The organism is Stutzerimonas sp. S1 (assembly GCF_025966695.1).
Taxonomy (GTDB): Bacteria; Pseudomonadota; Gammaproteobacteria; order Pseudomonadales; family Pseudomonadaceae; genus Stutzerimonas.
The window spans coordinates 375,846-428,008 of sequence record NZ_JAOEIY010000006.1 but is presented as its reverse complement, the minus strand read 5'-3'; the positions used below and the strand labels follow the sequence as shown (position 1 = coordinate 428,008).

Below are 52,163 nucleotides of genomic sequence, written 5' to 3'. Positions count from 1 at the left end.
GAAGTCGAGTACGGCCTTACAGCCGATGCCGATCAACAGCACAGTGGTTACGAGCGTGAATCCGATCCCGAACACCTAGGCCAATACCGCGGGGTCCAGTTGGCTGGGGTCGAACTGTTCTGGAAGCTGGATCAGGACCCAGCCACCGGAACACAGGGGCGCCCCGCCTGCATCGACCGAGACGGTGCCGTCGCAGGTGAGCGCGTAAGTCATTCGCCGGCCTCAAGGTCGGCGGTTTGTTCGGAGGGTTCGCAGTCGGGGCAGACGGCGAAGTGGGGCGGCAGGCCGAGGTTCGGCAGCAGGTCGCTTTGCGGCGCGGGCAGCGCCATGAGCTTGCCCATGTCGTTTCCGCAGCAGTCGCAGTACACCCGGTCATCGATCAGCATGGCCGCCCCTCCCGGTTAGTTGGCCTTGGCCGGGTCGCCGGCTTTGGCCTGGGGTTGAGCTGGGGTGCGCGGGGTTTCGGCAGCGGCGCGGGTCTGGACGGCTTCGAGCTGGAGCGCCAGATTCTTGCCCTTGTTCTGCCCGCCACGGGCAATCTCGAAGTGGATGCGCACCAGTTGCAGCGGCTCGAACTTGGCGCCGGCTGCGAAGATCTCGTCGGCTACTTCGTCCGCTGCTGCCATGCCGATGATCGACAGGCCGTGTTCAGTCTTGCCGTCCGGCTCATCGCCGTAGAAGACCTTGATGTACTTCTGGCCCGCTTCACCGTCGAAGCGTTGAGTGCCGAGAAATGCAACTTCCATAGTCGAACGTGCCATCTTGTGTTTCCTCTCTCTAGTTGCGCTTTATTGCGCTGCTTTGCTTTCTGCAGGCCGAGCGATCCCGAGCGAGTGAAAAAGCAATTTCACTGCAACCGGCTTGTTACTTGGCTTGCGGGTTAATCTGTAGCTCTAGTTATACGCGCTTGAAACGGACTTTTTTCATACTCAAGGAATTATCAAGTTGCGTGGTTTATTGGCATGAATAGCGACGAATCGACACTTACACTCCACGCTCAAAACAAAATTAGTTAATAAACCTCACTCTCTAAACACCAAGGGCTCTGCCCTTGTCATCCCGCTCTCGCCGCCGAGGGCTCGGGAGCGCGGGAGGGAAAAGCGCTCCCGCACTCACGAGCGAAGGCTGTTTCGGTTCGTGCGGGGTCAAGGGTGCGCTCCGCCCGTGCTTCCGTTCGCCGGATCGGTGAAGCGTGATCCGACGAGCCGGGAGCGCGGCCCTGGACCTGGACAGGTCGCGCGGGGCTGGCGAGCTGGCTCAACACGTAGCCGCCCCACTGCTTGGCTATCGCGTCCGCAATACCCTGGTAGGTACGCGAACGGTTCTTCCAGCGGTCCGGCCCCGGTGCCATGTGATGCACAGTCGGCTCGCGACCGTCGACGATCTCGGTCGGTACCAGGAGCGGCAGGTTCTGGAGCCAGAAATGGGTTTCCTTGCGTTCGCCATGACCGAACATCCACGGCTGGATGATCTGGTCCGGTTTGCGGATCTGGCTAGAGATAACGGACTTCGGGTTTTCGAGCGCCTTGAAAGGGATCGGCGCAGCAAGCAGCTCACGCACAAAATCCAGGGCGCGCTCTTGGCGACCATCAGCGATCTTCTCGGGAAACCAGCGAGCACCTGAGGTAGCGAGGTCGGTGCAGGGCGGATGGGCAATCAGCAGATCCCACCCCCAGTCGAGCACTTCCAGCACATCACCCTGGATGTGCTCGCCTTCGGTTTCGGATGGCAGCAGGTCGCAGCTGACGGCGTAGAACCCGGCGCGGGTCAGCGCATCACGAACGCGGCCGGAGAACTCGCAGGCAACAAGAGCAGTTGGCTGTCTCATGCCATCACCCCACCAGTTCGAACGGTTCGTGAATCGGCACGTAGGGCGTTGGCTTGCCCAAGTCGTAGATAACGCTCCACCACTTCGCGGGGCGGGCGGGTGGCGTGTGCTTCTCGCAGATAAAGGCTGGTTCCACTGTCCACTCCGAGCGCAGAGGCTTCCAGACTCCACCGATGCAGCCCATTTGCAACGTGCGAATCGGCTGCGCATACGCGGGGCGGCATCGGGCGCATGGTGTGGACTGGAAGGGAGCGGGTCTCGCCATTTCGCGCCTGGACCAGCAGACAGAGCAGTCGCAGTCCTGGGCGTGCGGAAGGCGTTGATAGCTGGCCGGCTTCTGCATGGGTCATCCCCTCCCCTGGCTTTCCGTAGACGGCGCGGATCATGCGGAGCGCTCCTGTTCATTGGTGCTGGGCGCAACCTGGGCGAAGGACGCTTCCAAGCGGATGACGATTTCGGCGTTCAGGGAGCGGCGTGCAGCCCAAGCGGACTGCTCGACCTGGGCGCGGAGTGCAGCAGGCATACGCAGCTTGAATTGCGGGTCTGTGCGGCTCATTGGTTAACCCCCGGAAAACGCACCAGACGGGTTTTGCCGAGCTTCACGCTCTCGACGGCGCCAGTCCTGACCCAGCCGGCGACCATATCTACGGATACACCGGCCAGAGCGGCGAAGGCGGCTTGCGTATAAAGAGGAGGATTCATGCGGTCCACTCCTGCTCAAGCAGCCAGCTACGCAGCAGCGCACTGTTAATCATGCGGCGCTTGCCGAGCTTTACGGTGGGGAGTACGCCCCGGTAGACCCAGGCGCGGGCCATGGAGCATGTCAGGCCATTACGTTCGGCCCAGGCTTCGACGGTTTCCACGTCCTGCTGTGGGGCGATCAGCTTTGAAGGTTCTAGCTCTTCCAGTTCCATGCTCGTTCCGTCACTATTCGTGGCAATTTGTGCATTACTGCACTGACGAATAATTCGTCACTGAACGAGATACTACAGACGAATATTTCGTCGATCAAATATTTCGTCAGTGCCTTTTAGAGCATTTTGGAATGATAGAAGAGCGTTTAAGAACGCTTGTTCGCCATATCGGACCGGCGCGACTCGCCCAGGCTTCGTCGATCAACAACCGGCGTCGTTGGCAGACCGTAGCCACCGATATGAAGGTCAAAACACGCATTGAAGATATGGAGGCACTGCTAAAAGCATTTCCTCAGTACGAACTTTGGCTTTGGAAAGGCGAGGTCGATCCCTCGAAGGGTCAGTACTCCCCAGGTTATGAAGAAGCGGATTCAAAATTGCCCAGTCAGAGCGCGGGATAGCGATCACATCTGAAGTTGGAAGGCGTTGGTATGCCCGGCAGTCAAGGAAGCAATAATGAAAAATTTATTCCCAGGTCATTTCGCCAAAGAAGAAAATGCCCACAGAGACTTATGGTCGAAATGTATATTCGTATTTGACGCAAATATTCTTCTAAATCTATACCGTTACTCCGAAGAGACAAAAACAACATTCTTACAAATTCTCGACCTGCTCAAAGAAAGAACTTGGATACCGTACCAAGCAGCTCATGAATATATTGAGAATCGCCTAAAAGTAATAGATGAGCAGCAGGAAAAATACACAACGACCCTAACCGAGGTCTCAACACTAAGCAGCAAACTCGAACATCCTCGCCAACACCCTTTCGTATCGAAATCGGTCATGAATCGAGTTGAAAAAAGTCTGCAGAGTCTGAAATCGGAACTTGAGGCCAACAAAGAAACACACGTTAATCGAATACACGAAGACGATATCAAAGACCAGATATCTACCATATTCAACAACAGAGTTGGCAATAAGCTAAGTGACGACCAGCTGGAAGAAATTATCAAAGAGGGGGAAAAGCGTTATGCAGAGAAGATCCCTCCCGGCTACGCTGACAACAAGAAGGCCTCAGCAGAAACTTTTTTGGCCGCCCGATGCAAACCATATGGGGATTTGATAGTTTGGAAAAGTATAATAGAAAAATCCAAAGCCGATAATTTGCCAGTCATCTTCGTAACCGATGACGGAAAAGAAGATTGGTGGTTAAGATTCAAAGGAAAAACTCTAGGACCTAGACCAGAACTGATACAGGAATTCATTCGAGAAACGGGAATGGACTTCCACATGTATCAACCAGAGCGGTTTCTTTCCTTAGCGGGTGATTTCCTTAAAGAAAAGACCTCCCGAGAAGCCTTACAGGAGATCAGAGAGCTCCGAGAGACAAAGCAGCTTTCTGAGAGTGCCTCTATTGTGCCTCCCAGCATGGGTCACTTCTCTTCGATATTAAAATCCGAAAAATTTGACGATCACACCTCAGATAACGATCTTTACCACAATTATGTGATGCTATCGGCCGAGAAAAAATTCTTACGGCAGCAACTAGACGACCTACATCTTCGTCATCAGATGGCCGTTAGGAGGGGACGCGAGCTACCACTCGACTACGACGAAGCTGATATTGAAAACTCTCTTGAATACCAAAGCATAAAAAGCGAATGCATCGAACTGGAGAGCCAAGTAGTAGAAACCCATCAGAAGCTGGCAAAGGTCTTGAAATTAATTCATGAACTAGAACGTCGACTGTTAACAAAGAACCACGACAGCATCACCATTAAAGAATGGAAGAATAGAGGAAAGAGGAAAGAGGACAGATTTATTTAATAACCCCGATCACTGAGCAAGGAGGCGTTATGAGATCAGATTGGGATGATGCACCGGAGTATCTACGCAACAGAAAGAAGCCAAGCCCTTGGCGGTTCCTGGCGATCCTGGGTATCGGTTCCGCGGTATTGTCAGCACTGGCGTTTACGTTCGGCAAGCCGGTTGTACTAGACGTAAACCAGATCAAGCAAGGCATCCATGTCGGCGGCAAGCCTTGGTTTGGCCAAGAGCCGGCACAGCCCATACAGCCGGTTAGCCAGCCTTCGGTTGCAAGCTACGAAGCCCCAGCAGCAGCGCCCCAGCAACGGCCGTTGACCCAGGAAGAAATCGACTGGTTCGAAGAAGGCACCTCGCGAGCGCTACAGCAGCGCCAAACATCGTTCAACGATAGCAACTACACGCCCCGCCCCGTTGCCAACACGATGCAGCCACCACCGGCCCGCTACTACGCAGCCAACTCCACCAGCAACACGCAAAAGCGCTCCGTTTCCCGACAGACTCACGTCAGCAACTGGAGCTGGGAGAACGGCCACAACAAACAGAGCATCAGCGGCCAGTTTGAGTGGACAGTGGTAAATGGCCAGATCGACTACAGCAGCGTGTGCCAAAACTACAAACGCGGCTCCCTGATCTACCGCGACTGTCGCAAAGGTGCAAAGGTTGCGTTCAAGAAGATGTGCAGCCAGTTTAAGCCAGCATGTGCTGCCGAAAATAATTTCTTACCTTAACTAACCTGCAGGCAAGATACCCAAGCAGCGTTCTTGCAAGCCAAATAGGAAAACAGATGAAATCAAAATGCACTCTTGATGGAATGCAGCATATAGACACCATAAACTTACTCATTCCAAAAAATTCCGAATCAAGCGTCACCATAAATATACCCGAATCTATCACAACCGCCTCAGCTGTCGATCTAAAAATAAAAATTCGTTTTATGGATGACGGAAAAGAACCAGGAGTTAACTTCACCCCACAGGACAGCTGGAGTCTGATGACTCTTCATAACTGGGAGAACTCTCTTGGAACATCGCTCACCGAGTTCTTTGAATTAGCCACCATAGATAATAATAAACACATAATGATGATGATGATGAATCATCGGATTGGCGCTATTAACTCGCTCACCATACAACTTTGGTCTAAAGTTGATGATTAACAATAATAATAAATCGATCACTATTACGGGAAAAATACCCGTAAGCGGAATCTCAGAAAATCTAGAAATTCATTTAATTCAAATAACCGAAGACAAACTACGAAACATCTTGATTGAAAACCAACAGGCACTGGAGCGCCGCAACGAATGGGTAGCCCCTTTTGGTATATCACTCACGCTGCTGATTACGATAATTACGACAACACCAACCGACTCATTTGGATTGAACAGCTCAGGCTGGCAAGCACTATTTTACTTCTGTCTCATAGCGGCAGTTATTAAAACTATAACCACATTCGTTAACCGCCCGAAAAAAACAACAATAGAAAACATTGTAGATAGAATTAAGAATGTACGAAGCGGTCGATAGCGACTGAAATTTACGCTTGATCCTAACGCTGCCACAAGGATGGTGTCGATAAAGTGTCGAAATCGCTGTGACGAATTGCCACGAAACGAGCAGGCGGTTCAGCCCGGAAACCGCATAACGACACGCATTGAGACGGAACGACACACTAAGCAAAAGGGTTCGATTCCCTTCGCCCGCTCCAGACACCACACGATGATGCCCTGTTTTTACAGGGCTTTTTCGTTTTTGAAGTCGCTGGGCGCTATTGCACGCTAGTCAGTAGTGATGGCCAGACTGAAGCCAGTCCCGACGGACTGAACTCGCTTCGATACCTGGCCGATAGAGCGGTGAGACGCCGTCCCACTTCTTTGTGCGGAGTGGAGCCTGACGCAGCCTGCTCCACGGTCTGTCGGCTCAGCCGCGCAGGAAATCCAGCACGCGCAGAGTAAAGGCTTCGCCGGCCTCGACGTTGGATAGGTGCGCCGCGTCGAGGGTCACCAGGTCGGCACCGGCAATACGCTGCTGCATGAACTCGCCGTGTTCGACGGTTGTCACCGGATCCTGCTGGCCACATACCACCATTGTAGCGGCCTTGATCGCACCCAGCTGCTCACGAAAGTCGGCGTCACGCACTGCTGCGCAGTTGGCGACATAGCCGTCGGGAGACGTGCCCGCGATCATGGCAGTGATGCGGCCTGCCGCAGCCGGGTGGCGTTCAGCGAAGGCCGGGGTGAACCAGCGCGCGATGGAAGCGTCGCGCATGTCGCGCATGGCCTGCTCGCGGCCTTTCAGCACCTGGGCGATCCGCTCGTTCCATATTTGATCGCTGCCAATCTTTGCCCCGGTATTGCACAGCACCAGCCGCTGCAAGCGCTCGCCGGCGTGGACGCCGAGCCACTGGCCGATCAGCCCGCCCATGGACAGACCGCAGAAAGAAAACTTCTCGATACCCAACGCATCGAGCAGCCCCAGCACGTCGCAGCCAAGTTGCTCGATGGTATATGGCCCATCGGTGACGCTCGATCCGCCATGGCCACGGGTATCGTAGCGCAGTACATGGAAGTGCTCGGCAAAGGCCGGAACTTGCTCGTCCCACATGCCCAAACTGGTACCCAGGGAGTTCGACAGCACCAGCACGGGCGCCCCAGCGGCGCCATCCAATCGGTAGTTCAGGCTGGCATCGGCCAGTTGTACGGTAGGCATCGTCTCTCTCACTTCAATACTGTGTTCGACCAAGACGCACGACAGCGAGTCCGGCGCAGTTAATAGCAAACTGCATTCAGCCCGATCAGACCCGTTGCAGCACCAGCGCCAGCCCCTGGCCGACGCCGACGCACATGGTCGCCAACCCGAGCTTGCCGCCGGACTTTTCCAGCTGGTGAACAGTCGTCATCACCAGGCGGGCGCCGCTCATACCCAGCGGATGTCCCAGGGCGATGGCGCCACCGTTGGGGTTCACCTTGGGGCTGTCGTCAGGCAAACCGAGATCGCGGGTCACCGCCAGGCCCTGCGCGGCGAAGGCCTCGTTGAGTTCGATGACGTCGAAATCGCTGACCGCCAGCCTCAGCCGCTCGCACAGTTTCTTCACCGCCGGTACCGGGCCGTAACCCATGATGCGCGGGGCGACGCCGGCGCTGGCCATGCCGAGCACCTTGGCGCGCGGCTTTAGGCCGTACTTCTGCACCGCTTCGGCGCTGGCGAGGATCATCGCCGCCGCGCCGTCGTTGACGCCCGAGGCGTTGCCAGCGGTGACAGTCTTGTCCGGGCCGTTGACCGGCTTGAGCCTGGCCAGCGCTTCGGCGGTGGTGTCGGCCCGCGGATGCTCGTCGGTGTCCACCACCGTTTCGCCCTTCTTGCCCTTGATCACCACCGGGACGATTTCCTCTGCGAAGAAGCCGGCTGCCTGGGCGGCAGCGGTGCGCTGCTGGCTGCGCAGGGCGAAGGCGTCCTGATCCTCGCGGTTGATCTGCCACTCGTCGGCGACATTGTCGGCGGTCTGCGGCATGGCATCGACGCCATACAGCTCCTTCATTTTCGGATTGATAAAGCGCCAGCCGATGGTGGTGTCCTCGATCTTCTGTGTGCGACCGTACGCAGTTTCGGCCTTGCCCATCACATAGGGCGCGCGGGACATAGACTCGACGCCACCGGCAATCGCGAGCTCCATTTCACCGCAGGCGATGGCACGAAACGCGGTGCCCACCGCGTCCATACCCGAGGCGCAGAGACGGTTCAGGGTCACGCCCGGCACCGTCTCCGGCAGCCCGGCGAGCAGCGCGGCCATGCGTGCGACATTGCGGTTGTCCTCGCCGGCCTGGTTGGCGCTGCCCATGAACACCTCGTCGACCGCCGCTGGATCGAGCCCAGGGTTGCGTTCGAGTAGCGCCTTGAGCGGAATCGCCGCCAGGTCGTCAGCCCGCACGCCTGCCAGCGCGCCGCCGAAGCGGCCGATGGGGGTACGCACGGCATCACAGATGAATACGTCGCGACTCATTCCTCTCCTCCTTGCTGACCGTGGGCAGCGGCGGTTCGTGCCTCCAGGGCGCGCAATGCTTCCAGTTCCTCGGCGCGCGGCGCTTCGGTGGTGGTGACCTGCTCGGCGAAACGGATCGGCCAGCCGGTGTTCTCGACCACCTGCTCGCGGGACACGCCCGGGTGCAGCGCGGTGACGATGAACTCATGGGTGCCGGCTTCCGGCTCCATGATGCATAGGTCGGTGATGATTGCCACCGGGCCCTTGCCGGGCAGCCCCAGCTGCTTGCGGTGCTCGCCACCCTCGCCGAAACCGACGGAGGTGATGAAGGCGAGCCTATCGACGAAGGTGCGATGCGACTGCTTGAGGATGATCAGCACTTCCTTGGCGCTGCCAGCAATCTCCGGCGCGCCGCCGGCACCTGGCAGGCGCACTTTCGGCTGGTGGTAGTCACCGATCACCGTGGTGTTGATGTTGCCGTACTTGTCCACCTGCGCGGCGCCGAGGAAGCCTACGTCGATACGCCCACCCTGCAACCAGTAGCGAAATATCTCGCCGGTGGGCACCACGGTGTCGGCGGTCTCGGCCAGCTCGCCGTCGCCGATGGACAGCGGCAGCACGGACGGCTTGGCGCCGATCGGGCCGGATTCGTAGATCAGCACGACTTCCGGTGCATGGGTCAGGCGCGCCAGGTTGGCGGCCTTCGATGGCAAGCCGATGCCGACGAAGCAGACGCTGCCATTGCCGAGGCGGCGGGCGGCGGCGACGGTCATCATTTCATTGGTGCTGTAAGCGCTCATCAGTTGGCCTCCCCGGCGAGCTTTTGCTTGAACTCAGCGAAATCGTCCGTGCCGCGAATGTAGGTTTCGATCCAGGCAGTGAACGCTTCGCGGTCGCGGGCGATTGGGTCCCAGGCCTGGTAGAAGCGGTTGTCGCGCTCGTAGTAGCCGTGGGCATAGGACGGATGCGCGCCGCCCGGCACCCGGCAGACCGCGGTCAGCGCCCAGGTCGGCAGCACGCAGGCGTTCATCGGTGCGTTCAACTCGTCGACGATTTCTTCGACGGTGACAATGCAGCGTTTGGCGGCCAGCGCGGCTTCCTTCTGCACACCGAGGATGCCCTGGATCAGCACGTTGCCCTTGCGATCGGCCTTCTGCGCGTGGATCACGGTGACGTCCGGGCGCACGCTCGGCACTGCGGCAAGCACCTCGCCGGTGAACGGACAGCTGACCGACTTGATCAGCGGGTTGACCTTCGGCAGATCGGAACCGGCATAGGCACGCAGCACCGCGAACGGCAGGCCGGAGGCACCGGCCACGTATGCGTTGGCGAGATCCGCGTGGCTGTGCTCCTCGATCTCCAGCGGCTGCGGCCAGCCCTTCTCCACCGCGTCGCGCAGACGGTGTAGTGAGCCGACACCGGGATTGCCGCCCCAGGAGAAGATCAGCTTCTTCGCGCAGCCGGCGCCGATCAAGAGGTCATAGACCAGGTCCGGCGTCATGCGCACCAGCGTCAGGTCCTGCTTGTTCTGGCGGACGATCTCATGAGCGGCAGCCGTGGGGATCAGGTGAGTAAAGCCTTCCAGCGCAACGGTGTCGCCGTTCTGGACGAAGCGCTCGACGGCTTCGCGGAGCGTAAGAAGTTCAGCCATGAGTCGGATCTCGTGTTGTTTTCGGTACGCAGCGTGCGTTGATGAAAACGTTAACGATCCGGCCACGACGTAACAATCCGATAATCGACATAAGGTTCGATTATCGAACACATTGCAGCAGTGGTTATCTCTCCTCCAGCATCGCTGGACTCACCGCCTTCATCAGTGCGCGGCGCACTGTGAGGTGATCGGCAGCCGTGTCTGGAGCCGATCGTCAGTGGAACAGTCGCGTGCTCAGCTCACGGCTGGCTTCGAGCAGTACCGGCAGAAAGCGCGATTCCAGTTCCTGCCGTGACACCCGTCCGGCGTGAGTGCCGACGTTCAACGCGGCCAGTACCTGGCCGGCTGAATCCTTGAGTGGAACGGCCAAGGAGCGCAGGCCCATTTCCAGCTCCTGATCGACGATCACCCAGCCCTGGCGTCGAATCTCGGCGATGTTCTCGCGCAGCGCTTCCGCGGTGTGCAAGGTGCGACTGGTCTTCACCTGCAGGTCCGCTCGAGCCAGGTAGTCATCCAGCGCAGCATCGTCGAGAGCCGCCAACAGGATGCGCCCCATCGACGTGCAATAGGCCGGCAGGCGGCTGCCCACCGAAAGATCCACCGAGATCAACCGCTGTGGCGTTGCCGAGCGCGCCACATAGAGCACCTCGTCACCTTCGAGCGTTGCCATCGAGCAAGCTTCGTGGAGCTGCTCGCTGAGGCGATCGAGGATCGGTTGCGCGGTCACCGCCAGCGGCGTGGAGGACAGATAGGCGTGACCGAGCGTCAGCACCTTGGGCAGCAGCGAATAGGTGCGCCCGTCGGTGGTGACGTAGCCGAGCTTCATCAGCGTATGCAGGCAGCGGCGCACGGCAGCGCGGGGAATTTCCGTGCGATGGCTGATCTGCGCGATGGTCAGGTGGCGCTTGCGTTCCTGAAAAGCGTGAATCACCGCCAGACCACGGGCCAGCGACGTCATGAAGTTGGGATCGCCGGTTAGCGCCTCGATACGCTTGGCCGGCGACGCCACGATGGGCGGTGCCATCGGCGGCAGGTGAACGCGGTGATCATCGGTCATGGCAAGGGGCCCGGGCGCTGACAATGGCGCGATTATCGACACACAGCTCGATAATCGCCAACTACCGGCTCAGCCCCCCAACGAAAAATCGGACAGCAACTCCATTCGCTAGGCGAAGGAGCGCGTCCGATCAAAAGGAACGTATAGCGAAGGCAGCGTCGTTGGGTCGTAACCCTACACCTCTATCTACGGCCGCTGATCCCGGTGTATCGAGGCGCCTTCAGATTCAGCGTTCATGCCGCCACTGTCGTCGATGATCGCGGGATTTGGCGTGATATTGCTCCTTTCGTGGCGCCTCCCGCCGCGCCTGAAACTTCTTGTACTCCTGGCGATGGTGTTGATACCGGGGTGAGTGCCGATCATGGATCTTGCTGTAATCGTGGCGCGGCTCATGCCGGTCGTAACGGACAGGTGGCGGCGGTGCATAGCGGCGATAATCGGGACGCTCGTAGTAGTAATAGCGCGTCGGGTAGACGTCGTGGCGATGCTCCCGATGGACGCCGTGATAGTAGGGCCGCTGATAGCCATGGTCGCCATGGCCGTAAACCGTGCAGCCACTCAGCAGGGTCAGCACGACGAGCAATATGGGAAGACGGGACATGCGATGTCTCCTGATAGCGCAAGATCGGTCGACGACCTTGCTGAGCGGGCTCTGCGGAGCAGACGCCCGATACGTCAACAGCTGCCTTTCTTGGCCTGTCCTGGCGGGCAATGTGGTGGACCGCCTCCGGCGTCACCGATATCGATGCCGATGCCCGGCAGGCGCAGGCTGCAGCCGGAGATCAACAGGGCGGCCAAGCCCACGGCTAGCAAACGCGCAGTCATCAGCAGCTCCCCTTCATACGGTGCCCTGGCGGGCAGAAGCCACCTCCGTGACCGTGGCCGCCAAGATCCACACGTACCGCGTCCGCATCGCCGATACGCGCATGCACGCCGGGTGCACTGAAACTGCAGCCAGCGAGACCGAGCGTTACACCGAGCAACAACACCATCCAGACTTTCATCGAGATACTCCTTGATTCTCCACGGCCTTAAGCCCTTTCCGCCCAAGCGCCAGCAGACGCAGCTGGACGATGGATCAGACCGTGGCCGTTTCGTCCCGTTCCGCTAGTCGGTATTAATTCTTCGCAGCTCTCGGAGGCTCGAGAAGCAGTCGACTTCCGCCGAACTGAAATAGCCAGCTCGCGTCCCACTGAAGAGGCCGCTACTCCAAGCGGCCGAACGGTCGGAGCACAAGCATGAATATGACTCGAGGTGTGATCTGGCTGGCCCGCAGTGGCTATGCCGCCCGCGGAGTGGTCTATGCCATCGTCGCCTTTATCGCGGTGCTGGCTGCGCTGGGTGCAGCACGATCCGTGGATACCAAGGGCGCCATCCAGCAACTACTGGCACAACCGTTCGGCGCCGGGCTGCTCTGGCTGATCGTGATCGGCCTGCTCGCTCACGTCGCCTGGCGCTTCACCCAGGGAATACGTGATACCGACCGCCACGGCTCCGATGCAAAGGGACTGCTGATCCGCGGTGGCCTGCTCGGTAGCGGCGGGGTCAATCTGCTGCTGGCGCTGTTCACCCTCAGTTTGATCAGCGGGCTGGATACGCTCGCCAGTGGGAACAGCTCGGGTGGCGGCAAGGCAGACCTGCTGCAGCGTCTGCTCGGGCTGCAACATTCGAAGTGGCTGATCTACGTGGTTGCCCTTGTCCCGCTGGGCGCAGGTATCGCCCATCTGATCAAAGCTTGGCGGGCGCATTTCGAACGTTATTTCCAATGCGACTCGCAGACCATGCGGCTGGTCAGGCCGATCTCTCGGATCGGCCTGGCGGCCCGCGGTTGCGTCTTCTTGATCATCGCCGCGCTGCTGTTCATGGGCGGCAGTCGTTACCAGCCCACCGACCCGCCCGGCCTCAAGGAAGCGTTCGAAGCCCTGCAGAGACTGCCGGCAGGCTCCTGGCTACTGCTGGCGATCGGCATCGGCCTGCTTGCCTTCGCCCTGTACAGCTTCGCCGAAGCGCGCTGGCGGCGGATCGACCTGTCGGAGGTGATGGACTAAGACGCCGCGTAGTAGCTGGGTTGCGGACGCTGGCGCACCTCCGGGCCACAGGGTGGCTGGCCGGGACTCAGGCGCGTTTGATCGTGTCAGGATCAAACGCGCCCTGCCCTTCTCAGCCGGCGTGGTAATCCGCGTCGGCCTCCTCGAAGCGCTTGACGATGCTCGGCGCGGGTTCCGCGCCCAGCTTGCTCACCACGAGGATGGCCAGGCTGGCGAGGATGAAGCCCGGGATGATTTCGTACAGGCCCAGACCGATGAACTCCTTCCACACCACCACGGTGACCGCGCCCACCAGCATACCGGCCAGCGCGCCGTTGCGCGTCATGCGCTTCCACAGCAGCGAGATCAGCACCACCGGACCGAACGCCGCGCCGAAGCCGGCCCACGCGTAGGACACCAGACCCAGCACCTTGCTCTCCGGGTTGGAGGCGATGCCGATGGCGATCAGGGCGATCAGCAGCACCATGCCGCGGCCGACCCAGACCAGTTCAGTCTGCGAGGCGTGTTTGCGCAGCATGGCCTTGTAGAAGTCCTGCGTCAGCGCGCTGGAGCTGACCAACAGCTGCGCGCTGAGCGTGCTCATCACCGCCGCCAGTACGCCGGAAAGGATGATGCCGGCCACCCACGGGTTGAACAGGATCTTCACCAGTTCCATGAACACGCGTTCACCGTTCTGGGTGACCGCACCAGCCTGGGCCGGGTGGTCGGCGAAGTAGGCGATGCCGAGAAAGCCCACCGCCACGGCGCCGGCCAGGGTCAGGATCATCCAGGTCATGCCGATGCGACGGGCGTTGGGAATGGTCTTGATCGAGTCGGCCGCCATGAAGCGCACCAGGATATGCGGCTGGCCGAAGTAGCCCAGGCCCCAGGCCATGAGCGAGATGATCGCGACGAAGGACAGCCCGCGGAACATGTCGAAGTTGGCCGGGTTCTGCGCCTCAATGGTGGCCATCACGCTGCCCATGTCGCCCAGCGCGAGGATGACGAACAGCGGCGTGATCAGCAGCGCGAAGATCATCAGCGTGGCCTGCACCGTGTCGGTCCAGCTCACTGCCAGGAAGCCGCCGATGAACACGTAAAGGATGGTCGCCGCGGCGCCGACCCACAGCGCGTACTCGTACGGCATGCCGAAGGTGGACTCGAACAGCCGCGCGCCGGCCACCACGCCCGAGGCGCAGTAGATGGTGAAGAACACCAGGATCACCAGCGCGGAGAAGATCCGCAGCATGCGGCTCTCGTCCTCGAAGCGGTGCGAGAAGTAGTCCGGCAGGGTCAGGGCGTTGTGGTTGTGCTCGGTGTGCACGCGCAGGCGACCGGCAACGAACAGCCAGTTGAGCCAGGCGCCGACGATCAGGCCGATGGCGATCCAGCTTTCCGACAGGCCAGCGACGAAGATCGCGCCGGGCAGGCCCATCAGCAGCCAGCCGCTCATGTCCGAGGCGCCGGCCGACAGCGCGGTGACGAAGCTGCCGAGGCTGCGCCCGCCGAGGATGTAGTCGGAGAAGTTCTTGGTAGCACGGTAGGCGATGAAGCCAATCAGGATCATCGCCGCGATGTAGATCACAAAGGTGATCAGGGTAGGAGTGCTGACGTTCATGGGACTTGTTTTCCTTGTAGGTCCTTGACGCTCCATCGCCTGGCCCAGCAACGACCGGCACCCGCAACGGAACAATCGAGGGGCGCAAGGATAGCGCGTCGCCCGCATGGCTGCGCGTGACCGCCGGGTTCTCCAAACGCGTCGGCGTCGCCGCACTCGACGAGAAAGGGCCGGCAACTCGTGCCAGCCCTTTCACGCGACCGCCGCGATCAGAACGCCAGGCGCACGCCCACGGCCAGGTTGCGACCGGGCAGCAGCACCTCATCCTTGATGAACGAGGTGTGCTGACGGGCCTTCTCGTCCAGCAGGTTGTTCGCCTTGAGATAGAGCAGGTAGTCGGTCTGGCTCAGCGAGCCGCTGTAGCCGAGGCTGGCACCGAGCATGTTGTAGCCGCCGGTTTCGGTTTCGTAGTCGGCTAGGTCGTCCTGACGCTGCACACGATAGAACTCCAGCTGACCGTTGAGCGCCGGGGTGAAGCTCTGGTCCAGCCGCACGCCGAGGCGATCGGCGGGCATACGCGGCAGGTCGCCACCGCCGTCGCGCAACTTGCCGCGCACGTGATCACCGAACAGCGTGAAGGCGGTGGCGTCGGTCGCCTGGAAGCGCACCTCCCCTTCCGCGCCGGTGAGCACGGCATCCTGCTGGCGGTACTCGATCTCGCGGTAGCCGCCACCGATATCGTGACCGGTGTCGGCGGCGTAGATGAAGTCATCCACCTCGTTGCGGAACACGCTGAGGCTGAAGGTGGTACGGCCGGCGAACTTGCGCAGGGTGATCTCGGCGTTGTGTGAGGTTTCCTCTTCCAGGTCCACGTTGCCCAGTTCGACGGTGCGGGTCGCGGCGTGCGGGCCGTTGGCGTAGAGCTCCTCGGCACTGGGCAGGCGCTGCGAACGGGTCAGCGAGAAGCCCAGCGAGTACTGCGGGGCGAAGGTCCAGACCGCGCCGGCGGACATCGAGGTGCCGCTGTGGTCGGTATCCGGGCGGCCATCGGCATCGATGTCCTGCCATTCGTGGCGCAGGCCGAGTTCGTAGCGCCAGGCGCCAGCGGTGTATTCCTCGAGCAGGAACAGGCCGTGGTTGCGGGTCAGGGTCTGCGGCACGTAGGCCTCTTCGCCGAGGGCTTCGAAGTCGCGACGCAGGGTCTGCGCGCCGAACACCCCATGCCAGCCAAACAGCGGCTGATGGGTCAGCTCCAGGCGGGCGTCGGTGGCGTCGTTGTTGAAGCGGGTGCCCACTTCGCCGCCTTCGATCTCCTTGTGCTGGTAGTCGCTGTGGCCGACACGCAGCCGCGCCAGCTCGAAGCCCGGCAGCGGATCGCTCAGCTCGCCGCGCAGATCCCAGCGCTTCTGGCGCATGTCGACGTAGGGCACGCTGCCGTGTTCGTCATGATCGTGGTCGTCGTGGCCACCGCAATGCCAGTCGCTGCCATGGGTATGGCAATCGGCATGCTCGTGGGCCAGCAGCCCGTAGCGGTTGTTCTGCTCACCGTAGGCAGCGCCGATGTAGCCACGCTCGCCGATGAAGCTGGCGCCCAGGTTGAAGCTGTCGGTGTCGTTGTAGGAGCCTTCCTGCTTGTCCGGCGAACCGGGGATTTCATACGGGTCGGCCTGGCGCTTGGTGCCTTCGGCGCGCACGGCGAAGTTGCCGCTGCCGGCGGTGATGCCGAACACCCCGGCACCTTTGTTGGCGACGCTGTTGGCGCGCAGCTCCAGCTCGCCTTCGTAGCCCTTCTCTGGGACGCGGGTGGGAATCTTCTTGTCGATGACGTTGACTACCCCGCCGATGGCGCCGCCACCGTAGAGCAGGGTCGCCGGTCCCTTGAGCACCTCGATGCGCTCGGCCAGCAACGGCTCGCTGGTCACCGCGTGGTCTGGGCTGATGGTGGAAGCATCAAGCAGCTCGACGCCATCGCTCAACACCTTGACCCGGGCGCCATCCAGCCCGCGGATCACCGGGCGCGCCGCGCCAGCGCCAAAGCTGCTGGAGCGCACGCCCGGCAGGCTTTCCAGGGTTTCGCCCAGCGTCGCTTCACGGCGCAGCACCAGTTCATCTCCCTCCATCACGGCAGCTGGCGTGGTCATCTCATGGCTCTGCTTGGCCAGGCCGCTGGCGCTGACCACGACGGATTGCAGTTCGACCGGATCGGCGGCCCAGGCAGCCGGAACCAGGGCCAGGCTGATCGCCCAGGCCAGGGGATGACGCTTCAGTTTCATGTGATTCTCCAGACAGTGGCGATTGCCTTCCAAGGCAACCGAACGAGGCTGTGCGCCGGCGTCAAACAGGGGCGCCGGTTCACGGGGCAAGAATCTAGCATGTTATATCGTAACATTTAAGCCTGTTTTTCCAGTGACAGGTACAACCGATGTGCCCTGTTCGTGGTCGACATGGAAACGCCGCGCGGCCCGCGCGCGGCTTTTGCACCGTTTCGGGAGGTAGATCATGACCGTCGACATCGACACCACCACCGGTACCTGCTGCGTGGTGATCAACGGCAACCCGCACCGTAGCGCCCTGATGGACGTGCGCATCACCACCGATCCCCAGGCACGCATGTCGGTGATGAACATCGACGGCACCAGCATCCACGTGCCGGAAGACGAAGCCGAACACCTGATCGCCGCCGGTGCGGTGGACGATCGCTCCAACCTGGTAGCAGACGACTGATACGGCGATCGGAGAAGCAAAACCCCGGCTAGCCGGGGTTCTGGTTACGCAAGGTGATGGCCTATGCCGGCCAGGTGTTCAGGGTGCGAATGATCCTGCTGCGGTCAATGCACCCTGCCCTTCTTAACCCGCGTGATAATCCGCGTCGGCTTGCTCGAAGCGCTTGACGATGCTCGGCGCCGGCTCGGCGCCCAGCTTGCTCACCACGACGATGGCCAGGCTGGCGAGGATGAAGCCCGGGATGATTTCGTACAGGCCCAGACCGATGAACTCCTTCCACACCACCACGGTGACGGCACCGACCAGCATGCCAACCAAGGCACCATTACGGGTCATGCGCTTCCACAGCAGCGAGATCAGCACCACCGGACCGAACGCCGCACCGAAGCCGGCCCAGGCGTAGGACACCAGGCCCAGCACCTTGCTGTCGGGGTTGGAGGCGATGCCGATGGCGATCAGCGCGATCAGCAGCACCATGCCGCGGCCGACCCAGACCAGTTCGGTCTGCGAGGCGTTCTTGCGCAGCATGGCCTTGTAGAAGTCCTGGGTCAGCGCGCTGGAGCTGACCAACAGCTGCGCGCTGAGCGTGCTCATCACCGCCGCCAGTACGCCGGAGAGGATGATGCCGGCGACCCAGGGGTTGAAGAGGATCTTCACCAGCTCCATGAACACCCGCTCGCCGTTCTGGCTCACCGCACCGGCCTGGTCCGGGTGGTCGGCGAAGTAGGCGATGCCGAGGAAACCCACGGCGACGGCGCCCGCCAGGGTCAGGATCATCCAGGTCATGCCGATGCGGCGGGCGTTGGGAATGGTCTTGATCGAGTCGGCCGCCATGAAGCGCACCAGGATGTGCGGCTGACCGAAGTAGCCCAGGCCCCAGGCCATGAGCGAGATGATCGCGACGAAGGACAGCCCGCGGAACATGTCGAAGTTGGCCGGATTCTGCGCCTCGATGGTGGCCATCACGGTGCCCATGTCGCCCAGCGCGAGGATGACGAACAGCGGCGTGATCAGCAGCGCGAAGATCATCAGCGTGGCCTGCACGGTGTCGGTCCAGCTCACTGCCAGGAAGCCGCCGATGAACACGTAAAGGATGGTTGCCGCGGCGCCGACCCACAGCGCGTACTCGTACGGCATGCCGAAGGTGGACTCGAACAGCCGCGCGCCGGCCACCACGCCCGAGGCGCAGTAGATGGTGAAGAACACCAGGATCACCAGCGCGGAGAAGATCCGCAGCATGCGGCTCTCGTCCTCGAAGCGGTGCGAGAAATAGTCCGGCAGGGTCAGGGCGTTGTGGTTGTGCTCGGTGTGCACGCGCAGGCGACCGGCGACGAACAGCCAGTTGAGCCAGGCGCCGATGATCAGGCCGATGGCGATCCAGCTTTCCGACAAACCAGAGACGAAGATCGCCCCGGGCAGGCCCATCAGCAGCCAGCCACTCATGTCCGAGGCACCGGCCGACAGCGCCGTGACGAAGCTGCCGAGGCTGCGCCCGCCGAGGATGTAGTCGGAGAAGTTCTTGGTGGCACGGTAGGCGATGAAGCCGATCAGGATCATCGCGGCGATGTAGATCAGAAAGGTGATCAGCGTGGGTGTACTGACGCTCATTGTGAATCCCTCGTTAGTTGTTGTTCGGCGCTACGCGAGCGAGCCCGCGCGCCGCCTTGGCAGAGGGCGATGGCAAATACGGCCATCACCTGCGACAGGCCCAACCCGGGCCCGTCAGTGGCGGAAGAGCGTCCGCCATCTGTTCCGGTTATTGTTCTGATCCAGCAGCGAAACAGCCGTAGAGTCCGCCGTGTTCGTAGGGTGGATGGCCGAAGCCATCCACCAACCCGCTGCATCCACGTGGCTGCATGCGCGTGGAAAATCGCTTCGCGAGTTTTCCACCCTACGATCTGGTCTCGCTCAGTCGTCGCCGAGCGACAGCAGCGAGGCGTTGCCGCCCACCGCCGTGGTGTTAGTCGAGGTGGTGCGCTCGTTGGCGAAGCGCAGCAGGTAGCCCGGGCCGCCCGCCTTCGGGCCGGTGCCCGACAGGCCGCAACCGCCGAATGGCTGCACGCCCACCACCGCACCGATCTGGTTGCGGTTGACGTAGAGGTTGCCGATCCGCGCCAGGCGCTCGATACGCTCGGCGGTTTCCTCGTTGCGGCTGTGCACGCCGAGGGTCAGGCCGTAGCCGGTGGCGTTGATCGCCGCGACGACCTTTTCCAGGTCTGCCGCGTCGTAGCGCACCACATGCAGCACCGGGCCGAAGTGCTCCTTCTTCAGCTGGTGGATGCCGTCGATCTCGAAGGCCACCGGCGCCACGAAATGGCCATTCAGACCAGCCGGCAATGTCGCCTCGGCGATCAGTCGCCCTTCGCTCTTGAGCTGCTGGATATGCGCCAGCAGGCCTTCGCGCGCCTCCTGATCGATCACCGGGCCGATGTCGTTCTCACGCAGATGGGTCGGACCGACCCGCAGCTCGGCCATGGCGCCCTTGAGCAGCTCGATCACCCGATCGGCGATATCACGCTGCACATACAGCACGCGCAACGCCGAGCAACGCTGGCCGGCACTGGTGAAGGCGGAGCCGACGGCGTCCTTGATCACCTGCTCGGGCAGCGCGGTGGAATCGACGATCATCGCGTTCTGCCCGCCGGTCTCGGCGATCAGCGTGGCGATCGGCCCTTCCTTCTCGGCCAGCTGGCGGTTGATGATGCGCGCCGTGTCGGTCGAGCCGGTGAAGCACACGCCGACCACCCGCGGATCGCGACAGAACACGCCGCCCAGGGTGGCGCCATCGCCGGGCAGGAAGGCGATTGCCTCCTTCGGCAGACCGGCTTCGAACATCAGCTCCAGCGCACGCGCGGCGATCAGGCTGGTCTGCTCGGCCGGCTTGGCCAGCACGGTGTTGCCGGCCACCAGTGCCGCGCTGATCTGACCGAGGTAGATGGCCAGCGGGAAGTTCCACGGGCTGACGCAGACAAACACGCCGCGCCCCTCATGGAACAGCTCGTTGCGCTCGCCGGTCGGGCCTTTCAGCTCTTCGCGGCCAAGCTTCTGCCGCGCCTGCTGGGCGTAGTAACGGCAGAAATCCACCGCCTCGCGCACCTCGTCGATACCATCCTGCAGTGACTTGCCGGCTTCCACAGTACACAGGGCCATCAGCTCGGCGCGGTGCTGCTCCAGCAGATCGCCCAGGCGTTCCAGCACTGCGGCACGGGCTTCCACCGGTGTGGCATTCCAGCTCGGCCAGTAAGCCGCCAGCCGCTCGACCGCCTGGCGTGCCTGCTCGGCGCTGGCGAACTGGGCCTGGCCGACGACCTTGCTCAGCTCATAGGGGCAACGCACCTCGGACGGCGTACCGGCCAGGGTCTGCCCGCCGATCACTGGCGCGGCCTGCCACTGGCGGTCGAGGAAGGGTTGGTAGGCGCTGGCCAGTTCGTTCCATTGTTGTTGGATATTCATGTTGATCCCTTGGGAGTTCTTGCGATTGCCGAACAGCGCCGGCGGCAGCGGAATGCGGGGGTTGCCGAGCGCCGCGAACTGGCGCAGCTGGCTCACCGGGTGATCGATCAGCGACTCGACCGGCACGCGCGGATCGACCAGCTGATGGACGAACGACGAGTTGGCGCCGTTCTCCAGCAGACGGCGCACCAGATAGGGCAGCAGGTCCTTGTGCGCACCGACCGGCGCGTAGATGCGCACGTTCTTGCGGTACTTCTCGATCACCGTGTCGTACAGCGCATCGCCCATGCCGTGCAGGCGCTGGAACTCGAATTCGCGCGGCGTGGCGGTCTGCTCGGCCATCGCCAGGATGCAGCTGACGGTGTGTGCGTTGTGGCTGGCGAACTGCGGGTAGATGACGCCGCGGGTGTGCTCGGATAGCAGGTAGCGCGCGCAGGCGAGATACGAGGTGTCGGTGCCTTCCTTGCGGGTGAACACCGGGTAGCCGTCCAGGCCCTGGACCTGGCACTGCTTGATCTCACTGTCCCAGTAGGCGCCCTTGACCAGCCGCAGCGGGATGCGCGCGCCCAGCTCGCGGCCGAGCAGGGTCAGCCAGACCAGCACCGGCAGGCAGCGTTTGGAGTAGGCCTGGATGACCAGACCGAACTCACCCCAGCCGGCGATAGCCGGGTCGCGCAGGAGCTTTTCGTACAGTTCCAGCGACAGCTCGAGGCGGTCGGCCTCCTCGGCATCGATGGTGATCCCGACGTTCAGCCGTCGCGCGAGGATGGCCAGTTCACGGACGCTGGCGAACAGCTCACTGAGCACGCGTTCGCGCTGGGCGACTTCGTAGCGCGGATGCAGCGCCGACAACTTGATCGACACCGACGGACGCGGCCCCTTGCCGACCTGCGGCTCGGCGCCGACGGTTTCCACGGCCTGACGGTAGTCGGCCATGTACTTGGCGGCGTCTTCGGCGGTCAGCGCGGCTTCGCCGAGCATGTCGAAGGAGTAGGTGTAGCCCTTCTCCCGCTCCGGGCGGCCGTTCTTCAGCGCTTCGGCGATGGTGCGACCAAGCACGAACTGCTTGCCCATCAGCTTCATCGCCTGGTTCATCGCGCTGCGGATCACCGGTTCGCCGGAACGCTTGAGCAGGCGACCAATGACGCTCTTCGGCCGGCCGTCGGCAGTTTCCGGATCGACCACCTTGCCGGTCATCACCAGGCCCCAGGCGGCGAAGTTGACCAGCACGTTGTCGCTCTGGCCGAGGTGGCGTTCCCACTCGGCGGCGTTGAGCTTGTCGCGAATCAGCGCGTCAGCCGTGGCGGCATCCGGCACGCGCAGCAGCGCTTCGGCCAGGCACATCAGCATCAGCCCTTCCTGGGTGTCCAGGCTGTACTGGCGCAGCAGTGCGTCGAGGGTATCGACGGCATTGTCACGCCCGCGCACCGCCTCGATCAGGCTGCGCGCTCGCTCGCGAATGGCGGCAATGCCCGCCTCGCCGGGATCGGCGAGCTGCAGCAGTTCGGTGAGATAGGCCGCCTCGTCAACGCTGTAGTTGGCGCTGATGGCGGGAAAGAATTCCGCGGCTTTCTGGTTGGCGAAGGCGCCTTCCAGCACGTGACCGGCCTTGAACATGCGCCGCTCCTCTTGTGATTGTGTCTGCTTATAGGTCTAGTCCACGGCCAGGCTGATGGTGCAGCACAAGACAATGAGCCAGGTCGGGAGACGGAATGTAGGGGCAGCGTGACGCGTCGTTCTTGCGCAAAACTATGGAAGTTTTACGAAAAACTCCGAAAGCCGGACGCCGAAATACGGCGGCAATGAAAGCGCACCAGGATGGCGCAGGAATATGCGCCTGATAGCTGAAGAGCCCGAAAACAGGGCGCTCAGAAGACGCTCAGGAGTCGGACTTGCGCAATCCGCGAGGGGTCAGACCGAGGTAGCGGCGGGTCGCCGTGGTCAGTGCGCTCTGGCTGGAGAAGCCGCACTCCTCGGCGATGCGTACCAGTGGCAGCGGCGTTTCGCGCAGCAGGCGGGCGGCACGATCGAGGCGCGTCTTGAGCAGGTACTGGTGCGGCGTGAGGCCGACGCAATCCTTGAACTGGACGTGGAAGTGACTGGGGCTCAGGCAGGCCACTTGGGCCAGCTCGGCGACGGTGATGCGCCGCGCCAGGTTGTCCTGAATATGGCTGTCCAGCCGCTGCAGATCCAGAGTGCCGGCCGGGCGCTGCTGGGATTCGCCGAACAGCCGCAGGTGCAGCGCGCGCAGCAGCACACCGCCCAGCGCCCGGGCCAGCAGCGGATCGCTGCCGTAGCGCGCCAGTTCGGCACCGGCGTAGGCCAGCAGGTTCTGAAAGTCCGCATCCAGCGCCGGGTAGCGCGGCGCTTCGAACAGCCGGGCGAGCAGCTCCGGGTCTTCGGTGCCAACATCCTGCTCGTCGAGATCGATGATCAGCATGCGGTTGTCGCCCATGCCAGCGAAGCCGTGGTCGGCATCGCCCGGCACCAGGCAGGCGCGCATCCGGCAGACTTCGCCACCCGAGCCATTGACCTCGAATTCCGCGCGCCCAGAAAGCGACATCACCAACTGGTGATAGTCGTGGGCGTGCTTGTGAGCCTGGTCGTCCAGGCGAAGCAGACGGGCATTGAGCATGATGGGCACCTGAGTATCTGCGGCACTCTACCGAACCGCGGCAATGCTGCCCACCCTCCTCGCCGGGATTGAAATCGTCGCCTCCACCACCCATCTAAGCTGCACGTATTCGCAACGGGTGCCGCATGAACGACGACATCAATCAGGATCACATCGAGCAGGAAATCATCTCCTCCAATGGCCTCGTACTGCCCGACCAGCAGCTACCGGACAAGCTCTACATCATTCCCGTGCACAACCGGCCATTCTTTCCCGCGCAGGTGCTGCCGGTGATCGTCAACGAAGATCCCTGGGCCGAGACCCTGGAACGCGTGGCCAAGACGCCGCACCAGCGCGTGGCACTGTTCTTCGTCGATTCGCCGGTGCTGGACATGGCGACTTTCGATCCCGACAGCCTGCCGGAACACGGCACCATGGTCCGCGTGCACCACGCCACCCAGGAGGGCGGCAAGCTGCAGTTCGTCGCCCAGGGCCTGGCGCGAGTGCGCATCCGCGGCTGGCTGCGGCGCAAGCCGCCGTATCTGGTGGAAGTTGATTATCCGAAGAGCGATGACGACCCGCGTGACGAGGTGAAGGCCTACGGCATGGCGCTGATCAACGCGATCAAGGAGCTGTTGCCGCTCAACCCGCTGTACAGCGAAGAGCTGAAGAACTACCTCAACCGCTTCAGCCCCAACGATCCCTCACCACTGACCGACTTCGCTGCCGCGCTGACCACCGCGCCGGGCGCAGAACTGCAGGAAGTGCTGGACACCGTGCCGGTATTGAAGCGCATGGAAAAGGTGCTGCCGCTGCTGCGCAAGGAAGTCGAGGTCGGCAAGCTGCAGAAGGAACTGACCGGCGAGGTCAATCGCAAGATCGGCGAGCGCCAGCGCGAGTTCTTCCTCAAGGAACAGCTGAAGATCATCCAGCGCGAGCTGGGCATCACCAAGGACGACAAGAGCGCCGACGCCGACGAATTCCGTGCCCGCCTGGAAGGCAAGGTGGTGCCGCCCGCCGCGCAGAAACGCATCGACGAGGAGCTGAACAAGCTGTCGATCCTCGAAACCGGCTCGCCGGAATACGCCGTCACCCGCAACTACCTGGACTGGGCCACCGCCCTGCCCTGGGGTGTGTACGGCCAGGACAAGCTCGACCTCAAGCGTGCGCGCAAGGTGCTCGACAAGCATCACGCCGGGCTCGACGACATCAAGAACCGCATCCTCGAGTTTCTCGCCGTCGGCGCCTTCAAGGGCGAGATCGCCGGCTCCATCGTGCTGCTGGTCGGCCCGCCGGGCGTGGGCAAGACCAGTATCGGCAAATCCATCGCCGAGTCACTCGGGCGGCCGTTCTATCGTTTCAGCGTCGGCGGCATGCGCGACGAGGCGGAGATCAAGGGCCACCGCCGCACCTACATCGGCGCCCTGCCCGGCAAGCTGGTGCAGGCGCTCAAGGATGTCGAGGTGATGAACCCGGTGATCATGCTCGATGAGATCGACAAGCTCAGCAGCAGCTACCAGGGCGATCCGGCCTCGGCGCTGCTGGAGACCCTCGACCCGGAGCAGAACGTCGAATTCCTCGACCACTATCTGGACCTGCGCCTGGACCTGTCCAAGGTGCTGTTCGTCTGCACGGCGAACACGCTGGACTCGATTCCCGGCCCGCTGCTCGACCGCATGGAGGTGATCCGGCTGTCCGGCTATATCGCCGAGGAGAAGCTTGCCATTGCCAAGCGTCACCTGTGGCCGAAGCTGTTGGACAAGACCGGCGTACCCAAGCAGCGCCTGGCCATCAGCGACAGCGCTATGAAAGCGGTGATCGAGGGCTATGCCCGCGAGGCCGGCGTGCGTCAGCTGGAAAAGCAGCTCGGCAAGCTGGTGCGCAAGGCGGTGGTCAAGCTGCTGGAAGATCCGCAAGCGGTGCTGAAGATCACCCCGAAGGATCTCGAAAGCTACCTCGGCAAGCCGGTGTTCCGCAGCGAACAGGTGCTCTCCGGCGTCGGCGTGATTACCGGTCTGGCCTGGACCAGCATGGGCGGCGCCACGCTGCCGATTGAGGCGACGCGCATCCATACGCTCAACCGCGGCTTCAAGCTCACCGGCCAGCTCGGCGAGGTGATGAAGGAATCGGCGGAAATCGCCTACAGCTATGTCAGCTCGCACCTGAAGCAGTTCAAGGGTGATCCGGCGTTCTTCGACCAGGCCTTTGTCCACTTGCATGTGCCGGAAGGCGCCACGCCAAAGGACGGCCCCAGCGCCGGTATCACCATGGCCAGCGCGCTGCTCTCGCTGGCGCGCAACCAGCCGCCGAAGAAAGGCGTGGCCATGACCGGCGAGCTGACCCTGACCGGCCATGTGCTGCCGATCGGCGGGGTACGCGAGAAGGTCATCGCCGCGCGACGGCAGAAGATCTTCGAGCTGATCCTGCCGGAGGCCAATCGCGGCGACTTCGAGGAGTTGCCTGACTACCTCAAGGACGGCCTGACGGTGCACTTCGCCAGGCGCTTCGCCGACGTGGCCAAGGTGCTGTTCTGAGCGAACACCGGGCAAGCGGACCGGCGCAAAGCGCCCCTTGCCCGGCGCCAGCGCCACGTCCGAACGTCCTGGACGAGCCGTTCAGGCGCTCGACCCGCGCCTCGTCAAGCCTGGGACTGACGCACAAGGACGGCTATCCTCTTGGCATTTCATCCCGACCGGTGCCGCTCATGTCTTTCGTCATCCGCCGCGCGTTACTTCCCGCCACCGTGCTTCTGCTCAGCGCTTGCGCACAACAGGCGCCCCAGACGCTGACCCTGGACAACCACGTTCGTAGCTGCCGGCCGATGCAGCTGGCTCAGGGCCAGGAATTCAACCTGCGCCTGCCAAGCAACCCGACCACCGGGTTCCGCTGGACCTTGCGCGCCGACGCCGCACCGCAGCTGAAATTGCTCGGCCCCGAGGTCTACACCGTCCCGGAGGAAGCCGGCTTGGTCGGCAGTGCGGGAGTCTCCACCTGGCGTTTCCGCGCGGTCGCCAGCGGCGAGGCTTTGCTCGGACTGGACTACGCGCGGCCATGGGAACTGGGGGTCGCCCCGGCGCAGCAGTTCGATTGCCGCATCCGGGTCGAATAATTCCCGGGCGCATCCTCACACGAGTACCGGCAGGTCCAGGGCGGGAGCCTGCGTGCCGTGTTCGTATTGGCGGCGACGTGCTGGTACACAAGGTCCGCAATGGCGAGCCGCAGATCCGTCGCTACCAAGTCCAGCGCAATACGCTGGAACCGCCCCAGGGCGCCGGCGAGTTTCTTTCCGATCAGCTGAAATGAGCAACCCTGGCGCGCACTTGGGCTAAAATGCGCGCCTTTTCGCTTCGCCGGACACAGCTGTGACGCAACTTCCCGACCGAATCTATGCCACCCCACAGGCGCAGATCGCCGACTTCGTGTTCAACGAGGACGTGGTGCGCGTATTTCCCGACATGATCAAACGCTCTGTCCCGGGCTATCCCACGATTGTCGAGAACATTGGCGTGATCGCCGCCCAGTTCGCACAGGCAGATACCCACCTGTACGACCTGGGCTGCTCGTTGGGCGCGGTTACGCAGGCGCTGCGCCGTCACGTTGCCGCTGATAATTGTCAGGTGATCGCTGTGGACAACTCCGCGGCAATGGTCGAGCGCTGCCGCGAGTACCTGCATGCGCAGGATTCGATGTTCCAGGAGCTGCTGCCCGTCGAGGTCATCGAAGGTGACATCCTCGCGCTGGAATTCCAGCCCAGCTCGCTGGTGGCGCTGAACTTCACCCTGCAGTTCATCGCCCCCGAGCAGCGCCCGGAGCTGCTCGGCAGGATCCGCCGGGCATTGGTGCCCGGCGGCGCGCTGATCCTGTCGGAAAAGCTGCGTTTCGAAGACGAGCAGGAGCAACAGCTGCTCACCGACCTGCACATCGCCTTCAAGCGCGCCAATGGTTACAGCGAACTGGAAATCGCCCAGAAGCGCAGCGCCATCGAGAACGTGATGAAGCCGGACAGTCTGGAAACCCATCGCCGGCGGCTACTGGACGCCGGTTTCTCTAAAGTGGTGCCCTGGTTCCAGTGCCTGAACTTCGCCTCGCTGATCGCCCTGCCATGAATCTCGACCTGACTCCCCTCGCCTGGCGCCTGGCCGGCACGCCGCTCGCCGCCTGGGCCAACGGACTTCAGCAGCAACTGGACGCCAAGCTCGCCATCGGCCACGGCGACTTGCCGCGCTGGCGTCGTGCTGTCGAGGCGCTGCCCGCGCTGGCGCCGGTACAGGTCGAACTGCGTGACGGCTTCCGCCTCGACGCCGCTTGTGACGACACCATGCGCCAGGCCACCCACGAGGCGCTGATGGGACTCTCTCCGTGGCGCAAGGGGCCGTTCGATGTATTCGGCGTGCACGTCGATACTGAATGGCGCTCGGACTGGAAATGGCAGCGCGTCTCGCCGCATCTGGATTTGGCCGGCAAGCGCATCCTCGACGTCGGCTGCGGCAACGGCTATTACATGTGGCGGATGCTCGGTGCAGGCGCCGACAGCGTGGTCGGCATCGACCCGAACTGGCTGTTCTTCTGCCAGTTCCATGCGATGAAGCGTTACCTGCAGGAACTACCGGTCTGGCATCTGCCTTTCGCTCTGGAGGAGCTGCCGGCCAAGCTCGAAGGCTTCGAGACGGTGTTTTCCATGGGCGTGCTCTATCACCGTCGCTCGCCCATCGACCATCTGCTCGACCTCAAGGATTGCCTGGTTCGCGACGGCGAACTGGTGCTGGAAACACTGGTGGTGGAGGGCGACGAGAACACCGCGCTGGTACCGGAAGACCGCTATGCGCAAATGCGCAACGTCTGGTTCCTGCCCTCGGTGCCGGCACTGGAACGCTGGCTGCGCCGGGCCGGCTTCGTCGACGTGCGCTGCGTGGACGTCAGCATGACCAGCGTCGAGGAACAGCGCAGCACCAAGTGGATGCGCTACCAGTCGTTACCCGACTTCCTCGACCCGCAGGATCATGGCCGCACCGTCGAAGGGCTGCCGGCGCCCATGCGCGCCGTGCTCCTCGCCCGCAAGCCCTGAGCCGCCTCCTCGATCATCAAGCCCCGGTGCGGCGCTTGCGGCGCCGCCCTTCCACCACTTGCCACAGCGGCAGTCGCGCCCGCTCGCAGAGCTGCTGACGATCGAGATCGCGTGCCGCCAGCTCGCGGTCGTCCAGTCTCAGCAGCTGTCGATACAGGTGTCGCTGGCGCCAGGCACGGAACCAATCGTGCAGGCAGCGCTGCAGATCGAGCGGCCACATCGCCGGCATATAGACATCAGGCATTTCGGGCTCCGCTGGGCGCGGCGCTCGGACGCTGCGTGGCTCTATAGACATGCTCACCTCCGTTTCGCTGACCATGGCGCGTCCCGAATGGTGACGGCCACTGACTTCGCGAACAGGATGAGCGGACGTGAATCGTTCAAACAAACGACTAATATGAAAGCCCGCGTTCAGAAAAATTGAAACCAGCCAAATGCCAGAGCCACGCCACGAGCTGCCTGTCAGCAACACGCCATTGCTGGAAAGCGATGTGCTGCGTACCTTCGTCGCCATCGCGGAAAGCGGCAGCTTCACCCGTGCCGCCGGGCAGATCTATCGCAGCACTTCGGCAGTCAGCATGCAGATCAAGCGCCTGGAGGAAACCCTGGGCCGCTCGCTGTTCGTCCGCGAAGCCCGACAGGTTCGTCTCACCCCGGCCGGCGAGACACTGCTCGGCTATGCCCGGCGCCTGCTGAGGCTCAACGAAGAAGCGGTCGCGCAATTCCTCCAGCCGGCTTTGCAAGGGCGCGTGCGCTTCGGCACCCCGGCCGACGTCGGCACGCGCATCCTGCCCGGTCTGCTGGCATTGTTCGCCCGCAGCCACCCTGGCGTCGAGGTGGACGTGTCAGTCGCCCGCAGCATCGACATGATCGAACGTATCGACGACGGGGAGCTGGACCTGGCCCTGGTTACGGTTGGCAACCTGGGACAGGACGATTCACGCGGCGAGCCGATCCATAGCGAGCCATTGGTGTGGGCCGGCCGTAGCGGCGGGGTCGCCGCCTTGCGCTCGCCGCTGCCCCTGGCGCTGGCCAGTCCGGATTGCGCCTGGCGACGGCAAGCGCTGGATGCGCTCGATCGCGTCGGGCGCAGCTACCGTATTGCCTATTCGAGCGAGCAGACCTCCGGGCAGGAGGCGGCAATGATTGCCGATCTGGCGATCACGCCCTATCCGGCGAGCTTGCTCCGCCCGCCCCTGCAGCGTCTGGACGGGCAATACGGACTGCCGCCACTGGGGGAGTATCAGATCAAGCTGCTGCGCGGCAGCAACCGCAGTGAAGCGGTAGAGGTGCTGGCCGCACAGGTGATCGCCACCTTCGCAGAACACCGTCGCCGGTTTGGCGGCCATCGCTCGGAGTCGAACGAGGAGCTGGCATGGCGCGCTGGATGATGGTCACTGGCGCGGCGCTGCTCCTGCTCGGCATCGCCTGGCACTACTTTCCCTGGCTGCTGAACTGGTTCGGCCGACTACCCGGCGACATCCGCATCGAGACCGAACGCAGTCGGGTGTTCATCCCAATCTCTTCGATGGTGATCCTCAGCGTCGTGCTGACCGTGCTGGTCAACCTGTTCCGTCGCTGACCCAGCCGTAGGGTCGAAAACGCGAAGCCTTTTCCCCCGGACAACTCATCGCGTGCAATGACGAAAGCCCCGCCTCAACCCCGCGCCGCTGCGCTGAGAATCAGGTGCTTCATCTCCTTGACTGCCTGCTTGAAACCGACGAACAGCGCATGGGCGACGATGGCATGGCCAATGTTCAGCTCGTTGACGCCGCGGATGGCGGCGATGGCCTCGGCGTTGTGGTAATGCAGGCCATGCCCGGCATTGACGATCAGCCCGTGGCTCAAGCCAGCCTCGACGCCATCGCGGATACGCGCCAGCTCGCAGGCGCGCTCGGCGACGCTGTGGGCATCGGCGTAGCGTCCGGTGTGCAGCTCAATCGCCGGCGCACCAATTCGCGCCGCCGCCTCGATCTGCCGCGGGTCGGCATCGATGAACAGCGAGACCTCGGAACCGCAGGCTGCAAGCCGCTCGACCGCCGCACGGATGCGCGCTTCCTGTCCGGCCACATCCAGGCCACCCTCGGTGGTGAGCTCCTGCCGCGTTTCCGGGACCAGGCAGACGTGCTCGGGACGCAGCTGCTCTGCGAATGCAAGCATCGCTTCGGTGACGCCCATCTCGAAGTTCATCCGAGTCTGCAGGGCGTCCTTCATCATCAGCACGTCGCGCTCCTGGATATGCCGGCGATCTTCGCGCAGATGTACGGTGATACCGTCTGCCCCCGCCTCTTCGGCATCCAGCGCGGCCTTCACAGGGTCCGGATAACGGGTGCCGCGGGCCTGCCGCAAGGTGGCGACATGATCGACGTTGACGCCGAGCAGGATTCGATTGGCTTCAGTCACGCGGAGGCTCCTTCAGGTTCATGAACAATTCGCGGCTGACCAGCGGCCGGCCGCCCAGATGGGGTGCCAGTGCCTGGCGCATCAGCCGCTTGGCCGCCGCCAACGCGCCCGACACCTGCCAATCGGCGTCAGCCATTGCGAGCAGCTCCGCACCATTGAATAACCCAGGCTGGAACGTCTCGGCCGGCTCGAGGCCGGCATCGGGCAAGAGTCGGTACAGCCGACCGGCGTCGACTGGCAAACCGGCGATATCGGTATCGAGGGCGAAACCATAGCCCAAGTCGCTGAGTAGCCGCCATTCGAAGGCACGCAACAGTGGCTCTAGCGGTCGGTGCGCAGCCAGGGCTGAGAGCGTCGCAACGTAATGATCGAACAGCGCGGGGTGCGCATCCTCGGCTGGCAGCAGGCGGATCAGCAATTCGTTGAGGTACATGCCGCTGAACAGCGCCTGACCATCGAGCCAGTGTGACGGGCCAGCGCTCTCGAGGCGCGCCACAGTCTTGAGCTCGGACTTGCCGCGCAGCTCCACCTCCAGCGACACGAACGGACGAATCAGGCTGCCGGCCTTGCCGCGCGCCGCACGCATGACTGCGCGCAACCGCCCCTGTGGGGTGAACAGGTCGACCAGCGCGCTGCTTTCCTTGTAGGGACGACTGTGCAGAACGAACGCAGGTTGGTGCATGGCAGCCCAGAAGGTGCGCGACGCGCACCGTTGATTGCGAGTCGGCGCTTACTGGTAACCCAGCGAATGCAGCGCACGCTCATCGTCGGACCAGCCACCTTTCACCTTGACCCACAGATGCAGCATGACCTTGGAGTCGAACAGCACCTCCATGTCCTTGCGCGCTTCCTGGCCGATGCGTTTGATGCGCTCGCCCTTGTCGCCGATGATGATCTTCTTCTGCCCGTCGCGCTCGACCAGGATCAGCGCATGGATGTGCAACACATGGCCTTCCTGCTTGAAGTCCTCGATCTCCACGGTGATCTGGTACGGCACCTCGGCGCCGAGCTGACGCATGATCTTCTCGCGCACCAGCTCGGCGGCGAGGAAGCGGCTGCTGCGGTCGGTGATCTGGTCTTCCGGGAAGAAATGCTCGCCCTCGGGCAGGCGCTCGGCCACCAATTGTTCCAGGGTTTCCAGATTCTGCCCGTGCTGCGCGGAAATCGGCACGATCTCCGCATTCGGCAGCTGCTCGGCCAGCCAGCGCAGATGCGGCAGCAACTCGGCTTTGTCTTCGATGCGGTCGGTCTTGTTCACCGCGACGATCAGCGGCCCGGTGACGTACTGCACACGCTCGAGCACGGCCTGGTCTTCATCGGTCCAACGCGTGCGGTCGACGACGAAGATCACCACGTCAACATCTTTCAACGCCGAAGCCGCAGTACGGTTCATGTAGCGATTGAGCGCCGTCTCGCCGTTCTTGTGCAACCCGGGTGTATCGACGTAGACCGCCTGCACGCTGCCCTCGGTCTTGATGCCGAGCATGTTGTGGCGGGTAGTCTGCGGCTTGCGCGAGGTGATCGCCAGTTTCTGTCCGAGGATGTGATTGAGCAGGGTCGACTTGCCAACATTCGGTCGTCCGACGATCGCGACATAACCGCAACGGCTGACGTCGTCGGGCTGTAGTTTTTCGTCAGTCATGTCCGTTCTCCACGCCCAGGGCGATCAATGCGGCTGCCGCGGCAACCTGTTCGGCAATTCGGCGGCTGGCGCCTTGCCCGTGTGTTTTCTCGTTGAGCAAGGCCACCTGACATTCGACGTAGAAAGTCCGGCAATGCGGCTCGCCCTGGATATCCACCACCTCGTAGCGCGGCAGCTCACAGGCACGCGACTGCAGGAATTCCTGCAAGCGCGTCTTCGGATCCTTGTTGGTATCGACCAGCGTCAGCCCCTGCAACTCATTGGCCAGCCACGCCAATACACGGTCACGCGCCGTTTCCATGCCGGCATCGAGGTAGATGGCACCGATCAGCGCCTCGAGGGTGTCCGCGAGGATGGAGTCACGGCGGAAACCACCACTCTTGAGCTCGCCAGAGCCCAGTCGCAGGTAGTCACCGAGTTCGAATCCACGGGCCAGGACCGCCAGCGTTTCACCTTTCACCAGACGTGCGCGCAGCCGAGAAAGCTGACCCTCGCGCGCCTGGGGGAAGTGGGTGAACAGCGCTTCACCGGCAATGAAGTTGAGAATCGCATCGCCGAGAAACTCCAGGCGCTCATTGTTGCGTCCGGCGTAGCTGCGATGGGTCAGAGCCAGGAGCATCAGCTCTTGGTCCTTGAAGTGGTAACCGAGCTTACGCTCGAGACGGGCTAACGAAGTGCTCACGGCATCCTTAGGCGGTATTCTTTGTCGAAGTTCGCCACCAGATCGAGATTACGGATCAGCGGCTCGCGTTTTTCGTACTTCAGGTGCGCCCTGAACTCGTTATTCTGAATCTCGACCTTGAGCGCTTCCTTCAGGTCGATGTCCTGGATGCCGTTGACCTGCATCCCTCTGCTGACATGACTATAGAACTCTCCGACACTTCGGATCTCTAGCGCTTCGTCGGTATCCACGGACAGGATGATCTTGTCCATGGACATGTAATCGAAGTAATGCGGGAACATCTTGAACCCGGCGCTGGCTAAAAACGCCACAACTGCCAACACCATGATCCAGCTCAGCATGGACAGCCCTTTTTGCGAACGCGCAAAACTCATGTCGACCTCTATGTCGTTGCAATACCCACCGATCGGGGCAAAACAAATATAACCAGCCGCACTGTTGGCGCGGGGGCCGCAATTCACAGCTTAGTGAATCAGCCCCACGCGGGAGAAGTGCGGCAGATTGCTGAGTTTCGGATCAGGCCAGCTCATCCACACCGCGAATGCCTTGCCAACGATGTTCCGGTCCGGAACCATGCCGGCCAACTCCGCCGGGATAGCCTCGTCCTGCCAGTAACGGCTGTCGTTGGAGTTATCGCGATTGTCGCCCATCATGAAATAGTGCCCTTGCGGCACGACCCACTGACGGTTGGGCTCGATCCGGTAACGCCCCATCTCCTTACGGATCAGGTGCTCCACCTCGCCCAGCTTCTCCCGATACAGCTTGGCACTGCCCAGACTGCCCGGCTCATCGCCGATCAGAGTTTCAGCCACTGGCTGATCATTGACGAACAAGCGCCGCTCACTGCTGTAACGCACCACGTCGCCCGGCAAGCCGACCACCCGTTTGATGTAATTGATGTTCGGATCGCTGGGATAGCGGAACACCATGACGTCACCACGCAGTGGATCGCTCACCTCGATGATTTTTGTGTCGATCACCGGCAGGCGGATACCGTAGGCAAACTTGTTGACCAGAATGAAGTCGCCGACTTCCAAGGTCGGCTTCATCGATCCGGAAGGGATCTGAAACGGCTCGACGAGGAAGGACCGCAGTACCAGGACGATAGCAAGAACCGGAAAGAACGACTTGCCATATTCGATTAATACAGGCTCGCGACTGAGCGCCTCGAGCGTGGCCGAATCGATGTCCCCATTGCGTCCTTCATAGCTGGCGATGGCAGCCCGGCGCCGAGGTGCGAAGAACAGCAGATCACTCAGGGCCAGCAGTCCACAGACAATCACCGCAAGGACCAGCAACAGCGGAAAATTGATCGACATATCAGCTATCTACCTTCAGTACCGCCAGGAAGGCCTCCTGTGGAATCTCCACACTACCGACCTGCTTCATGCGTTTCTTGCCCGCTTTTTGCTTCTCCAGCAGCTTGCGCTTACGGCTTACGTCACCACCGTAGCACTTGGCCAGAACGTTCTTACGCAATGCTTTGACCGTGGTCCGTGCGACGATCTGTCCGCCGATGGCCGCCTGGATCGCCACGTCGAACATCTGCCGCGGGATCAGTTCCTTCATTTTCTCGGTTAGCTGACGCCCTTTGTAGTGGGCATTGTCACGGTGCACGATGAGAGCCAAGGCATCGACTTTTTCGCCGTTGATCAGCACGTCCAGCTTGACCAGATTCGCCGACTGGAACCGCTCGAAGCTGTAGTCCAGCGAAGCATAGCCACGGCTGACCGATTTCAAACGGTCGAAGAAATCCAGCACCACCTCGCTCATCGGCAGGTCGTAGCGCACCTGTACCTGAGAGCCGAGGAACTGCATGTCACGCTGCACGCCGCGCTTCTCGATACAGAGCGTAATGACGTTGCCGAGATGATCCTGCGGCACGAGGATGTTGGCCTGCACGATGGGCTCGCGCATATCCTCGATGTACGACAGATCCGGTAGCTTGGACGGATTGTCGACGTAGATAGTCTCGCGATTCTTCAGCACCAGTTCGTAGACCACCGTCGGTGCAGTGGTGATCAGATCCAGGTTGTATTCGCGCTCGAGACGCTCCTGGATGATCTCCATGTGCAGCATACCGAGGAAGCCAATACGGAAACCGAAGCCCAAGGCTTCGGAGCTTTCCGGCTCATACTGCAGCGCAGCATCGTTCAGCGTGAGCTTCTGCAGCGCTTCGCGGAAATCCTCGAAATCGTCGGAGCTGACCGGAAACAGACCGGCGTACACCTGCGGTTTGATGCGTTTGAAGCCGGGCAGCATTTCCACATCGGGCGTACTGGACAGCGTCAGGGTATCGCCTACCGGCGCGCCGTGGATGTCCTTGATGCCGGCGATGATGAAACCCACCTCGCCCGCCTTGAGATCGGCCGTAGCCGTGTGTTTGGGCGTGAACACGCCGACGCTGTCGACCTGGTGAACCTTGCCGGTGGACTTCACCAGCACCTTGTCGCCTTTCTTGATCCGCCCCTGGCGTACTCGTACCAGGGAGACAACCCCCAGGTAGTTGTCGAACCAGGAATCGATGATCAATGCCTGCAGCGGCGCATCGATCTCACCCTGCGGTGGCGGAATAACCTTGACCAGGCGCTCCAGCACATCGACCACACCCATACCGCTCTTGGCACTGCAGGCAACCGCATCGGTCGCGTCAATGCCGATGATGTGCTCGATCTCGTCCTTTACCCGCTCCGGCTCGGCCTGTGGCAGGTCCATCTTGTTCAGGACCGGCATGACTTCCAGCCCCTGCTCGATGGCGGTGTAACAGTTGGCGACCGATTGCGCCTCCACGCCTTGTCCGGCATCGACCACCAGCAATGCACCCTCGCAGGCCGCCAGTGAACGACTGACTTCGTAGGTGAAGTCAACGTGGCCGGGCGTATCGATGAAGTTCAGCTGGTAGGTTTTGCCATCTTGGGCCGTGTAATAGAGGGTGACGCTGTGGGCCTTGATGGTGATGCCCCGCTCGCGCTCGAGGTCCATCGAATCCAGTACCTGAGCCTCCATTTCTCGCTCGCTCAGGCCCCCACACATCTGAATGAACCGGTCCGCCAGAGTCGACTTGCCATGGTCAATGTGGGCGATGATGGAAAAATTGCGGATATGACTCAGGTCACTCACAGCTAAACACTCGAAAAATGTCGCAGGCCGACTGCCTGCCGAAAATAGCCGCGAAGTGTAACTGATCGCCTATCCGAGCGCCACGCGCCTCAGGCGTCTGCCAGACTTCGACCTCGGAAGCTGATCAACCGGACACGAAAAGGGCGGTCTCAACCGCCCTTTCCAAGTACCGCCAGCACCCGTCGCACGTCATTCCGCGAGTTTGAACGTAATGAAACTCGCACGCCCCTGGCGCAGCACTCGCATCGACACTGAGCGATTCTTCGGCAACTGGGCGGCGACGCGACTGAAGGTCTTGGCCGAATCGATCGCCTGGTTGTTCAGATGCGTGATTACGTCGCCTGGACGCAGACCGATCATCGCCGCAGGCCCATTAAGGATCTCAGTGATCACCACACCGCCCTGCAGATCCAGGCTGGCGCGCTGTTCCGCCGTCAGCTCGGACACCTTTACGCCCAGTCGATTATCACTCTGCTCGGGACCACTCCCGGCAGCCGCGATTTCATCACCTTCCTCGGGCAGCGCACCAATGCGGACCTTGAGTTCACGGCGCTCACCTTCACGCACGACTTCCATCGCGGCGGTGCTGCCTGGCTTCAGCGCGCCGACCAAATGCGGCAGATCGGCCGACATGACGATGGGTTTGCCATTCAGGCTCAGGATCACATCACCTACCCGCAGGCCGCCCTTGGCCGCAGGACCACCATCCATGACCTGCGCCACTAGCGCTCCCGCTGGACGCTCCAGACCGAACGACTCGGCCAGGTCCTTGTTCACTTCCTGAATGACCACGCCCAGCCAACCACGACTCACCTTACCGTCAGTACGTAACTGAGAGGCGACATCCATCGCCACGTCGATCGGAATGGCGAAGGAAAGCCCCATGAAGCCGCCAGAACGGGTGAATATCTGGGAATTAATCCCTACAACCTCGCCTTGGAGGTTAAACAACGGGCCGCCCGAATTACCCGGATTGATCGCAACGTCGGTCTGAATGAAAGGCACGTAGCTTTCATTCGGCAGGCTCCGCCCAGTGGCGCTGACGATGCCGGCTGTCACGGTATGGTCGAAGCCGAACGGAGAACCGATCGCCAGCACCCACTCACCGACCTTGAGCGCGCTGGAGTCGCCCAACTTGACGGTCGGCAGGCCTTTGCCCTCGACCTTCAGCACCGCGACATCCGTACGCGGGTCCGCACCGACCAGCTTGGCCTCCAACTCACTGCGATCAGGCAGGCGCACGATGATCTCGTCGGCACCGGCCACTACGTGGTTATTGGTGAGCACGTAGCCATCATCGGAAATGATGAAGCCCGAGCCGAGCGATTGCGCCTCCCGCTGCTGACTTCGCCCCGGATCACTTGGCATCTGCGGGATGCTGCGCTCGAAGAACTCGCGAAAGATAGGCGGCAGCCCTTCTAAATCAGGTATCTGCGCGGAAGCCCCGCGAGCCGGTACTTTTTGCTTGGTGCTGATATTGACCACCGCCGGAGAAGCACTCTCGACCAATGGTGTGAAATCAGGCAATGCCGCCTGCGCGACTACCGCCTGCCCCAGCAAAGCCAGCCCCGCCAAAAAAGCGAAACAGCTGTTTCGATTAAACATGAACACTAGCCCCCACTAACGAACAAAAAACTCACTGCGCGCAGGATGGTCCCGCGAGCAAGGCTCGTAGCACCACTGGCTGCAGCCCCGGATCATGCACCGTGCGCCGACTCCGCAAACGCACGATCAACCAGGACGAGAGAAACCCACCCAGCCCGGCGACCACAACCCAAGGTTCGCTTAGCGAAAACTGGGCCGCCACCAACGAGGCCGCCAGCAGCATGAGCAGCGGGAAAAGATAGACAAGGATTGCACCACGCAGCAATACGCGCTCCTGAATCCCCAGCACGACAACATCACCGACCTGTAGATTCAACCGCGACAGCGCCCGGACCAAGCCGCGGCGCTCATGAACACCCAGACGATCCATCAGACCCTGTCCGCAGCCGTTTTTCGCAACACAGCCCGAGCAAGTACTGGTGCGCTGCGTCTCAACCCACACTGCGCCCGCCTCCACAGCAACGACGCGACCGTGCTCTTCGATCATTGCTGCACGGCCGAACGCATCGACAAGGCCACTCGCTCAGCCGTTCCGAGCGGAACCTCGCCAACGACAGTGACCATAACGTCGCCGTCCGGCGTACTGATGCGTTTGGATACCGAAACAGTGGGTCCCATCTGGCTGCGAGCATCAGTTACGACAGCTCCCCGAAGAGGCTCGAGGAAGACCGAGAAACTCGCCAGACCGTCACTGAAGGACAGCCAGGACACCGATTCCTTGGAGGCCGGACTGGGACGCACGTCGGCATCCTGCAGCTCGAAACCGGGAGGAAGCCAATCGGAGCGCCACGCCGTACTGGGCTTGCTTGTGGCTGCCGGCTCGAGCGTAACCGCCTTACAGGTCGAACCGGGTTGCACCAACTGCGCATCGACCGCGCCAGGCAGCAACTGGGTGAACTGAAAACGCTCGAGCAACTGTCCGCTATCGCTGAGCATCAGTGACTTGAGCGGCAATGCGGTGTCGCGGTCGACATGGAGTTCAAAACTGTAGCGGTGCTGATCCTTAGCCAGCACGCCCAAGGCAACCGCCGCCCGGCCGGCGATTCGAGAGTCGCCAATGACGCGAAACTCGTACCACTCGGAGAGCGCCTGCACATCGATATGCCTGTCATCCCAGGTTCGGCGCTGTTTTATCTGGGCCGCCAGGCCGTCGCTCGCGCATTGCACCTGCCCATCGAGCCGAACCACTTCTGCAGCAGCACCATCCAGCTGCAGCAGGCGCTCATGGATATGACCGTCGTCGACCCGCTGCCAGATCGCATGACTGGAAAAACTACCATTGCGCTCGTAGACGAAAGTGCCGGCATAGCTCTGAGTTCGCTCCGCCTGAGCAAGATCATTCATCCACGATTCGGCATCAGCAGCGAAGGCCGGCATCGCCAGCCAGCCTCCGAACACCACACACAGCGGTAATACGCGCATGCTTCTCCCTAACGATTAACGTTCTTCCATGCTCGCGGCCCGCGCATACGGAAGTGCGCCTTCAGATCCGCTCCCAAAAGCCGCCTGCTGAGCGTGCTGACGCACATAGGATGGCAGCCGTTCTTCATGCCAGCGCTCCACCGGAGCCGTAGCAGCGGCAGTCTGGGCCGACACTTCACCCTTCTGCCCTTCGCTATAGCCAGCCAGAACTGCCGGCCCCTGGCCCGCCTGCGGAACACTCAGCGCGGGCTGGGGCACCTGCTGGGCCATCTGCGGACCAGCGGCTTCGTTTTGATTGTACAGGCGAACACCCGCCAGAACCGCGACCGTCACCGAAGCAGCCACAGCCAGGCGTCCTAATCCACGCCACGGAGAACCTTGCGGCTTGACCGGCGTAGCCTCGTCAGCCAGCGCAGCAGATACTGCCGCAGCAATATCCAGGCGCGGTTCGATCAGTTCCTTATGCATTGCGGCGCGGGCGATTTGATAACGCGACCAAGTCGATCGCATCTCGCTATCGTCGCCAGCGGCGAGTACACGACGTAATTCCAACTCGTCCGCTTCGTTATCCATCACCGCGGACAGCGATTCATGCAGGGCTTCACGACTCATGGCGGTTCCTCTCTTGGCTGTCGCCGCTGTCTCAGGACTCATGCAACAAGGGTTGCAACGCTTTATCTATAGCTTCGCGCGCCCGGAAAATCCGAGAACGCACCGTACCTACCGGACACTGCATGACGCTCGCAATATCCTCATAACTAAGACCATCAAATTCACGCAACGTTAGAGCGGTACGCAAATCTTCCGGAAGAAGTTGAATGGTCCGATGTACCGTGTCTTCGATCTCATCCCTGAGAAGGGATCGCTCAGGCGACTCGATATCCTTGAGAGCATGATCACCCTCATAAAACTCGGCATCCTCCGAGCTCACATCACTGTCTGGCGGACGCCTGCCGCGCGCCACCAGATGATTTTTCGCCGTATTGATGGCGATGCGGTACAGCCATGTATAGAACGCGCTGTCTCCGCGAAAATTGGCCAGTGCACGATAAGCCTTGATGAACGCCTCTTGCGCGACATCCTGCGCCTCATGGGAGTCGTGCACGAAGCGCACGATCAAACCAAGGATCTTGTGCTGATACTTCAACACTAGAAGATCGAAAGCTCGCTTGTCTCCACGCTGCACTCGCTCAACCAGCTGCTGGTCCTGCTCCTGGGTCAGCATAAAACCACCTCCGCATCGCCGAAGGGGTATCGCTCACGCCAGCAAACCGACCTGCCAGAATAGACCCGGGCTTTACGCAAAAGTTCTCCCCCTTCCTAGCAAGCTATCCTGCAATACCTGACGGCGATTGCACCGCAGCGTCACCATCGAATTCGCTGTCGACGCCGCCCTGGTGTCCATAGCAAAACCGGACCGCCACACAATGGGGAGTCCGGGCTGCATTCACAACTGTCTATTGAGTCTGTACCTGCAAAAAAAGTTCCACGTGCTCAGCGACATATCTCCATCGACGCTGTTTTGCCGCAACGACCTCTCTATATACTACGGAACGATTTCTCCGCGGAACTCGACATGAGCCAACATTATCAATACGACGTATTAGTCATTGGCAGCGGCGCCGCCGGCCTAACCCTGGCGCTGAATCTGCCCGACCATCTGCGGATCGCGGTCCTTAGCAAAGGCGACCTCGCCAACGGCTCGACCTACTGGGCGCAGGGTGGTGTTGCCGCAGTCCTCGACAATGCCGACACCGTGGAATCGCATGTCGCCGACACGCTGGTCGCCGGTGGCGGCCTATGTAGCCAAGAAGCCGTACGCTTTACCGTCGAGCATAGCCGCGACGCCATTAAGTGGCTCATCGAACAAGGCGTCCCCTTTACCCGCGACGACACACCGAATCGCGAGGATGGCGGCTTTGAGTTTCATTTGACACGTGAAGGTGGCCACAGCCATAGGCGGATTATTCACGCAGCAGATGCCACTGGCGCCGCCATATTCAACACCTTGCTCGCGCGCGCGCAGGCCAAAGACAACATCGAATTGCTGCAGCAACGTGTCGCGGTGGACCTGATAACCGAACGTAAGCTTGGCCTCCCCGGCAAGCGCTGCCTCGGCGCCTATATTCTCAACCGCAACACCGGCGAAGTGGACACGTTCCAGGCCCGCTTCGTCGCGCTGGCAACCGGTGGCGCCGCCAAGGTCTACTTGTATACCAGCAATCCAGACAGTGCCTGCGGGGATGGCATAGCCATGGCCTGGCGCGCCGGCTGTCGGGTAGGCAACCTTGAATTCAATCAATTCCACCCGACATGCCTGTACCATCCGCAAGCCAAGAGTTTTCTGATAACCGAGGCATTGCGAGGCGAAGGCGCTCTGCTGAAACTCCCTAATGGCGAGCGCTTCATGCCGCGCTTCGATCCCCGCGAAGAGCTGGCTCCGCGCGATATCGTCGCCCGGGCAATCGACCATGAGATGAAACGGCTGGGTATCGACTGCGTCTATCTCGACATCAGCCACAAGCCGGCAGAGTTCATCCGAGGTCATTTTCCGACGGTCTACGAGCGCTGCCTGGCGTTCGGCATCGACATCACCCAACAACCCATACCGGTCGTTCCGGCCGCCCATTACACCTGCGGTGGCGTGGTTGTCGATCAGCACGGCCGCACCGATATCCCAGGCCTGTACGCGATCGGGGAAACCAGCTTTACCGGTCTTCACGGTGCGAACCGCATGGCGAGCAACTCTCTGCTCGAATGCTTCGTCTATGGGCGGTCCGCGGCCGAGGACATGATCCGTCAATTACCTGAGGTCGGTTTGCCCAGCAACCTGCCAGCCTGGGATGCCAGCCAGGTAACGGACTCCGACGAGGACGTCATCATTGCGCACAACTGGGATGAACTGCGGCGCTTCATGTGGGACTACGTCGGCATCGTCCGCACCAACAAGCGTCTGATGCGTGCCCAGCATCGCGTGCGCCTGCTGCTCAGCGAGATCGACGAGTTTTACAGCAATTACCGGGTGAGTCGTGACCTGCTCGAACTGCGCAATCTGGCGCTGGTAGCAGATCTGATGATTCGCTCAGCGATGGAACGCAAGGAGAGCAGAGGCCTGCACTACACGCTGGACTATCCCGAGCAACTGCCGACAGCAGTCGATACTATTCTGGTGCCGCCCACCTATTCCGACTGAACCTCAACCGCACCCGTAAGCGCCGATGCTGCGCGACCGATAATGCATCGCGAGGGATGCAAAGCCCTCGCGTGGCGCACCGCCCCGGCAGACGGAAGCGCAGCACGACGGCAAACGGCAGCGCCATACTGTCCGGCCGCAGCTGGATCGGCTGCCAGCCCCCGCGTTGCGACCACAGGCTCCAGCCACCGTCATCATGACGCAGGCCTCGCCACGCCGCCGCACTGCAAAATAGGATGGAGCGCGGTACGACCCACGCCGCATGAGCGAAACACAGGACAACCAGGCAGATCTTGACCGCCAATGGCGCAGCCGACAGCACAACGGCCGTCAGCGCCAGAGACTGCACAAGCAGATAGAGGCCCAGCAGCAGGCGCGAGGCCTGCCAGCGACACTCGAAAGTACTATTGCGGCTGGACACGATCGAGGATCATGCGAACCATGCGGCGCAAATCCTCGTCCTCGGGCTCGCCACGTTGCATGAACCAGCCGAACATATCCTGATCTTCACAGCTCAGCAGCTTGCGATAGCGCCGCTGATCCTCTTCATCCAGGCCTGGATAGACCTCCTTGACGAAGGGTACCAGTAGCACGTCCAGCTCGAGCATGCCGCGCCGGCTCTGCCAGAACAGGCGGTTGAGTTCAGATTGATCGACCATGCCACGGGCTCCTTCGTAGGGGGACGGCATTATAGCGGCAGCCGCCCGCTGACAGCACGCCCGACACATTCCGATTCACCAGCATGCACCTTGTGCCGGCCAGCTGCCTTTTCCCAGGCGCCTGCTATGATGGCCGTCCGGATTTCTCACGACGACCGATCATGACCGACACTGCCTATTTTTGCGTCCTGTCGCATGAAGGCATCCTCGCCGTACGCGGCCCGGACGCCAGCAAGTTCCTGCAGGGACAACTGACCTGCAACCTCAATTACCTCAACAACGAGACCTCCAGCCTCGGTGCGCGCTGCACGCCGAAGGGCCGGATGCAATCCAGTTTCCGCATCCTCACGGAGAGCGACGGCCTGCTTTTGGCCATGGCTAGCGAACTACTGCAGCCGCAGCTGGCTGATCTTGGCAAATACGCCGTGTTCTCCAAGTCGCGCCTGAGCGACGAAACCGAGGAATGGTGTCGCTTCGGACTGGCCGGCGGGGACGGCACGCTGGTCAGCCTCGGTCTCGACCTGCCGCAGACTGCCGACCAGATAGTACGCAGCAACGGACTGATCGCCATTCGACTGAGTGATGGACGCGCCGAGCTCTGGGCCAAGGCGCAGGATGCGAAACAGACCCGCCTACGCCTGTGCGCACAGCTTGCCGAAGCCCCACTCAACCGCTGGCTGCTCGATCAGGTGCGTGCTGGCATTGGCCAGGTTTTCGGCACTACCCGCGAGCTATTCATTCCGCAAATGATCAATCTGCAGGCGCTAGGTGGCGTCAGTTTTAAAAAAGGCTGCTACACCGGCCAGGAAATCGTCGCTCGCATGCAGTACCTCGGCAAGCTTAAGCGCAGGCTGCATCGGCTCGCTGCCGAAGGTGCGCAAAGCGAGCTTCCGGCTGCTGGCGTCGAGCTTTTTTCGCCGGTTCATGGATCGAGCGTCGGCGAGGTAGTCTTGGCTGCGCCTAGCGACGACGGCATGGAGCTACTCGCGGTACTGCAAGAAGATGCTGCCGCCGATGGACGCATATTTCTCGGATCACCGGACGGCATCCCGCTTACCCTGCTCGAACTTCCCTATACCTTGAACGCCGACCAGGAAATCCAGCGCTGAAGTTCGTATAAAAGAACACCAATGAAGCCAGTGCAGGCATGCTGCCGCTGGCCATCGAGCCGTACCCTGCCGCGGCACTCACAACTGAAGGAATCGCATGAGCACCCTCGCCGAAAAAGTTCAGCGCGAACTAACCCTCGCCATCGAGAACGATGAGCTGATTCTCCCAACGCTGCCGGAAGTTGCACTGCGCGTTCGCGAAGCTGCGGAAGATCCGGACATCAGCATTCAGGCATTGAGCAAAGTGCTCGGCAACGACGCTGCACTGACCGCCCGCATCATCAAGGTGGTCAACAGCCCGCTGCTACGCACCAATCGCGAGATCACCGATCTGCAGATGGCCATCAGCCGCCTGGGAATCAATTACACCTGCAACCTCGCCACCGGTTTGGCGATGGAGCAGATGTTCCAGGCCACTACTGACGTGGTGGATCGCAAGATGCGCGAAGTCTGGACGAAGAGCACCGAAGTGGCCGCTATCAGCCATGTGCTCTGTCGGCACTACACGCGCCTGATGCCCGACCAGGCAACCTTGGCGGGCCTCGTGCACCAGATCGGCATACTGCCGATCCTGACCTACGCCGAAGAACACGGCGAGCTCATGGCGGACTCCATCAGTCTCAACCACGTGATCGACAAGATTCACCCACTCATCGGCGAGAAGATCCTGCGCACGTGGGACTTCCGCGACCCGATCGTTGCGGTGGCGGCTCACTACACCGACTTTACGCGCAACTCGCCGGCAGTCGACTACGTCGACATCGTGCAGGTCGCCACGCTACAAAGCCACCTCGGTACCAATCACCCGTATACGCAGCTGGACTGGAGTCAGATTCCGGCATTCGCCAAGCTGGGCCTCGATCCGAGCACATTGCTGCATGAAGATGAGGATCTGTCGGCAGCCATGGACGCCGCCATGACCATGCTTCAGTAGAACTGCGGATTTCGTGTCACCGTTTCGATCGGCAAGCGCCTGCATGGGCGCTTAGCCAAGGGCTGGCAACCGCCAGTCGACTGCATCCATGCCATGCTGCTTCAGAAACTGATTGGCACGACTGAAGTGTCCATTACCCAAAAAGCCCCGATGCGCCGAGAGCGGCGACGGGTGAGCCGACTTCAGCATCAGGTGTCGCGTCGGATCGATCAGCCGTGCCTTGCTCTGCGCGTGGGCGCCCCAGAGCATGAACACCAGATGCGGACGCCGCTCGTTCACCACCTCGATAACCCGGTCAGTGAAGCGTTGCCACCCTGCCTTGGCGTGCGAGCCGGCAATACCCTGTTCCACGGTCAGCGAAGTGTTGAGCATCAGCACGCCCTGATCAGCCCAGCGCTGCAAAAAGCCATGCCCGGGCGGGTCCAGATTCAGATCGCGTTTGAGCTCCTTGAAGATGTTCTGCAGCGACGGCGGCGGCATGACGCCCGGCTGGACCGAAAAGCACAGACCATGAGCCTGGCCTGGGCCGTGATAAGGATCCTGCCCGAGAATGACCACCTTGACCCGCTCCAGGGGCGTCGAGTTCAGCGCGTTGAAGATCAGCGGTCCCGGCGGATAGATCACCTTGCCCGCCGCCTTTTCGCGACGGAGAAAAGCCGACAGCTCGCGCATGTAAGGCTGCTCGAACTCCTCTCGCAACGCCTCCTTCCAGCCCGGCTCAAGCCGGATACGATCATCTTGCGTCATGGGAATTCCTGAATGGCCAAGCGGCCGCACCGTAGAAAAGCCGTTTCGGCTTGTCAATGCATCTCCGAATGCAACTATCGGGCAGACGACTGGCAAGCCAACGCCCCAAAAAATGACGGCTGCGTCACATTCACACAGCACATCAAACGGCGCCAGGAGAGAAACAGATGACGAGTCGCCCGCCGCGGAGTAAAAAAGCGGACTGCCAGTAAACCTATAACAAAAGCAACAGCAAGGATCCTGCAATGAAACGCTTATCCCTCTTGGCGCTGGGACTGGGTCTCTGTGTTGCGGCCCAAGCCGCGGACCCCATCACCCTAGGCCTTAATTACCCACGCACCGGTAGCTACAAGGAAGAAGGGCTCGCCCAGATGCGCGGCGCGCTGCTGGCGATCGACGAGATCAATGCCCGCGGCGGCGTGCTCGGTCGCCCGCTGGAACTGACCAGCCGCAACACGGCGTCACGCCCCGAGAAAGCCGTAGCCAACGTCGACAAGATGGCCGACGAAGGCGTTGCGATGCTCTTCGGTGGCGTCTCCAGCGCAGTGGCCATCGCCGCCAGTAAGCGCGCCAAGGAACGCGGCCTGTTGTACTTCGGCACGCTGACCTATTCCAATGACACTACCGGCAAGCACGGACATCGCTACATGTTCCGCGAATGCAACAATGCTTGGATGAGTGCTCAAGTCCTCGGGCAGTACCTGAACGAGAACATGCCGGGCAAACGCTATTTCTACATCACGTCGGACTATACCTGGGGCCACACCAGCGAGAGTTCCCTCCGCCAGGCCACAGCTACCACTGATCAGAACAAGCATCCGGGTGTGAAAACCGCATTCCCGGGCGCACGCCTGTCCGACTACCGCAAAGCCCTGCAGCAGGCTGCGAGCACTGACGCCGAGGTACTGGTGCTGGTGCTGTTCGGCGAAGACATGGTCCGTGCCATGCGCATTGCCGATGAGCTAGGACTGAACAAGAAGATGCAGATCGCCGTTCCCAACCTGACCCAAGGCATGGTCGAACTCGCCGGTCCTGACATCATGCGCGGCGTGCTTGGTACCGAACCTTGGACGTGGCGAGTTCCGGAGCTGGAAGGCTCGGAGCGCGGCCAAGCGTTCGTCAAGAATTTCGGCGAACGCTACCAGACACATCCGTCCAGCTCCGCAGCATCCGCCTACAGCATCGTCTATCAGTGGGCTGACGCCGCTATGCGCGCCAGAAGCATTTCCAGTGAACAGGTGATCGCCGCACTGGAGAACCATCGTTACAAACTGCTCAAAGACGAGCAGTACTGGCGCAGCTTCGATCATCAGAACGTCCAGACGGTCTACGCCGTGCGCGTGAAGCCTCGCGAGGAAGTGCTGAAAGATCGTTTCAAGCAGGACTACTTCGAGATCGTCCACCGTCTCGGCGGTGACCAGGCAGCGCCTACACTTGCCCAATGGCAGGAAGAACGGCGTGGGGCAGGACAAGCGATCGCATTGCAGTAACAGAGACGGCCCGCCGAGAAAGCGGGCCGTCTCAAGCCACAGCTTCAAGTAGAACTGCCCTCCTTCCTCGCTGCCTTACCCCACAAGTAGCAACCGCAGCCTCCGCCCCACGGTAGAGGCCTTGCCGAGGAAGGACCGCATGAGCACAGCACTTGAACCGTATCAGTCAGGCGTCTTCGACCTGACCCACAAGCTGACCGTAGAGAAACACGGCCACACCGCCCTCATCACCATCAACCATCCCCCCGCCAACACCTGGGACCGAGAATCACTGATCGGTCTCAAGCAAGTGCTCGAGCATCTCAACCACGACGACGATATCTACGCGCTGGTCATCACTGGTCAGGGAGCAAAGTTCTTCAGCGCGGGGGCCGACCTGAAGCTGTTTGCCGACGGTGACCGCCAGCGCGCCCGCGAAATGGCCCGCCGCTTCGGCGAGGCGTTCGAAGCGCTGCGCGATTTCCGCGGCGTGTCCATCGCCGCAATCAACGGCTTCGCCCTGGGTGGCGGCCTCGAATGTGCGCTGGCCTGCGATATCCGTATCGCCGAGCAGCAGGCGCAACTTGGTCTGCCAGAAGCCGGCGTCGGCCTGCTGCCCTGTGCCGGCGGCACTCAGGCGCTGGCCTGGCTGGTTGGAGAAGGTTGGGCCAAGCGCATGATTCTGTGCGGCGAACGCATCAACGCCGACACGGCGCTGCGCATCGGCTTGATTGAGCAGATCGCCGAGCCCGGCGAATCTCGTGGGCACGCCTTGCTGTTGGCCTCACGTATCGCGCGTCAAAGCCCGGTTGCAGTACGTGCGATCAAGCCGCTGATCAATGGTGCGCGCAGCCGCCTGCCGGACACCTTCGCCGCTGCCGAGCGTGAGGCGTTCGTTCAACTGTTCGAGGCAGACGATACGTTAGAGGGGGTCAACGCATTCCTCGAGAAACGCGATCCTCGCTGGCGCAACCGCTGAGCGCACAGCACGCCGCGAATCAATAGCGATCGTAGCGATAACGCTCGCGGCGATCATGCCGTTGCAGCAGTCGATAATCTCGCCCATCGCGCACCACGGGCGGGCGCTGATAACGATGGGTTGGTCGCCGCTCCTGCCAGTAAGAGGGCCGCTCGCCCCCCCAGTGGCGCTCGTAATACCGCGGCGGCAACTGCCCCTGATAGCGCGGAGGCAGGTTCGACTGATGGCGCGGGTAATGCGAATAGGGACTACGCGGATCGTAGCGATACGCCCGTATCTCGCTGCGATACATCGGCGCGTCCGGCTGGTAGACCCACACCCCGCCTCGCCGATCAGCTTGCACCGGCCCGCTCAGACCAAACCCCAGAAACAAAAGAACCAGCAAGGAGCGAATGTTCATCTGTCACCTCCGAAACCGGAAAGGTGCAACCTGTGACGCACCCGTTCTGGTTGGACCACCGCCGTCGCCGGCCAGCACTATTGATCGGCGAACGATGCATTACAATTCATGTCACTCGGCCGCGACCGCCGGTCGCAGCTTGTATGCCCGCGGCCGCTTCCCGATAATAGCCGCCCTTTAGCCTCATGGCTCCCGCAGAGCGCGACGGAACCTCCGATGACCGAACTCGCCCTGATCATGGTTAGCGCCATCCTGGTCAACAATTTCGTACTGGTACAGTTCCTCGGCCTGTGCCCGTTCATGGGCGTCTCGAAGAAGATCGAGACGGCCATCGGCCTGTCCCTGGCCACTACCTTCGTCCTCACCCTGGCCGCAATGTGCAGCTACCTAGTGCAGCAATACGTACTCAAGCCGCTGGATCTAGAGTTCCTGCGCACCATCAGCTTCATCCTGGTCATCGCGGTGGTAGTGCAGTTCACTGAAATGGTGGTCAACAAGACCAGTCCGCTGCTCTACCGCGTACTGGGGATCTTCCTGCCACTGATCACCACCAACTGCATCGTGCTCGGCGTCGCGCTGCTCAACGCCAACAAGAGCGAGTTCACCTTCATCACCGCTACCGCCAATGGCTTTGCCGCCGGGCTTGGTTTCTCGCTGGTGTTGGTGCTGTTCGCCGCCATGCGCGAGCGTATCGCCATCGCCGATGTGCCGAAATCGTTTCAGGGTGCAGCCATCGGCATGATCACCGCCGGGCTGATGTCTCTGGCGTTCATGGGCTTCACCGGGCTGATCAAGCTATGAGTCTGGTAGTCATCGCAGTGCTGGCGTTGCTGGTCATCTGCCTGGTCTGCGGTGCGATACTCGGTTTTGCCGCGGTGCGCTTTCGCGTCGAAGGCGACCCCATCGCTGAACAGATCAATGCCCTGCTGCCGCAAACCCAGTGCGGCCAGTGCGGCTATCCCGGCTGCAAGCCCTACGCCGAAGCGATTGCCGGTGGTGACAAGATCAACAAATGCCCACCCGGTGGGGAGGCAACGATCCAGGCTCTGGCGGACCTGCTCGACGTCGAACCGGAGCCATTGGACGCCGAAGGCGGCGAGAAGCCGCAGATGGTCGCCTACATTCGCGAGGCCGAATGCATTGGCTGCACCAAATGCATCCAGGCGTGCCCGGTGGATGCGATTGTCGGCGCTGCTCGCCAGATGCACACCGTCATCATCTCCGAATGCACCGGCTGCGACCTCTGCGTCGAGCCCTGCCCAGTGGATTGCATCGACATGATCGAAGTCGGCAGCAACCTACAGAGCTGGAAGTGGAATCGGCCGCTGGCTCCCGGCCAGCTGATCGCGACTGACCGGGAGCAGGCCGCATGACCGCGTTGAAAATCTGGGACATCCACGGCGGCATCCATCCGCCGGAGCACAAGGACCTGTCCAACCGCACGCCGACTCAGCCGGCGCCGCTGCCAAAGCGTCTGATCCTGCCATTGGCACAGCATCTGGGCGCTCCGGCCGAACCCTGCGTGCAGCAGGGAGAGCGCGTGCTCAAGGGCCAGCAGATAGCGGTCGCCAGCGGTTTCGTCAGCGCGCCACTGCACGCGCCGACCTCCGGCGTGGTCAGCTTCATCGGCCCGCAGCCTTACCCGCATGTATCGGGCATGCTCGCCAATGCGATCGTGATCGACAGCGATGGCGAAGACCGTTGGATCGAGCTTGAGTCCCACCCGGATTACCGTACTCTGGAGCGCCCTGCCCTGCTCGAGCTGATTCGCCAGGCCGGCATCAGCGGTCTCGGCGGTGCCGGCTTTCCCACTGCGGTCAAGCTGACCCCACCGCCGACGCAAAGTATCCGCACGCTGATCATCAACGGCACCGAGTGCGAGCCCTACATCACCGCCGACGACCTGCTGATGCGCGAGAAGGCTGCCGAACTCGTGGCCGGCATCGAGATCCTCGCGCACCTGATCCAGCCGCAGGAAGTGTTGATCGGCATCGAGGACAACAAGCCCGAGGCCATCGCTGCGGTGCGCACAGCCATCGGTGAGCGCCCCTTCGTGCTCAAGGTCTTTCCGACCAAGTACCCCTCCGGGGGCGAAAAGCAGCTGATCCAGATCCTCACCGGTGAAGAAGTGCCCGGTGGCGGTCTGCCAGCGGATATCGGCATGCTCTGCCAGAACGTCGGCACTTGCGTCGCCATCCACGACGCGGTGTTGCTCGGCAAGCCGCTGATCTCGCGGATCACCACCCTCACTGGCGAAGCATTGGTGCAGCCGATGAACGTCGAGGTGCTGATCGGCACGCCGGTGGGCGAACTGCTGGCCTTCGCCGGACTAGAGCAGAACAGGCTCAATCGCCTGATCATGGGCGGCCCGATGATGGGTTTCACCCTGCCATCGCTTGACGTGCCGGTGATCAAGACCACCAACTGCCTGCTCGCCAGCACCCTTGAAGAACTTCCGCCACCACCACCCGCGTTGCCCTGCATCCGCTGCGGCGAATGCGCCGAGGTCTGCCCGGTCAGTCTGCTGCCTCAGCAGTTGCACTTCTTTGCGATCGGGCAGGAACATCAGCAGCTCAAGGCTCACCATCTGTTCGACTGCATCGAATGTGGTGCCTGCGCCTACGTCTGCCCATCGAGCATCCCGCTGGTGCAGTACTACCGCGCAGCCAAGGGCGAGATTCGCGAGTTGGAGCAGAAGCAGCAGAAAGCCGAACATTCCAAGCAGCGCTTCGAACTGCGCCAGGAGCGCCTGCGCCGCGCCGAGGAGCAGAAGGAAGCTGAGCGCAAGGCGCGCGCCGACAAGGCCGCACGAGCCAAAGCCGCTCAGGCGCAATCCGCCGCCTCGCCTGTGGAGGACGATCCCGTCGCCCGTGTGCAGGCGCAGAAAGCCGGCGCCCTGACCGACGAACAGAAACGCCTTAAGATCGAGGCGAGCATGGCGCAGGTCGCGCTGAAGAAAGCCGAGAAGCAGCTGGCCGCCCATGCAACACCCGAACTGGAGGCACAGGTCGCTGAACTGCGCAGCGCCGCGCGCGCTGCACAGCAGGCGCTGGATGCTGTCACGGTCCCCACCGCGGCCGCCAAGCCCGCCGGCGATGAGGCGCTGAAAAAGGCCAAGATCGAAGCGGCCATGCTCAAGGCGCAGATTCGCAAGCTGGAGAAG

Annotated in this window: 58 protein-coding genes; 21 read left to right on the top strand and 37 right to left on the bottom strand. The window is 61.7% G+C overall.

The annotated features are described in order from the left end of the window. Nucleotides 1-209: 209 nt before the first annotated feature. The 7 genes from N8H22_RS15740 to N8H22_RS15710 form a co-directional block, all read right to left on the bottom strand. On the bottom strand, nt 210-386 hold the full coding sequence (locus tag N8H22_RS15740) for a hypothetical protein (RefSeq protein WP_264591448.1): 177 nt from the start codon (nt 384-386) through the stop codon (nt 210-212). 15 nt (nt 387-401) lie between these two features. After that, nucleotides 402-761, bottom strand: coding sequence for a hypothetical protein (locus N8H22_RS15735; protein WP_042926025.1), 360 nt, complete (start codon nt 759-761; stop codon nt 402-404). A 293-nt stretch (nt 762-1,054) separates the two neighbouring features. Next, nucleotides 1,055-1,828: a DNA cytosine methyltransferase gene (locus N8H22_RS15730; protein ID WP_264591447.1), complete on the bottom strand. Its 774-nt coding sequence runs from the start codon at nt 1,826-1,828 to the stop codon at nt 1,055-1,057. A gap of 4 nt (nt 1,829-1,832) precedes the next feature. Next, nucleotides 1,833-2,093, bottom strand: a complete 261-nt coding sequence (locus N8H22_RS15725) for a DUF5447 family protein (protein ID WP_264591461.1) — start codon at nt 2,091-2,093, stop codon at nt 1,833-1,835. 117 nt (nt 2,094-2,210) lie between these two features. Next, entirely contained in the window at nt 2,211-2,384 is a 174-nt protein-coding gene (locus N8H22_RS15720) for an Arc family DNA-binding protein (RefSeq protein WP_038662367.1), read from the bottom strand. Then, the gene (locus tag N8H22_RS15715) at nt 2,381-2,530 is read right to left on the bottom strand and encodes a helix-turn-helix domain-containing protein (RefSeq protein WP_264591446.1); all 150 of its coding nucleotides are present in this window, start codon (nt 2,528-2,530) and stop codon (nt 2,381-2,383) included. The genes N8H22_RS15720 and N8H22_RS15715 overlap by 4 nt, the downstream gene beginning before the upstream one ends. Beyond that, a complete protein-coding gene (locus tag N8H22_RS15710; RefSeq protein WP_014819553.1) occupies nt 2,527-2,742 on the bottom strand; it encodes a hypothetical protein in 216 nt (71 codons plus the stop codon). Before N8H22_RS15710 ends, N8H22_RS15715 begins: the two co-directional genes overlap by 4 nt. A gap of 131 nt (nt 2,743-2,873) precedes the next feature. Here N8H22_RS15710 and N8H22_RS15705 point away from each other — a divergent pair, with 131 nt between their 5' ends. From N8H22_RS15705 to N8H22_RS15685, 5 genes are read left to right on the top strand one after another with little or no spacing between them, the layout of a single operon-like run. Beyond that, the gene (locus tag N8H22_RS15705; protein ID WP_264591445.1) at nt 2,874-3,143 is read left to right on the top strand and encodes a DNA-binding protein; all 270 of its coding nucleotides are present in this window, start codon (nt 2,874-2,876) and stop codon (nt 3,141-3,143) included. Nucleotides 3,144-3,198: 55 nt separating this feature from the next. Next, entirely contained in the window at nt 3,199-4,509 is a 1,311-nt protein-coding gene (locus tag N8H22_RS15700; RefSeq protein ID WP_264591444.1) for a PIN domain-containing protein, read from the top strand. Between the two features lie 29 nt (nt 4,510-4,538). Beyond that, nucleotides 4,539-5,237 carry a hypothetical protein gene (locus N8H22_RS15695; RefSeq protein WP_264591443.1) on the top strand — a complete coding sequence of 233 codons (699 nt, stop codon included), beginning with the start codon at nt 4,539-4,541 and terminating at the stop codon, nt 5,235-5,237. A 56-nt stretch (nt 5,238-5,293) separates the two neighbouring features. Next, on the top strand, nt 5,294-5,665 hold the full coding sequence (locus N8H22_RS15690; RefSeq protein WP_264591442.1) for a DUF6864 domain-containing function: 372 nt from the start codon (nt 5,294-5,296) through the stop codon (nt 5,663-5,665). Further along, the gene (locus tag N8H22_RS15685; RefSeq protein ID WP_264591441.1) at nt 5,658-6,035 is read left to right on the top strand and encodes a hypothetical protein; all 378 of its coding nucleotides are present in this window, start codon (nt 5,658-5,660) and stop codon (nt 6,033-6,035) included. The genes N8H22_RS15690 and N8H22_RS15685 overlap by 8 nt, the downstream gene beginning before the upstream one ends. Nucleotides 6,036-6,428: 393 nt before the next feature. Here the strand turns inward: N8H22_RS15685 and pcaD are convergent, their stop codons facing one another. The 8 genes from pcaD to N8H22_RS15645 form a co-directional block, all read right to left on the bottom strand. After that, entirely contained in the window at nt 6,429-7,217 is a 789-nt protein-coding gene (gene pcaD / locus N8H22_RS15680) for a 3-oxoadipate enol-lactonase (protein ID WP_264591440.1), read from the bottom strand. A gap of 85 nt (nt 7,218-7,302) precedes the next feature. Next, nucleotides 7,303-8,508 carry a 3-oxoadipyl-CoA thiolase gene (gene pcaF, locus N8H22_RS15675; protein WP_264591439.1) on the bottom strand — a complete coding sequence of 402 codons (1,206 nt, stop codon included), beginning with the start codon at nt 8,506-8,508 and terminating at the stop codon, nt 7,303-7,305. Then, on the bottom strand, nt 8,505-9,287 hold the full coding sequence (locus tag N8H22_RS15670; RefSeq protein ID WP_264591438.1) for a CoA-transferase subunit beta: 783 nt from the start codon (nt 9,285-9,287) through the stop codon (nt 8,505-8,507). Before N8H22_RS15670 ends, pcaF begins: the two co-directional genes overlap by 4 nt. Then, nucleotides 9,287-10,138, bottom strand: a complete 852-nt coding sequence (locus tag N8H22_RS15665) for a CoA transferase subunit A (RefSeq protein WP_264591437.1) — start codon at nt 10,136-10,138, stop codon at nt 9,287-9,289. The genes N8H22_RS15670 and N8H22_RS15665 overlap by 1 nt, the downstream gene beginning before the upstream one ends. Nucleotides 10,139-10,352: 214 nt before the next feature. Next, nucleotides 10,353-11,195 (bottom strand): IclR family transcriptional regulator C-terminal domain-containing protein, encoded by an 843-nt coding sequence (locus tag N8H22_RS15660; RefSeq protein WP_264591436.1) that lies wholly within the window; start codon nt 11,193-11,195, stop codon nt 10,353-10,355. Between the two features lie 226 nt (nt 11,196-11,421). After that, a complete protein-coding gene (locus N8H22_RS15655; protein ID WP_264591435.1) occupies nt 11,422-11,796 on the bottom strand; it encodes a hypothetical protein in 375 nt (124 codons plus the stop codon). Nucleotides 11,797-11,870: 74 nt separating this feature from the next. Beyond that, the gene (locus tag N8H22_RS15650) at nt 11,871-12,020 is read right to left on the bottom strand and encodes a hypothetical protein (protein ID WP_264591434.1); all 150 of its coding nucleotides are present in this window, start codon (nt 12,018-12,020) and stop codon (nt 11,871-11,873) included. Beyond that, nucleotides 12,020-12,199 (bottom strand): hypothetical protein, encoded by a 180-nt coding sequence (locus tag N8H22_RS15645; protein WP_264591433.1) that lies wholly within the window; start codon nt 12,197-12,199, stop codon nt 12,020-12,022. The genes N8H22_RS15650 and N8H22_RS15645 overlap by 1 nt, the downstream gene beginning before the upstream one ends. Nucleotides 12,200-12,433: 234 nt before the next feature. Here N8H22_RS15645 and N8H22_RS15640 point away from each other — a divergent pair, with 234 nt between their 5' ends. Then, nucleotides 12,434-13,243 (top strand): DUF1206 domain-containing protein, encoded by an 810-nt coding sequence (locus N8H22_RS15640; RefSeq protein WP_264591432.1) that lies wholly within the window; start codon nt 12,434-12,436, stop codon nt 13,241-13,243. Between the two features lie 112 nt (nt 13,244-13,355). Here N8H22_RS15640 and putP (N8H22_RS15635) read toward each other — a convergent pair whose 3' ends face one another. Both putP (N8H22_RS15635) and N8H22_RS15630 read right to left on the bottom strand, forming a co-directional pair. Further along, nucleotides 13,356-14,840, bottom strand: a complete 1,485-nt coding sequence (gene putP / locus N8H22_RS15635) for a sodium/proline symporter PutP (RefSeq protein WP_264591431.1) — start codon at nt 14,838-14,840, stop codon at nt 13,356-13,358. Nucleotides 14,841-15,049: 209 nt separating this feature from the next. Further along, nucleotides 15,050-17,053, bottom strand: coding sequence for a TonB-dependent receptor (locus N8H22_RS15630; RefSeq protein ID WP_264591430.1), 2,004 nt, complete (start codon nt 17,051-17,053; stop codon nt 15,050-15,052). A gap of 226 nt (nt 17,054-17,279) precedes the next feature. Here N8H22_RS15630 and N8H22_RS15625 point away from each other — a divergent pair, with 226 nt between their 5' ends. Beyond that, nucleotides 17,280-17,504, top strand: a complete 225-nt coding sequence (locus tag N8H22_RS15625; protein WP_264591429.1) for a DUF3203 family protein — start codon at nt 17,280-17,282, stop codon at nt 17,502-17,504. Nucleotides 17,505-17,627: 123 nt separating this feature from the next. On the opposite strand, the gene putP (N8H22_RS15620) is transcribed toward N8H22_RS15625, so the two are convergent. From putP (N8H22_RS15620) to N8H22_RS15610, 3 genes are all read right to left on the bottom strand, one after another. Next, nucleotides 17,628-19,112 carry a sodium/proline symporter PutP gene (putP, locus tag N8H22_RS15620; protein ID WP_264591428.1) on the bottom strand — a complete coding sequence of 495 codons (1,485 nt, stop codon included), beginning with the start codon at nt 19,110-19,112 and terminating at the stop codon, nt 17,628-17,630. 300 nt (nt 19,113-19,412) lie between these two features. Further along, complete coding sequence (putA, locus tag N8H22_RS15615; protein WP_264591427.1) at nt 19,413-22,574, bottom strand: bifunctional proline dehydrogenase/L-glutamate gamma-semialdehyde dehydrogenase PutA; 3,162 nt, start codon at nt 22,572-22,574, stop codon at nt 19,413-19,415. Between the two features lie 262 nt (nt 22,575-22,836). Beyond that, on the bottom strand, nt 22,837-23,592 hold the full coding sequence (locus N8H22_RS15610; RefSeq protein WP_264591426.1) for an AraC family transcriptional regulator: 756 nt from the start codon (nt 23,590-23,592) through the stop codon (nt 22,837-22,839). A gap of 125 nt (nt 23,593-23,717) precedes the next feature. Here N8H22_RS15610 and lon point away from each other — a divergent pair, with 125 nt between their 5' ends. From lon to cmoB, 4 genes are all read left to right on the top strand, one after another. Continuing rightward, complete coding sequence (gene lon / locus N8H22_RS15605) at nt 23,718-26,105, top strand: endopeptidase La (protein ID WP_264591425.1); 2,388 nt, start codon at nt 23,718-23,720, stop codon at nt 26,103-26,105. 170 nt (nt 26,106-26,275) lie between these two features. Beyond that, nucleotides 26,276-26,680, top strand: a complete 405-nt coding sequence (locus N8H22_RS15600; protein ID WP_264591424.1) for a protease inhibitor I42 family protein — start codon at nt 26,276-26,278, stop codon at nt 26,678-26,680. Between the two features lie 253 nt (nt 26,681-26,933). Continuing rightward, complete coding sequence (cmoA, locus tag N8H22_RS15595) at nt 26,934-27,677, top strand: carboxy-S-adenosyl-L-methionine synthase CmoA (protein ID WP_264591423.1); 744 nt, start codon at nt 26,934-26,936, stop codon at nt 27,675-27,677. Continuing rightward, nucleotides 27,674-28,636: a tRNA 5-methoxyuridine(34)/uridine 5-oxyacetic acid(34) synthase CmoB gene (cmoB, locus tag N8H22_RS15590; protein WP_264591422.1), complete on the top strand. Its 963-nt coding sequence runs from the start codon at nt 27,674-27,676 to the stop codon at nt 28,634-28,636. Before cmoA ends, cmoB begins: the two co-directional genes overlap by 4 nt. A gap of 16 nt (nt 28,637-28,652) precedes the next feature. On the opposite strand, the gene N8H22_RS15585 is transcribed toward cmoB, so the two are convergent. Beyond that, nucleotides 28,653-28,880, bottom strand: a complete 228-nt coding sequence (locus tag N8H22_RS15585; RefSeq protein ID WP_264591421.1) for a hypothetical protein — start codon at nt 28,878-28,880, stop codon at nt 28,653-28,655. A 190-nt stretch (nt 28,881-29,070) separates the two neighbouring features. Here N8H22_RS15585 and N8H22_RS15580 point away from each other — a divergent pair, with 190 nt between their 5' ends. Continuing rightward, nucleotides 29,071-30,027: a LysR substrate-binding domain-containing protein gene (locus N8H22_RS15580; RefSeq protein WP_264591420.1), complete on the top strand. Its 957-nt coding sequence runs from the start codon at nt 29,071-29,073 to the stop codon at nt 30,025-30,027. Further along, a complete protein-coding gene (locus N8H22_RS15575; RefSeq protein ID WP_264591419.1) occupies nt 30,012-30,218 on the top strand; it encodes a DUF2905 domain-containing protein in 207 nt (68 codons plus the stop codon). The genes N8H22_RS15580 and N8H22_RS15575 overlap by 16 nt, the downstream gene beginning before the upstream one ends. A gap of 74 nt (nt 30,219-30,292) precedes the next feature. On the opposite strand, the gene pdxJ is transcribed toward N8H22_RS15575, so the two are convergent. The 12 genes from pdxJ to rpoE form a co-directional block, all read right to left on the bottom strand. Then, on the bottom strand, nt 30,293-31,039 hold the full coding sequence (gene pdxJ / locus N8H22_RS15570; protein ID WP_264591418.1) for a pyridoxine 5'-phosphate synthase: 747 nt from the start codon (nt 31,037-31,039) through the stop codon (nt 30,293-30,295). Then, a complete protein-coding gene (gene recO / locus N8H22_RS15565) occupies nt 31,032-31,721 on the bottom strand; it encodes a DNA repair protein RecO (RefSeq protein WP_264591417.1) in 690 nt (229 codons plus the stop codon). Before recO ends, pdxJ begins: the two co-directional genes overlap by 8 nt. A 48-nt stretch (nt 31,722-31,769) precedes the next feature. After that, nucleotides 31,770-32,681 carry a GTPase Era gene (gene era, locus N8H22_RS15560; protein ID WP_264591416.1) on the bottom strand — a complete coding sequence of 304 codons (912 nt, stop codon included), beginning with the start codon at nt 32,679-32,681 and terminating at the stop codon, nt 31,770-31,772. Beyond that, a complete protein-coding gene (rnc, locus tag N8H22_RS15555; RefSeq protein WP_264591415.1) occupies nt 32,674-33,363 on the bottom strand; it encodes a ribonuclease III in 690 nt (229 codons plus the stop codon). Before rnc ends, era begins: the two co-directional genes overlap by 8 nt. Then, on the bottom strand, nt 33,360-33,737 hold the full coding sequence (locus N8H22_RS15550) for a DUF4845 domain-containing protein (RefSeq protein ID WP_264591414.1): 378 nt from the start codon (nt 33,735-33,737) through the stop codon (nt 33,360-33,362). The genes rnc and N8H22_RS15550 overlap by 4 nt, the downstream gene beginning before the upstream one ends. 90 nt (nt 33,738-33,827) lie before the next feature. After that, nucleotides 33,828-34,682 carry a signal peptidase I gene (gene lepB / locus N8H22_RS15545; RefSeq protein WP_264591413.1) on the bottom strand — a complete coding sequence of 285 codons (855 nt, stop codon included), beginning with the start codon at nt 34,680-34,682 and terminating at the stop codon, nt 33,828-33,830. 1 nt (nt 34,683) lies between these two features. Next, nucleotides 34,684-36,483 carry a translation elongation factor 4 gene (lepA, locus tag N8H22_RS15540; protein WP_264591412.1) on the bottom strand — a complete coding sequence of 600 codons (1,800 nt, stop codon included), beginning with the start codon at nt 36,481-36,483 and terminating at the stop codon, nt 34,684-34,686. A 189-nt stretch (nt 36,484-36,672) separates the two neighbouring features. Next, complete coding sequence (locus tag N8H22_RS15535) at nt 36,673-38,088, bottom strand: DegQ family serine endoprotease (protein ID WP_264591460.1); 1,416 nt, start codon at nt 38,086-38,088, stop codon at nt 36,673-36,675. 31 nt (nt 38,089-38,119) lie between these two features. Beyond that, nucleotides 38,120-38,575 carry a SoxR reducing system RseC family protein gene (locus N8H22_RS15530; RefSeq protein ID WP_264591411.1) on the bottom strand — a complete coding sequence of 152 codons (456 nt, stop codon included), beginning with the start codon at nt 38,573-38,575 and terminating at the stop codon, nt 38,120-38,122. Beyond that, entirely contained in the window at nt 38,572-39,510 is a 939-nt protein-coding gene (locus N8H22_RS15525) for a MucB/RseB C-terminal domain-containing protein (RefSeq protein WP_264591410.1), read from the bottom strand. The genes N8H22_RS15530 and N8H22_RS15525 overlap by 4 nt, the downstream gene beginning before the upstream one ends. A 15-nt stretch (nt 39,511-39,525) precedes the next feature. After that, nucleotides 39,526-40,122 carry an RseA family anti-sigma factor gene (locus N8H22_RS15520; protein ID WP_264591409.1) on the bottom strand — a complete coding sequence of 199 codons (597 nt, stop codon included), beginning with the start codon at nt 40,120-40,122 and terminating at the stop codon, nt 39,526-39,528. Between the two features lie 31 nt (nt 40,123-40,153). Next, nucleotides 40,154-40,735, bottom strand: coding sequence for an RNA polymerase sigma factor RpoE (gene rpoE, locus N8H22_RS15515; RefSeq protein WP_008566789.1), 582 nt, complete (start codon nt 40,733-40,735; stop codon nt 40,154-40,156). 351 nt (nt 40,736-41,086) lie between these two features. Between rpoE and nadB the strand changes: the two genes are divergently transcribed. After that, nucleotides 41,087-42,703 carry an L-aspartate oxidase gene (nadB, locus tag N8H22_RS15510; protein ID WP_264591408.1) on the top strand — a complete coding sequence of 539 codons (1,617 nt, stop codon included), beginning with the start codon at nt 41,087-41,089 and terminating at the stop codon, nt 42,701-42,703. Here the strand turns inward: nadB and N8H22_RS15505 are convergent. After that, the gene (locus N8H22_RS15505; protein WP_264591407.1) at nt 42,672-43,124 is read right to left on the bottom strand and encodes a protein YgfX; all 453 of its coding nucleotides are present in this window, start codon (nt 43,122-43,124) and stop codon (nt 42,672-42,674) included. The two genes, nadB and N8H22_RS15505, sit on opposite strands and share 32 nt — an antisense overlap. Next, nucleotides 43,108-43,362, bottom strand: coding sequence for a succinate dehydrogenase assembly factor 2 (locus N8H22_RS15500; RefSeq protein ID WP_264591406.1), 255 nt, complete (start codon nt 43,360-43,362; stop codon nt 43,108-43,110). Before N8H22_RS15500 ends, N8H22_RS15505 begins: the two co-directional genes overlap by 17 nt. Before the next feature lie 161 nt (nt 43,363-43,523). Between N8H22_RS15500 and N8H22_RS15495 the strand changes: the two genes are divergently transcribed. Further along, the gene (locus N8H22_RS15495; protein WP_264591405.1) at nt 43,524-44,471 is read left to right on the top strand and encodes a folate-binding protein YgfZ; all 948 of its coding nucleotides are present in this window, start codon (nt 43,524-43,526) and stop codon (nt 44,469-44,471) included. A 97-nt stretch (nt 44,472-44,568) separates the two neighbouring features. Then, nucleotides 44,569-45,405, top strand: a complete 837-nt coding sequence (locus tag N8H22_RS15490; protein WP_264591404.1) for an HDOD domain-containing protein — start codon at nt 44,569-44,571, stop codon at nt 45,403-45,405. Between the two features lie 51 nt (nt 45,406-45,456). Here the strand turns inward: N8H22_RS15490 and ung are convergent, their stop codons facing one another. Continuing rightward, on the bottom strand, nt 45,457-46,152 hold the full coding sequence (ung, locus tag N8H22_RS15485; RefSeq protein WP_264591403.1) for a uracil-DNA glycosylase: 696 nt from the start codon (nt 46,150-46,152) through the stop codon (nt 45,457-45,459). Nucleotides 46,153-46,397: 245 nt separating this feature from the next. Here ung and N8H22_RS15480 point away from each other — a divergent pair, with 245 nt between their 5' ends. Then, complete coding sequence (locus N8H22_RS15480) at nt 46,398-47,642, top strand: ABC transporter substrate-binding protein (RefSeq protein ID WP_264591402.1); 1,245 nt, start codon at nt 46,398-46,400, stop codon at nt 47,640-47,642. Between the two features lie 139 nt (nt 47,643-47,781). Next, the gene (locus N8H22_RS15475) at nt 47,782-48,600 is read left to right on the top strand and encodes an enoyl-CoA hydratase (protein ID WP_264591401.1); all 819 of its coding nucleotides are present in this window, start codon (nt 47,782-47,784) and stop codon (nt 48,598-48,600) included. A 19-nt stretch (nt 48,601-48,619) separates the two neighbouring features. On the opposite strand, the gene N8H22_RS15470 is transcribed toward N8H22_RS15475, so the two are convergent. Further along, nucleotides 48,620-49,000, bottom strand: a complete 381-nt coding sequence (locus tag N8H22_RS15470; protein WP_264591400.1) for a hypothetical protein — start codon at nt 48,998-49,000, stop codon at nt 48,620-48,622. A 216-nt stretch (nt 49,001-49,216) separates the two neighbouring features. On the opposite strand from N8H22_RS15470, the gene rsxA reads away from it, so the two are divergent. From rsxA to rsxC, 3 genes are all read left to right on the top strand, one after another. Next, entirely contained in the window at nt 49,217-49,801 is a 585-nt protein-coding gene (gene rsxA / locus N8H22_RS15465; RefSeq protein ID WP_264591399.1) for an electron transport complex subunit RsxA, read from the top strand. Next, nucleotides 49,798-50,373: an electron transport complex subunit RsxB gene (rsxB, locus tag N8H22_RS15460; protein ID WP_264591398.1), complete on the top strand. Its 576-nt coding sequence runs from the start codon at nt 49,798-49,800 to the stop codon at nt 50,371-50,373. Before rsxA ends, rsxB begins: the two co-directional genes overlap by 4 nt. Beyond that, a partial coding sequence (rsxC, locus tag N8H22_RS15455; RefSeq protein WP_264591397.1) for an electron transport complex subunit RsxC occupies nt 50,370-52,163 on the top strand: 1,794 nt, incomplete at its 3' end. The genes rsxB and rsxC, both read left to right, overlap by 4 nt.

Bases quoted from the DNA above. Each gene is read 5' to 3' on its own strand.
- N8H22_RS15740 (WP_264591448.1), bottom strand. From the start codon at position 386: ATGCTGATCGATGACCGGGTGTACTGCGACTGCTGCGGAAACGACATG.
- N8H22_RS15735 (WP_042926025.1), bottom strand. From the start codon at position 761: ATGGCACGTTCGACTATGGAAGTTGCATTTCTCGGCACTCAACGCTTC.
- N8H22_RS15730 (WP_264591447.1), bottom strand. From the start codon at position 1,828: ATGAGACAGCCAACTGCTCTTGTTGCCTGCGAGTTCTCCGGCCGCGTT.
- N8H22_RS15725 (WP_264591461.1), bottom strand. From the start codon at position 2,093: ATGGCGAGACCCGCTCCCTTCCAGTCCACACCATGCGCCCGATGCCGC.
- N8H22_RS15720 (WP_038662367.1), bottom strand. From the start codon at position 2,384: ATGAGCCGCACAGACCCGCAATTCAAGCTGCGTATGCCTGCTGCACTC.
- N8H22_RS15715 (WP_264591446.1), bottom strand. From the start codon at position 2,530: ATGAATCCTCCTCTTTATACGCAAGCCGCCTTCGCCGCTCTGGCCGGT.
- N8H22_RS15710 (WP_014819553.1), bottom strand. From the start codon at position 2,742: ATGGAACTGGAAGAGCTAGAACCTTCAAAGCTGATCGCCCCACAGCAG.
- N8H22_RS15705 (WP_264591445.1), top strand. From the start codon at position 2,874: ATGATAGAAGAGCGTTTAAGAACGCTTGTTCGCCATATCGGACCGGCG.
- N8H22_RS15700 (WP_264591444.1), top strand. From the start codon at position 3,199: ATGAAAAATTTATTCCCAGGTCATTTCGCCAAAGAAGAAAATGCCCAC.
- N8H22_RS15695 (WP_264591443.1), top strand. From the start codon at position 4,539: ATGAGATCAGATTGGGATGATGCACCGGAGTATCTACGCAACAGAAAG.
- N8H22_RS15690 (WP_264591442.1), top strand. From the start codon at position 5,294: ATGAAATCAAAATGCACTCTTGATGGAATGCAGCATATAGACACCATA.
- N8H22_RS15685 (WP_264591441.1), top strand. From the start codon at position 5,658: ATGATTAACAATAATAATAAATCGATCACTATTACGGGAAAAATACCC.
- pcaD (WP_264591440.1), bottom strand. From the start codon at position 7,217: ATGCCTACCGTACAACTGGCCGATGCCAGCCTGAACTACCGATTGGAT.
- pcaF (WP_264591439.1), bottom strand. From the start codon at position 8,508: ATGAGTCGCGACGTATTCATCTGTGATGCCGTGCGTACCCCCATCGGC.
- N8H22_RS15670 (WP_264591438.1), bottom strand. From the start codon at position 9,287: ATGAGCGCTTACAGCACCAATGAAATGATGACCGTCGCCGCCGCCCGC.
- N8H22_RS15665 (WP_264591437.1), bottom strand. From the start codon at position 10,138: ATGGCTGAACTTCTTACGCTCCGCGAAGCCGTCGAGCGCTTCGTCCAG.
- N8H22_RS15660 (WP_264591436.1), bottom strand. From the start codon at position 11,195: ATGACCGATGATCACCGCGTTCACCTGCCGCCGATGGCACCGCCCATC.
- N8H22_RS15655 (WP_264591435.1), bottom strand. From the start codon at position 11,796: ATGTCCCGTCTTCCCATATTGCTCGTCGTGCTGACCCTGCTGAGTGGC.
- N8H22_RS15650 (WP_264591434.1), bottom strand. From the start codon at position 12,020: ATGACTGCGCGTTTGCTAGCCGTGGGCTTGGCCGCCCTGTTGATCTCC.
- N8H22_RS15645 (WP_264591433.1), bottom strand. From the start codon at position 12,199: ATGAAAGTCTGGATGGTGTTGTTGCTCGGTGTAACGCTCGGTCTCGCT.
- N8H22_RS15640 (WP_264591432.1), top strand. From the start codon at position 12,434: ATGAATATGACTCGAGGTGTGATCTGGCTGGCCCGCAGTGGCTATGCC.
- putP (WP_264591431.1), bottom strand. From the start codon at position 14,840: ATGAACGTCAGCACTCCTACCCTGATCACCTTTGTGATCTACATCGCG.
- N8H22_RS15630 (WP_264591430.1), bottom strand. From the start codon at position 17,053: ATGAAACTGAAGCGTCATCCCCTGGCCTGGGCGATCAGCCTGGCCCTG.
- N8H22_RS15625 (WP_264591429.1), top strand. From the start codon at position 17,280: ATGACCGTCGACATCGACACCACCACCGGTACCTGCTGCGTGGTGATC.
- putP (WP_264591428.1), bottom strand. From the start codon at position 19,112: ATGAGCGTCAGTACACCCACGCTGATCACCTTTCTGATCTACATCGCC.
- putA (WP_264591427.1), bottom strand. From the start codon at position 22,574: ATGTTCAAGGCCGGTCACGTGCTGGAAGGCGCCTTCGCCAACCAGAAA.
- N8H22_RS15610 (WP_264591426.1), bottom strand. From the start codon at position 23,592: ATGCTCAATGCCCGTCTGCTTCGCCTGGACGACCAGGCTCACAAGCAC.
- lon (WP_264591425.1), top strand. From the start codon at position 23,718: ATGAACGACGACATCAATCAGGATCACATCGAGCAGGAAATCATCTCC.
- N8H22_RS15600 (WP_264591424.1), top strand. From the start codon at position 26,276: ATGTCTTTCGTCATCCGCCGCGCGTTACTTCCCGCCACCGTGCTTCTG.
- cmoB (WP_264591422.1), top strand. From the start codon at position 27,674: ATGAATCTCGACCTGACTCCCCTCGCCTGGCGCCTGGCCGGCACGCCG.
- N8H22_RS15585 (WP_264591421.1), bottom strand. From the start codon at position 28,880: ATGCCTGATGTCTATATGCCGGCGATGTGGCCGCTCGATCTGCAGCGC.
- N8H22_RS15580 (WP_264591420.1), top strand. From the start codon at position 29,071: ATGCCAGAGCCACGCCACGAGCTGCCTGTCAGCAACACGCCATTGCTG.
- N8H22_RS15575 (WP_264591419.1), top strand. From the start codon at position 30,012: ATGGCGCGCTGGATGATGGTCACTGGCGCGGCGCTGCTCCTGCTCGGC.
- recO (WP_264591417.1), bottom strand. From the start codon at position 31,721: ATGCACCAACCTGCGTTCGTTCTGCACAGTCGTCCCTACAAGGAAAGC.
- era (WP_264591416.1), bottom strand. From the start codon at position 32,681: ATGACTGACGAAAAACTACAGCCCGACGACGTCAGCCGTTGCGGTTAT.
- N8H22_RS15550 (WP_264591414.1), bottom strand. From the start codon at position 33,737: ATGAGTTTTGCGCGTTCGCAAAAAGGGCTGTCCATGCTGAGCTGGATC.
- lepB (WP_264591413.1), bottom strand. From the start codon at position 34,682: ATGTCGATCAATTTTCCGCTGTTGCTGGTCCTTGCGGTGATTGTCTGT.
- N8H22_RS15535 (WP_264591460.1), bottom strand. From the start codon at position 38,088: ATGTTTAATCGAAACAGCTGTTTCGCTTTTTTGGCGGGGCTGGCTTTG.
- N8H22_RS15530 (WP_264591411.1), bottom strand. From the start codon at position 38,575: ATGATCGAAGAGCACGGTCGCGTCGTTGCTGTGGAGGCGGGCGCAGTG.
- N8H22_RS15525 (WP_264591410.1), bottom strand. From the start codon at position 39,510: ATGCGCGTATTACCGCTGTGTGTGGTGTTCGGAGGCTGGCTGGCGATG.
- N8H22_RS15520 (WP_264591409.1), bottom strand. From the start codon at position 40,122: ATGAGTCGTGAAGCCCTGCATGAATCGCTGTCCGCGGTGATGGATAAC.
- rpoE (WP_008566789.1), bottom strand. From the start codon at position 40,735: ATGCTGACCCAGGAGCAGGACCAGCAGCTGGTTGAGCGAGTGCAGCGT.
- nadB (WP_264591408.1), top strand. From the start codon at position 41,087: ATGAGCCAACATTATCAATACGACGTATTAGTCATTGGCAGCGGCGCC.
- N8H22_RS15500 (WP_264591406.1), bottom strand. From the start codon at position 43,362: ATGGTCGATCAATCTGAACTCAACCGCCTGTTCTGGCAGAGCCGGCGC.
- N8H22_RS15495 (WP_264591405.1), top strand. From the start codon at position 43,524: ATGACCGACACTGCCTATTTTTGCGTCCTGTCGCATGAAGGCATCCTC.
- N8H22_RS15490 (WP_264591404.1), top strand. From the start codon at position 44,569: ATGAGCACCCTCGCCGAAAAAGTTCAGCGCGAACTAACCCTCGCCATC.
- ung (WP_264591403.1), bottom strand. From the start codon at position 46,152: ATGACGCAAGATGATCGTATCCGGCTTGAGCCGGGCTGGAAGGAGGCG.
- N8H22_RS15480 (WP_264591402.1), top strand. From the start codon at position 46,398: ATGAAACGCTTATCCCTCTTGGCGCTGGGACTGGGTCTCTGTGTTGCG.
- N8H22_RS15475 (WP_264591401.1), top strand. From the start codon at position 47,782: ATGAGCACAGCACTTGAACCGTATCAGTCAGGCGTCTTCGACCTGACC.
- N8H22_RS15470 (WP_264591400.1), bottom strand. From the start codon at position 49,000: ATGAACATTCGCTCCTTGCTGGTTCTTTTGTTTCTGGGGTTTGGTCTG.
- rsxA (WP_264591399.1), top strand. From the start codon at position 49,217: ATGACCGAACTCGCCCTGATCATGGTTAGCGCCATCCTGGTCAACAAT.
- rsxB (WP_264591398.1), top strand. From the start codon at position 49,798: ATGAGTCTGGTAGTCATCGCAGTGCTGGCGTTGCTGGTCATCTGCCTG.